General features: G+C 31.3%; 59 protein-coding genes (1 of these 59 running past the window's edge). 43 read left to right on the top strand and 16 right to left on the bottom strand.

Annotation, left to right across the window (positions count from 1 at the left end):
• The 6 genes from LQ609_RS09980 to LQ609_RS09955 all read left to right on the top strand — a co-directional run.
• Window positions 1-46, top strand: the 3' portion of a protein-coding gene (locus LQ609_RS09980) for a DUF1304 domain-containing protein (protein ID WP_078358066.1). The gene continues 314 nt to the left of window position 1, outside the view; 46 of the gene's 360 nt are visible here — the last part of the coding sequence; its start codon lies off the left edge, out of view; its stop codon occupies window positions 44-46.
• A 185-nt stretch (window positions 47-231) separates the two neighbouring features.
• Window positions 232-2,643: an MMPL family transporter gene (locus tag LQ609_RS09975; RefSeq protein ID WP_239734689.1), complete on the top strand. Its 2,412-nt coding sequence runs from the start codon at window positions 232-234 to the stop codon at window positions 2,641-2,643.
• Window positions 2,644-3,383: 740 nt separating this feature from the next.
• Window positions 3,384-4,433: a MupG family TIM beta-alpha barrel fold protein gene (locus tag LQ609_RS09970; protein ID WP_239734688.1), complete on the top strand. Its 1,050-nt coding sequence runs from the start codon at window positions 3,384-3,386 to the stop codon at window positions 4,431-4,433.
• Window positions 4,434-5,318 carry an N-acetylmuramic acid 6-phosphate etherase gene (gene murQ / locus LQ609_RS09965; protein ID WP_107509454.1) on the top strand — a complete coding sequence of 295 codons (885 nt, stop codon included), beginning with the start codon at window positions 4,434-4,436 and terminating at the stop codon, window positions 5,316-5,318. It abuts the gene before it with no gap.
• A gap of 19 nt (window positions 5,319-5,337) precedes the next feature.
• Complete coding sequence (locus tag LQ609_RS09960) at window positions 5,338-6,774, top strand: PTS transporter subunit EIIC (protein WP_239734687.1); 1,437 nt, start codon at window positions 5,338-5,340, stop codon at window positions 6,772-6,774.
• 5 nt (window positions 6,775-6,779) lie between these two features.
• Window positions 6,780-7,631 carry a MurR/RpiR family transcriptional regulator gene (locus LQ609_RS09955; protein WP_115337123.1) on the top strand — a complete coding sequence of 284 codons (852 nt, stop codon included), beginning with the start codon at window positions 6,780-6,782 and terminating at the stop codon, window positions 7,629-7,631.
• 108 nt (window positions 7,632-7,739) lie between these two features.
• Here LQ609_RS09955 and LQ609_RS09950 read toward each other — a convergent pair whose 3' ends face one another.
• The gene (locus tag LQ609_RS09950) at window positions 7,740-8,696 is read right to left on the bottom strand and encodes an ornithine cyclodeaminase family protein (protein ID WP_078358072.1); all 957 of its coding nucleotides are present in this window, start codon (window positions 8,694-8,696) and stop codon (window positions 7,740-7,742) included.
• Between the two features lie 114 nt (window positions 8,697-8,810).
• Here LQ609_RS09950 and LQ609_RS09945 point away from each other — a divergent pair, with 114 nt between their 5' ends.
• The 3 genes from LQ609_RS09945 (at window position 8,811) to LQ609_RS09935 (ending at window position 10,791) form a co-directional block, all read left to right on the top strand.
• On the top strand, window positions 8,811-9,230 hold the full coding sequence (locus LQ609_RS09945) for an HTH domain-containing protein (RefSeq protein WP_078358073.1): 420 nt from the start codon (window positions 8,811-8,813) through the stop codon (window positions 9,228-9,230).
• Between the two features lie 55 nt (window positions 9,231-9,285).
• Window positions 9,286-9,582, top strand: coding sequence for a hypothetical protein (locus LQ609_RS09940; RefSeq protein ID WP_078358074.1), 297 nt, complete (start codon window positions 9,286-9,288; stop codon window positions 9,580-9,582).
• A gap of 246 nt (window positions 9,583-9,828) precedes the next feature.
• On the top strand, window positions 9,829-10,791 hold the full coding sequence (locus LQ609_RS09935) for an LCP family protein (protein ID WP_078358075.1): 963 nt from the start codon (window positions 9,829-9,831) through the stop codon (window positions 10,789-10,791).
• Between the two features lie 53 nt (window positions 10,792-10,844).
• On the opposite strand, the gene LQ609_RS09930 is transcribed toward LQ609_RS09935, so the two are convergent.
• Window positions 10,845-13,025: an AraC family transcriptional regulator gene (locus LQ609_RS09930; protein WP_239734686.1), complete on the bottom strand. Its 2,181-nt coding sequence runs from the start codon at window positions 13,023-13,025 to the stop codon at window positions 10,845-10,847.
• A gap of 262 nt (window positions 13,026-13,287) precedes the next feature.
• On the opposite strand from LQ609_RS09930, the gene LQ609_RS09925 reads away from it, so the two are divergent.
• Entirely contained in the window at window positions 13,288-13,617 is a 330-nt protein-coding gene (locus tag LQ609_RS09925; protein ID WP_078358077.1) for a MarR family transcriptional regulator, read from the top strand.
• Window positions 13,618-13,907: 290 nt separating this feature from the next.
• Here LQ609_RS09925 and LQ609_RS09920 read toward each other — a convergent pair whose 3' ends face one another.
• Both LQ609_RS09920 and LQ609_RS09915 read right to left on the bottom strand, forming a co-directional pair.
• On the bottom strand, window positions 13,908-14,123 hold the full coding sequence (locus LQ609_RS09920; RefSeq protein WP_078358078.1) for a DUF2922 domain-containing protein: 216 nt from the start codon (window positions 14,121-14,123) through the stop codon (window positions 13,908-13,910).
• 32 nt (window positions 14,124-14,155) lie between these two features.
• Window positions 14,156-14,365 (bottom strand): DUF1659 domain-containing protein, encoded by a 210-nt coding sequence (locus LQ609_RS09915; RefSeq protein ID WP_078358079.1) that lies wholly within the window; start codon window positions 14,363-14,365, stop codon window positions 14,156-14,158.
• Window positions 14,366-14,501: 136 nt separating this feature from the next.
• Between LQ609_RS09915 and LQ609_RS09910 the strand changes: the two genes are divergently transcribed.
• Genes LQ609_RS09910 through LQ609_RS09875 form a run of 8 tightly spaced genes read left to right on the top strand, consistent with a single transcriptional unit; the run spans window position 14,502 to window position 20,963 of the window.
• Window positions 14,502-15,053, top strand: a complete 552-nt coding sequence (locus LQ609_RS09910) for a tyrosine-type recombinase/integrase (protein WP_107509449.1) — start codon at window positions 14,502-14,504, stop codon at window positions 15,051-15,053.
• 18 nt (window positions 15,054-15,071) lie between these two features.
• On the top strand, window positions 15,072-17,471 hold the full coding sequence (locus tag LQ609_RS09905; RefSeq protein WP_239734685.1) for a DUF4040 family protein: 2,400 nt from the start codon (window positions 15,072-15,074) through the stop codon (window positions 17,469-17,471).
• Window positions 17,458-17,883 carry a monovalent cation/H+ antiporter subunit B gene (locus LQ609_RS09900; RefSeq protein ID WP_078358082.1) on the top strand — a complete coding sequence of 142 codons (426 nt, stop codon included), beginning with the start codon at window positions 17,458-17,460 and terminating at the stop codon, window positions 17,881-17,883. The genes LQ609_RS09905 and LQ609_RS09900 overlap by 14 nt, the downstream gene beginning before the upstream one ends.
• Window positions 17,880-18,227: a Na(+)/H(+) antiporter subunit C gene (locus LQ609_RS09895; RefSeq protein ID WP_078358083.1), complete on the top strand. Its 348-nt coding sequence runs from the start codon at window positions 17,880-17,882 to the stop codon at window positions 18,225-18,227. Before LQ609_RS09900 ends, LQ609_RS09895 begins: the two co-directional genes overlap by 4 nt.
• Window positions 18,220-19,716, top strand: coding sequence for a Na+/H+ antiporter subunit D (locus LQ609_RS09890; protein WP_078358084.1), 1,497 nt, complete (start codon window positions 18,220-18,222; stop codon window positions 19,714-19,716). Before LQ609_RS09895 ends, LQ609_RS09890 begins: the two co-directional genes overlap by 8 nt.
• Window positions 19,717-19,718: 2 nt before the next feature.
• Complete coding sequence (locus LQ609_RS09885; protein ID WP_078358085.1) at window positions 19,719-20,201, top strand: Na+/H+ antiporter subunit E; 483 nt, start codon at window positions 19,719-19,721, stop codon at window positions 20,199-20,201.
• The gene (locus LQ609_RS09880; RefSeq protein WP_078358086.1) at window positions 20,201-20,494 is read left to right on the top strand and encodes a monovalent cation/H+ antiporter complex subunit F; all 294 of its coding nucleotides are present in this window, start codon (window positions 20,201-20,203) and stop codon (window positions 20,492-20,494) included. The genes LQ609_RS09885 and LQ609_RS09880 overlap by 1 nt, the downstream gene beginning before the upstream one ends.
• Window positions 20,472-20,963 (top strand): Na+/H+ antiporter subunit G, encoded by a 492-nt coding sequence (locus tag LQ609_RS09875; RefSeq protein ID WP_078358087.1) that lies wholly within the window; start codon window positions 20,472-20,474, stop codon window positions 20,961-20,963. The genes LQ609_RS09880 and LQ609_RS09875 overlap by 23 nt, the downstream gene beginning before the upstream one ends.
• Before the next feature lie 661 nt (window positions 20,964-21,624).
• Here LQ609_RS09875 and mntC read toward each other — a convergent pair.
• The 3 genes from mntC to LQ609_RS09860 are packed head-to-tail and all read right to left on the bottom strand — an operon-like array spanning window position 21,625 to window position 24,087.
• Window positions 21,625-22,542, bottom strand: a complete 918-nt coding sequence (gene mntC / locus LQ609_RS09870) for a manganese ABC transporter substrate-binding lipoprotein MntC (RefSeq protein WP_107509447.1) — start codon at window positions 22,540-22,542, stop codon at window positions 21,625-21,627.
• Between the two features lie 10 nt (window positions 22,543-22,552).
• Window positions 22,553-23,377: a metal ABC transporter permease gene (locus tag LQ609_RS09865; protein WP_088369007.1), complete on the bottom strand. Its 825-nt coding sequence runs from the start codon at window positions 23,375-23,377 to the stop codon at window positions 22,553-22,555.
• Entirely contained in the window at window positions 23,374-24,087 is a 714-nt protein-coding gene (locus LQ609_RS09860) for a metal ABC transporter ATP-binding protein (RefSeq protein WP_078358089.1), read from the bottom strand. Before LQ609_RS09860 ends, LQ609_RS09865 begins: the two co-directional genes overlap by 4 nt.
• A gap of 145 nt (window positions 24,088-24,232) precedes the next feature.
• Here LQ609_RS09860 and LQ609_RS09855 point away from each other — a divergent pair, with 145 nt between their 5' ends.
• Complete coding sequence (locus tag LQ609_RS09855) at window positions 24,233-24,880, top strand: metal-dependent transcriptional regulator (RefSeq protein WP_078358090.1); 648 nt, start codon at window positions 24,233-24,235, stop codon at window positions 24,878-24,880.
• 41 nt (window positions 24,881-24,921) lie between these two features.
• Here the strand turns inward: LQ609_RS09855 and LQ609_RS09850 are convergent, their stop codons facing one another.
• Window positions 24,922-25,671 carry a M50 family metallopeptidase gene (locus LQ609_RS09850; RefSeq protein ID WP_239734684.1) on the bottom strand — a complete coding sequence of 250 codons (750 nt, stop codon included), beginning with the start codon at window positions 25,669-25,671 and terminating at the stop codon, window positions 24,922-24,924.
• An 81-nt stretch (window positions 25,672-25,752) separates the two neighbouring features.
• Window positions 25,753-27,126 carry a penicillin-binding protein PBP4 gene (gene pbp4, locus LQ609_RS09845; protein ID WP_078358092.1) on the bottom strand — a complete coding sequence of 458 codons (1,374 nt, stop codon included), beginning with the start codon at window positions 27,124-27,126 and terminating at the stop codon, window positions 25,753-25,755.
• A gap of 190 nt (window positions 27,127-27,316) precedes the next feature.
• Between pbp4 and LQ609_RS09840 the strand changes: the two genes are divergently transcribed.
• The 10 genes from LQ609_RS09840 (at window position 27,317) to LQ609_RS09795 (ending at window position 38,000) form a co-directional block, all read left to right on the top strand.
• Window positions 27,317-29,038, top strand: a complete 1,722-nt coding sequence (locus LQ609_RS09840; protein WP_078358093.1) for an ABC transporter ATP-binding protein — start codon at window positions 27,317-27,319, stop codon at window positions 29,036-29,038.
• 773 nt (window positions 29,039-29,811) lie between these two features.
• On the top strand, window positions 29,812-31,410 hold the full coding sequence (locus LQ609_RS09835; protein ID WP_239734683.1) for an L-lactate permease: 1,599 nt from the start codon (window positions 29,812-29,814) through the stop codon (window positions 31,408-31,410).
• Between the two features lie 22 nt (window positions 31,411-31,432).
• On the top strand, window positions 31,433-32,386 hold the full coding sequence (locus tag LQ609_RS09830; RefSeq protein WP_078358095.1) for an L-lactate dehydrogenase: 954 nt from the start codon (window positions 31,433-31,435) through the stop codon (window positions 32,384-32,386).
• Window positions 32,387-32,546: 160 nt separating this feature from the next.
• Window positions 32,547-33,383 carry a YitT family protein gene (locus LQ609_RS09825; RefSeq protein ID WP_078358096.1) on the top strand — a complete coding sequence of 279 codons (837 nt, stop codon included), beginning with the start codon at window positions 32,547-32,549 and terminating at the stop codon, window positions 33,381-33,383.
• A 214-nt stretch (window positions 33,384-33,597) separates the two neighbouring features.
• The gene (locus tag LQ609_RS09820; RefSeq protein WP_115337129.1) at window positions 33,598-34,401 is read left to right on the top strand and encodes an ABC transporter ATP-binding protein; all 804 of its coding nucleotides are present in this window, start codon (window positions 33,598-33,600) and stop codon (window positions 34,399-34,401) included.
• Window positions 34,402-34,416: 15 nt separating this feature from the next.
• Entirely contained in the window at window positions 34,417-35,421 is a 1,005-nt protein-coding gene (locus LQ609_RS09815; protein WP_078358098.1) for a FecCD family ABC transporter permease, read from the top strand.
• On the top strand, window positions 35,418-36,434 hold the full coding sequence (locus LQ609_RS09810) for a FecCD family ABC transporter permease (protein ID WP_078358099.1): 1,017 nt from the start codon (window positions 35,418-35,420) through the stop codon (window positions 36,432-36,434). The genes LQ609_RS09815 and LQ609_RS09810 overlap by 4 nt, the downstream gene beginning before the upstream one ends.
• Window positions 36,435-36,635: 201 nt before the next feature.
• Window positions 36,636-37,175, top strand: a complete 540-nt coding sequence (amaP, locus tag LQ609_RS09805) for an alkaline shock response membrane anchor protein AmaP (RefSeq protein ID WP_239700419.1) — start codon at window positions 36,636-36,638, stop codon at window positions 37,173-37,175.
• Window positions 37,176-37,198: 23 nt separating this feature from the next.
• The gene (locus LQ609_RS09800) at window positions 37,199-37,423 is read left to right on the top strand and encodes a DUF2273 domain-containing protein (RefSeq protein WP_025906323.1); all 225 of its coding nucleotides are present in this window, start codon (window positions 37,199-37,201) and stop codon (window positions 37,421-37,423) included.
• Window positions 37,424-37,484: 61 nt separating this feature from the next.
• Window positions 37,485-38,000, top strand: coding sequence for an Asp23/Gls24 family envelope stress response protein (locus LQ609_RS09795; protein ID WP_078358101.1), 516 nt, complete (start codon window positions 37,485-37,487; stop codon window positions 37,998-38,000).
• 43 nt (window positions 38,001-38,043) lie between these two features.
• On the opposite strand, the gene LQ609_RS09790 is transcribed toward LQ609_RS09795, so the two are convergent.
• Entirely contained in the window at window positions 38,044-39,201 is a 1,158-nt protein-coding gene (locus LQ609_RS09790) for an MFS transporter (protein WP_078358102.1), read from the bottom strand.
• Between the two features lie 360 nt (window positions 39,202-39,561).
• Here LQ609_RS09790 and LQ609_RS09785 point away from each other — a divergent pair, with 360 nt between their 5' ends.
• Window positions 39,562-40,920: a YjiH family protein gene (locus LQ609_RS09785; protein ID WP_078358103.1), complete on the top strand. Its 1,359-nt coding sequence runs from the start codon at window positions 39,562-39,564 to the stop codon at window positions 40,918-40,920.
• A 60-nt stretch (window positions 40,921-40,980) separates the two neighbouring features.
• Here LQ609_RS09785 and LQ609_RS09780 read toward each other — a convergent pair whose 3' ends face one another.
• The 3 genes from LQ609_RS09780 to LQ609_RS09770 form a co-directional block, all read right to left on the bottom strand.
• Window positions 40,981-41,307, bottom strand: a complete 327-nt coding sequence (locus LQ609_RS09780) for a heme oxygenase (RefSeq protein WP_078358104.1) — start codon at window positions 41,305-41,307, stop codon at window positions 40,981-40,983.
• A gap of 11 nt (window positions 41,308-41,318) precedes the next feature.
• Window positions 41,319-42,041 carry an SDR family NAD(P)-dependent oxidoreductase gene (locus LQ609_RS09775; protein ID WP_078358105.1) on the bottom strand — a complete coding sequence of 241 codons (723 nt, stop codon included), beginning with the start codon at window positions 42,039-42,041 and terminating at the stop codon, window positions 41,319-41,321.
• Window positions 42,042-42,183: 142 nt separating this feature from the next.
• Window positions 42,184-42,447: a SunI/YnzG family protein gene (locus LQ609_RS09770; protein WP_078358106.1), complete on the bottom strand. Its 264-nt coding sequence runs from the start codon at window positions 42,445-42,447 to the stop codon at window positions 42,184-42,186.
• A 225-nt stretch (window positions 42,448-42,672) separates the two neighbouring features.
• Here LQ609_RS09770 and argF point away from each other — a divergent pair, with 225 nt between their 5' ends.
• Window positions 42,673-43,674 carry an ornithine carbamoyltransferase gene (argF, locus tag LQ609_RS09765; protein ID WP_078358107.1) on the top strand — a complete coding sequence of 334 codons (1,002 nt, stop codon included), beginning with the start codon at window positions 42,673-42,675 and terminating at the stop codon, window positions 43,672-43,674.
• A gap of 64 nt (window positions 43,675-43,738) precedes the next feature.
• Here the strand turns inward: argF and rarD are convergent, their stop codons facing one another.
• The gene (rarD, locus tag LQ609_RS09760) at window positions 43,739-44,647 is read right to left on the bottom strand and encodes an EamA family transporter RarD (RefSeq protein ID WP_078358108.1); all 909 of its coding nucleotides are present in this window, start codon (window positions 44,645-44,647) and stop codon (window positions 43,739-43,741) included.
• 3 nt (window positions 44,648-44,650) lie between these two features.
• Window positions 44,651-45,640 (bottom strand): formimidoylglutamase, encoded by a 990-nt coding sequence (hutG, locus tag LQ609_RS09755; RefSeq protein WP_239734682.1) that lies wholly within the window; start codon window positions 45,638-45,640, stop codon window positions 44,651-44,653.
• A gap of 157 nt (window positions 45,641-45,797) precedes the next feature.
• Here hutG and LQ609_RS09750 point away from each other — a divergent pair, with 157 nt between their 5' ends.
• Window positions 45,798-46,505 carry a hypothetical protein gene (locus LQ609_RS09750; protein ID WP_239734681.1) on the top strand — a complete coding sequence of 236 codons (708 nt, stop codon included), beginning with the start codon at window positions 45,798-45,800 and terminating at the stop codon, window positions 46,503-46,505.
• A gap of 275 nt (window positions 46,506-46,780) precedes the next feature.
• Window positions 46,781-47,272 (top strand): metal-dependent hydrolase, encoded by a 492-nt coding sequence (locus LQ609_RS09745; protein WP_078358111.1) that lies wholly within the window; start codon window positions 46,781-46,783, stop codon window positions 47,270-47,272.
• A gap of 55 nt (window positions 47,273-47,327) precedes the next feature.
• On the opposite strand, the gene LQ609_RS09740 is transcribed toward LQ609_RS09745, so the two are convergent.
• On the bottom strand, window positions 47,328-47,480 hold the full coding sequence (locus tag LQ609_RS09740; RefSeq protein WP_169711986.1) for a hypothetical protein: 153 nt from the start codon (window positions 47,478-47,480) through the stop codon (window positions 47,328-47,330).
• Between the two features lie 180 nt (window positions 47,481-47,660).
• Here LQ609_RS09740 and LQ609_RS09735 point away from each other — a divergent pair, with 180 nt between their 5' ends.
• The 10 genes from LQ609_RS09735 (at window position 47,661) to LQ609_RS09690 (ending at window position 57,280) form a co-directional block, all read left to right on the top strand.
• The gene (locus LQ609_RS09735; RefSeq protein WP_078358112.1) at window positions 47,661-48,848 is read left to right on the top strand and encodes a UTP--glucose-1-phosphate uridylyltransferase; all 1,188 of its coding nucleotides are present in this window, start codon (window positions 47,661-47,663) and stop codon (window positions 48,846-48,848) included.
• 13 nt (window positions 48,849-48,861) lie between these two features.
• Window positions 48,862-49,560 carry a PAQR family membrane homeostasis protein TrhA gene (gene trhA, locus LQ609_RS09730; RefSeq protein WP_078358113.1) on the top strand — a complete coding sequence of 233 codons (699 nt, stop codon included), beginning with the start codon at window positions 48,862-48,864 and terminating at the stop codon, window positions 49,558-49,560.
• A 9-nt stretch (window positions 49,561-49,569) separates the two neighbouring features.
• On the top strand, window positions 49,570-49,812 hold the full coding sequence (locus LQ609_RS09725) for a hypothetical protein (RefSeq protein ID WP_078358114.1): 243 nt from the start codon (window positions 49,570-49,572) through the stop codon (window positions 49,810-49,812).
• A 124-nt stretch (window positions 49,813-49,936) separates the two neighbouring features.
• Window positions 49,937-50,338, top strand: a complete 402-nt coding sequence (locus tag LQ609_RS09720) for a TipAS antibiotic-recognition domain-containing protein (RefSeq protein WP_107509929.1) — start codon at window positions 49,937-49,939, stop codon at window positions 50,336-50,338.
• Window positions 50,339-50,453: 115 nt separating this feature from the next.
• Window positions 50,454-52,043 (top strand): amidohydrolase, encoded by a 1,590-nt coding sequence (locus LQ609_RS09715; RefSeq protein WP_239734680.1) that lies wholly within the window; start codon window positions 50,454-50,456, stop codon window positions 52,041-52,043.
• Between the two features lie 3 nt (window positions 52,044-52,046).
• Window positions 52,047-53,387 (top strand): multidrug efflux MFS transporter SdrM, encoded by a 1,341-nt coding sequence (gene sdrM, locus LQ609_RS09710; RefSeq protein ID WP_115337134.1) that lies wholly within the window; start codon window positions 52,047-52,049, stop codon window positions 53,385-53,387.
• A gap of 28 nt (window positions 53,388-53,415) precedes the next feature.
• Window positions 53,416-53,883 (top strand): SepA family multidrug efflux transporter, encoded by a 468-nt coding sequence (locus tag LQ609_RS09705; RefSeq protein ID WP_107509927.1) that lies wholly within the window; start codon window positions 53,416-53,418, stop codon window positions 53,881-53,883.
• Window positions 53,884-53,954: 71 nt separating this feature from the next.
• Window positions 53,955-55,424, top strand: coding sequence for an MDR family MFS transporter (locus tag LQ609_RS09700; RefSeq protein ID WP_078358119.1), 1,470 nt, complete (start codon window positions 53,955-53,957; stop codon window positions 55,422-55,424).
• A gap of 134 nt (window positions 55,425-55,558) precedes the next feature.
• Entirely contained in the window at window positions 55,559-56,620 is a 1,062-nt protein-coding gene (locus tag LQ609_RS09695) for an Mrp/NBP35 family ATP-binding protein (protein WP_078358120.1), read from the top strand.
• Window positions 56,621-56,635: 15 nt separating this feature from the next.
• Window positions 56,636-57,280: a KinB-signaling pathway activation protein gene (locus LQ609_RS09690; RefSeq protein WP_078358121.1), complete on the top strand. Its 645-nt coding sequence runs from the start codon at window positions 56,636-56,638 to the stop codon at window positions 57,278-57,280.
• The last annotated feature ends 391 nt before the right edge of the window (window positions 57,281-57,671 follow it).

Below are 57,671 nucleotides of genomic sequence, written 5' to 3'. Positions count from 1 at the left end.
GCAAGGTGGACCTGCAATAATCGCCTTAATTCTATTATTATTATAAAAAATTAGAATCCTAAATGTGAACGTTTAGTAAACGGCTTTTCTACATTATTTAAAAAGTGTAGACAAAGTATACACATTTAGGATTTTATCTCTTTTTAGAAGCATTTTGAAATGATACTATAAGCGTTATGTTGTATACACTGTATGCATAAACTATAGAGTAGATTTTAGGGAGGAAATATTTTGGCTAATTTTTTATTTAAATTAGGTTCATCCATTGCTAAACATAAATGGTTAACAATTATTATATGGGTTGTTGTTTTAGCGGGTATTATCACACCATTAGCAATTAATAAACCCACTTTCGATAATGACATTACAATGAATGGTATTAAGTCAATCGATACGAACGATAAGATTGAAAAGGAATTTAATCAAGATAGTGAAAAGGCAAATGTACGAGTTGTCTTTAAAAGTGATGATAAAAAAGGTATTACAGACAAAAAAGCAATGAAAGAAATTCAAGATGCGTTGAAAGATGCTAAAGATAAAGATGATGATATAAAAGAAATTACCGATCCTTATAAAAATAAACAAATAAATAAAGATCAAACAACTGCTTTTGCAGATATCAATTATAAAGTTTCTCAAACATCTATAAAATCTGATTCTGTAGATAAAGTGAAAGATGCTATGAAACCTTTAGACGATGAAGGCATACAGACAGAACTTACAGGTAACGCTTTAAACGCAAGTACTGAAATTGGAGGTAGCTCTGAAGCAATTGGTATTATTATTGCTTTCGTAGTATTACTTGTAACATTCGGATCATTAATTGCTGCAGGAATGCCTATAATTAGTGCACTAGTTGGATTAGGTTCTAGTATAGGGGCAATCGCGTTACTAACATATTCATTTGATATTCCGAACGTTACGCTTTCACTAGCTGTAATGATAGGACTCGCATTAGGAATTGATTATGCACTGTTTATATTATTTAGATATAGACAAATTATTAAAACTGAGCAAAATCATGTTAAAGCAATCGGCTTAGCATTAGGAACAGCAGGTAGTGCTGTTATTTTTGCGGGGGTAACAGTTGTTATTGCGGTATGTGGACTTGGATTAGTCGGCATTGATTTCTTATCTATAATGGGATATGCATCTGCATTAAGTGTTGTATTTGCAGTATTAAGTTCAATTACATTACTTCCAGCAGTAATCAGTGTGTTCCATAAACAAATACATCCAAAGAAACGTAAAATTCATTCTAATGAGAGTTTAGATACTCCGTGGTCTAAATTTGTAGTAGGGAAACCGTGGATTGCTATACTCGTTGGACTAGTAATATTACTAGCAGCCGCACTTCCAGTTACGCATATGAGATTAGGTATACCCGATAATGGTATGAAACCTGATACTTCAACTGAGAAAAAAGCATATGATATTATTTCTGATGATTTTGGAGAAGGTTTCAATGGACCAATCGTAATGCTTGTAGATACTTCAGATAAAAAAGATGATCAAAAAGCCTTACAAAAAGATTTACAAGGATTAATGAAAGATGTTAAAGATATTAAAAATGTTGAAACAGTTACACCACCACAACTAAATAAAGATCAAGATTATGCACTTGTTACAGTACTTCCTGAAAAAGGACCAAATGCAGAATCAACATATGATCTAGTACACGATTTGAGAGATTATAATTCAGACTCTAAAGATAAGTATGACTTAAGTACTGAAATATCAGGACAAAGTGTTATTAATATAGACATGTCAGAAAAACTTAACGAAGCAATACCATTATTTGCTGGTGTAATTATATTATTAGCATTCGTATTATTAATGGTAGTATTTAGATCTATCATCATTCCACTTAAAGCAGTACTAGGATTCGTATTATCACTTGCTGCAACGTTAGGATTTACGACGCTTGTTATGCAAGATGGATTTATGAGTGGATTATTCGGAGTAGATACAACAGGACCGTTGCTAGCATTCTTACCCGTAATCACGATAGGGTTGCTGTTTGGTTTGGCAATGGACTATGAAGTATTCTTAATGTCTAGAATCCATGAAGAATATGTACGTACAATGAACAATACAAAATCTATTAAAGTAGGACTAAAAGAAAGTGGACCTGTAATAGTAGCAGCAGCGCTAATTATGTTCAGTGTATTTATAGGTTTCGTATTCCAAGATGATGTAATGATTAAATCTATGGGTATAGCATTAGCATTTGGTGTGTTATTCGATGCCTTTGTTGTAAGAATGACAATTATACCAGCACTAACAAAATTATTTGGCAGAGCATCATGGTACTTACCAAACTGGTTAAACACAATTTTACCTAAAATAGACATTGAAGGACACGCACTAAGTGAAAATAATAGCGTTGAACAAACGACAGAAAACAAAAATGTAAGTACAATTGAAGTCAGTCCAAAAACTAAAGACTTATACGATAATATAGATTCAGCTTCAAAAGATGAAGTGTTATATAAAGCATTAAGTCAGTACAACAATAAAACAGAAGAACAACAACATTCAGAAACTGACAATGAAAATATAATGAGCATACTGAATCAACAAAGTAAGAATATCGAACAAGTTAACCACTTAATAGAACGTATAATTAATAAAGATAAATAATCATATAAAAATAAAAAACCTTCCATTAGATATAATTCTGATGGAAGGTTTTTTATTTTATAGTGAGAGGCAAATATAGGTTAAGAGGATAAGGGATTAAGAGATTAAGGAATAAGGGACACAATTCCGAGAAATGTCCGTAAGAGATGCTGTAAGGGACAAAATTCTGAGGAATGTCCGTAAGAGGGTGTGTAAGGGACAAAATTCTGAGAAATGTCCGTAAGAAGGGTGCTAAGGGACAAAATTCTGAGAAATGTCCGTTAGAAGGGTGCTAAGGGACAAAATTCTGAGAAATGTCCGTAAGAAGTGTTGTAAGGGACAAAATTCTGAGAAATGTCCGTAAGAGGTGCTGTAAGGGACAAAATTCTGAGAAATGTCCGTAAGAAGTGTTGTCTAAGGAGCACAATCCAGAATTCTGCCAGTAAGAAGAATCTAAGGAGCACAATTCAGAATTCTGCTAGTAAGAACAATCTAAGGAGCACAATTCAGAATTCTGCCAGTAAGAACATTCTAAGGAGCACAATTCGTAATTCTGCCAGTAAGAAGAATCTAAGGAGCACAATTCGTAATTCTGCTAGTAAGAAGAATCTAAGGAGCACAATTCAAAATTCTGCATCTAAGATTCCTATATAAACGCTCAATTGTAATATCGTTCCGATTACTGGTAATATTTATATAAATATTGAAATTAAATTCCAAAAATGAGATAATGTAAACGATTCCAAAAAGGATGTGTTGATATGTTAGGTTTTTCAGTATATTTAGGTGAATCTTTTGATCGTTCTTATATTGAAACAATGCTAGATAAGGGTTTTCGTTATGTGTTTACGTCTCTTCAAATTCCTGAAGAGGACTCAAGTCAATATTTTGATAAGTTAAAGGAATTGAAGCGTCTTGTAGGAAATAAAGCTGAAATTATAGCTGATGCAAGTCCTCATGCTTTTTCCAATCTTGGTTTGTCTTATAAAGAACCGGAAATTTTAAGTGAAATAGGCATAGATTATATTAGATTAGATATTTCATTAGAACTTTCGGATATTATTTCTTTATTAGATAAAGTGAAAATTGTCTGCAATGCTAGTACAGATGCTATTGATTTACTTAATCAATTACAATCTCAAAATGTTGATATGACTCGCATTATGGTTGCACATAATTACTATCCTCGTCCTGAAACTGGTTTGGATAAACAATTCTTTATAAATAAAAACGAAGAGTTGAAGGTATCTTTTCCAGATGTTTCAGTAATGGCATTTGTTCCTGGAACAACTTTAAGAGGTCCGGTATATCAAGGTTTACCTACATTAGAAGACCATAGAAAAGTCCATCCTCTAGTTGCTGCTAAAGAATTATTAGCACTAGGTGTAGATGATATTTGTATAGGGGATACGCATATCAATCAATCAACAATTAATCAGTTCAACACCTTCTTTAATAAAGGAATCGTGTCACTTCAAGTGCAATCCGAAACAAAGCATTTAGATTATGTTATTGGGAGAATTTTTCATAATAGGAAAGATAAAGCTAGAGATGTGATTAGAGCGGAAGAAGCAAGGCAAACTTTTAAAGATGAAGTAATGCCTGAAAACACGATTGCAAGAAAAAGGGGTGCCATTACTTTAGATAATGTAAAGTATGGTCGATATATGAATGAGTTACAAATTGTGAATAAGAGTTTAAATAGTAATAAAGCAGTAAATGTTATTGGTCATGTATGCGAACAAGATTTGGCATGCATAGACTTGATTGATGCGGGAACTGCATTTCAGTTTGTTGAGGGGGAAGAATAAATGGATATAAGTCGTTTAACGACAGAAACAAGAAACGAGCATTCTTCAAAGTTAGATACTTTAACACCAGCCCAATTCGTTGAAGTAATGAACAATGAAGATCAAAAAGTTGCCCAGTTTATTAAAGAAGAAAATACAGCTATAGCTAATCTTATAACACAAGTTATAAAGAGCTTAAACAATGGTGGAAGATTAATTTATATGGGAGCTGGAACAAGCGGAAGATTAGGTGTTCTAGATGCTGCAGAATGTGTACCAACTTTTGGAGTGACACCTGATGTTGTAATTGGCTTAATTGCAGGTGGTCAAAAGGCGATGACAGTGGCTGTTGAAGGTGCAGAAGATGATGAGGGTCTTGGAGAACAAGATTTAAAAGACTTAAAAATTAATGAGCACGATACAGTAATTGGCATAGCTGCTAGTGGGCGAACACCATACGTAATCGGTGGATTAAAATATGCTCAAAAAATAAATGTGCCTACAGGTTGTGTTACATGTAATAAAGAATCTGAAGTAGGAAGACACGCTGACTTCCCCGTACAAGTAGATGTTGGTCCAGAAGTATTAACAGGGTCTACGAGACTTAAAGCTGGAACTGCACAAAAATTGATTCTTAACATGATTTCAACTGGTGCCATGGTTGGTATAGGAAAAGTGTATGAAAATTTAATGATTGATGTAAAACCAACTAATAAGAAGTTAAAACAACGTGCAATTAATATGATCCAAGAAGTATTAGATTGTACAGATGAAGAAAGTAGTAAACTATTTCAAGATAGCGGAGAACAAGTGAAAGTTGCTATTGTGATGGGGATGCATCATATAACTAAGGACGAAGCAATTGAAAAATTAGCACAAGCTAAGGGGTTTGTAAGAAATACGTAAACAAAGGGGTGTGTAGGTTATGTCAAAAGAAAGAGATATTGCACAAGACATATTGAAAGAAGTCGGGGGAAGAGATAACTTAGACAAAGTTATTCATTGTATGACACGTGTCAGAATGAATATCGTTGACTATAGTAAAGTAGATGTTGAAGGACTAAAGAATATTAAAGGTGTTATGGGTGTTGTAGAAGATGACATGCTTCAAGTGGTTATTGGACCGGGAACTGTTAATAAAGTAGCAAATGAAATGAGTTCAATAATTGGGGTACCTTTAGGGGAAGAGATTAAACATAAAGCATCAAATAAAGAACAAGTTGAAAAAGAAGCGGATTTATTTAAACAAAATATAAATAAAAAGAATCAAACGCCGTTTAAAAAAGTATTAAGATCTATCGCGAATATATTTGTACCATTAATACCTGCTTTCGTTGGTGCAGGTTTAATCGGTGGAATTGCAGCAGTACTCTCAAACTTGTTAGCAGCAGGAACATTAGATGGTGCTTCATGGGAACAATTTGTTTTAGTATTTAATATTATTAAAAATGGTATTTTCGCATACTTAGTTATCTATGTTGGTATCAATGCAGCTAGAGAATTTGGTGCTACACCTGGACTTGGTGGTGTAATCGGTGGTACTACAATGCTAACTGGTATGGATCCAGAAAGTCCGATAAAGAACATTTTCAACGGTGAACCATTAGCAGCAGGACAAGGCGGTGTAATCGGTGTTATCATCGCTGTTTGGATATTATCAATAATAGAAAAGAAACTACACAAGATCGTCCCAAGTGCTGTAGATATTATTGTTACACCAACTGTTACGCTATTTATAATGGGTCTTGCTACGATTTTCATAATCATGCCAATAGCTGGATTTATTTCTAACGGTTTGTTAGGTATTATTGATTGGGTGCTTAATATAGGTGGAGCATTTAGTGGATTTGTATTAGGTGCAACATTCTTACCACTTGTAATGTTTGGATTACATCAAGTCTTAACACCTATTCATATTGAAATGATTAATCAATCTGGAGCTACTTATCTGTTACCAATATTAGCAATGGCAGGTGCAGGACAAGTAGGTGCTGCCTTTGCATTATGGTTTAAATGTAGAAAAAATAAAAAAATTATTAATTTATTAAAAGGTGCTTTACCAGTAGGTATTTTAGGAATTGGTGAACCATTAATTTACGGTGTTACGTTACCATTAGGTAGACCATTTATTACTGCTTGTATAGGTGGCGGTGTAGGTGGAGCTGTCATCGGTGGCATTGGTCAGATTGGTGCAACAGCAATTGGACCAAGTGGTGTATCATTGATTCCTTTAATTTCTGATAATATGTATTTAGGGTATATTGCAGGATTATTAGCAGCTTATCTAGGAGGATTTGTTGCAACATTCTTATTTGGCACAAATAAAGAAATGACTGCACCACAAGAATTGGAAGAGGACTAATTTATATGGAACATCAACATTTACTCATATTTATAAAAGAACAAATGTCTCATTTAACAAAACATGAAAAACGAATTGCTGAATATTTCATAAATCATCCTGAAAAGACGATTAATTTAAGTGCTAAAGAACTAGGGAAACTAACAAATACAAGTGCAGCTTCCGTTATTAGATGTACACATAAATTGGACTTTAAAGGTTTCACAGATTTGAAATTAGCAATTTCTAGATACTTGCCTCAACATGAACAAAGTATTTATCAAGAAATTAAACAAGATGAAACGGTCGATTCAATAAGTAAGAAGTTGATCACAAGAGCTTCACATACACTTGAAATGACAGAAAAAAATATTTCTAATGAAAGTATTAATCAAATTGTTGATCAATTATATAATACACATACAATTATAGTATTTGGTGTAGGTGCTTCTAGTTTAGTGGCACAAGATTTATACCAAAAATTCACAAGAATAGGTAAGCAAGTTATCCATTCACTAGATACACATTTTTTAGCCACAGCTATCGCTTCACATAGTAAAAGCTGTGTATTAATTGGAATTTCAAATTCAGGTGAGAACAAAGAGACCATTTCATTAGCTAAAGTTGCTAAAAAATATGGCGTACAAACTGTTGTGCTTACACAATCAGAAAAATCTACATTAGCTAAAACATCTGACTTTTATTTAATACACGATGCAAGCTCAGAAAAGAGTTTGAGGCTTGCAGCTACAAGTTCTCTTATTTCTCAGCTTATGACAATAGATATACTGTTTTATAGTTATCTATCTAGAAATTATGACGACCATGTAGTGACAATGAGTAAAACAAGAGATGCAGTTGAATTATATTTAGAATAAAAATTTCATCAAAAAAAGCGCCCATTCCGTTTGATATTATCTTGCGGAGTGGGCGCTTTTTAATTTCTAATTTATAAAAGTAATATATGGATTCTTTATCTATAAAATCTAAGACAGCAACTTCTTAAATACGCCAACGCCAACTGCTAAATCGAAATGGGCAGCACCGACTGATTTAAATATCGTAATTTCATGTTCATCAGTTCGGCCATCTATGTTGCCTAATGCTAGTTGTTGTAAATCACTGTATGCATGATCAAAACTAAAGAGACCATCTTTTTCAGCTTGAATAAATTCTCCTGCTTCTGTTTTTGCGCCATCTATATCATCAAAAACTATTTTAGATGACTGTTCTATCGCTTTAATATCAATTTCACGCATTGAAGGTTGATAAGAACCAACACCGTTAATATGTGCACCTTGTTTCAAATCTATAGCGTCAAATACCGATTCATTTGAACGTGTTGCACAGTTTATAATGTCGCTTTGCTTTACTAATTCTTGGACATCTTTAACGACATTGATTTCTGCATTAATTCCAAATTTGATTAGTTTTTCTTTAAAAATTTCTGCTTTTTCATTTGTTCTATTATATAGATATATGTGTTCAATATTTCTTACTTCAAGTATTCCTAAAACTTGTTCAAAAGCCATTCCACCAGTACCAATAACACCAAGTACTCGGCTATCTTTACGACTTAAGTAATGAGTTGCGATACCACTTAAAGCACCAGTTCTTAACCTTGTTAAGTAACTTGCATCAATTAATGCTTTATGTTGACCAGTTTCTAATTCAGTAATTAAAATTTTTCCTTGAGTTGTCGGTAAATTTAATTTTGGATTATCTGGAAAAATAGAAATGATTTTATTTGTTCCGAGCTTTTCTTTTAAATCTAAACATGGCATATAAAGCATTGCGTTATGTGTATCAGGAAGCTCCATAACTGTTCGATGTTCAACTAAAATTTGGCCTTGTTCTAATTTAGGGAATAAGTCCTGAGTATCTCGTATAGCATCTGCCATTAAGTATTGCTGTTCAATTTCAGAATCCGATAATATATGCATATGTAACCGCACCTTTCTTAATATTAGTGTAATTACAACATATCATGTTATAGATATCATTGCTTATTTTTTCTGTTTTGGGGTATATAAAATAGTAAAGAAGGAAGTGATATGATGGCTAAAATAGATAAAAAAAATTATGCTGAAAGAATACAAAATGTCTCAAATAAATATGAGATAGGTGATAAACAATTAAGGAAACTATTGAATCTACCAAAAGAAAAGTATGAATTATTGTTACAAGGCAATCAAGGTGTACTAACTGACAAACAAAGAAATGAGATTGATAAAAGACTAAATTACTTTGATTCAATTGGTGAGAATAAAGATGCATTAAAATATAGTAAGTACTATATTGAAAAAACGTTAAAAAAAGAGTATAATTTAACTAATAAATCTATTGCCAAATTATGTAATGTAAAAAAGAAAACAATAAATAGATTATTAAAAAATAAAAAAATTGATCGTAAGGAAGAAAGAAATCTCATATTAAATATTCTTCAACTCTATGAAACTTTAAAAACAGTCAACTAAGTGGTTATCATAATATTTCATATTTTTTAGAATTAAAGAAAGTTAGAGTGGAATTATGAAACAAGTTGAAATTATAAGAATCTTAGATGATACGACATTTGTTATTAATGCAGGAACCAATAAAGGTATTGAACCAGGTTATTTTATTGATGTTTTGAAGACGGATAAATCGTATAATTATATTGCCAAAGTAGAAGAAGTTTATCCAGATTTATCTCTATGTAAAAGATATGGAGAACAGCGATTATTTTATGGAGACATTGTTAGAATCAGATATCCTGACGATAATCAAATAACGACTAAAGTCATTAAATCTAAAACTAGTAAAAAAAGACGTAAAAAGAGAGGATGAGATCGCCGAATCTCATCCTCTTTCCCGTTTAATATGTCTAAAAAATTTAAAACAAGTAACGTTGTAGATTTACAAGAATACTTTATCATAGAATGTATAGATTTTCCAGAAATAAGTGGGTTGATTTAGTATAAATTTACAATCTTTTTGATTTTCATTTAAATTGTGCACATAATTAATTTGATATTGGCAAAGATTGAAAAATAAATGTATAATAAAGAAAAAAATAGAATGGACTGAGCACACGTGGCAAATCAATATGAGCGTTCGACGAAAAAACCAAAGTCTGCAGCGTTTAAAATAGTAACGACAATCGTCATTATTTTATTACTTCTGTTCTTAATTGCTTTGGCATTTTTTGTATATAAATTTTTTGCATTAGGTAATTCAATACATAATCCATTAGACAGAGATAAATCAGAGTTAAGAAAGAAAGCTGTGGATGTAAATGGAGATCCAATATCCATTGCTTTATTCGGAGTAGATTCAGATTCTACAAGAGCAGCTCAAGGTGGCGGGGAAAGATCAGATTCAATCGTTTTATTATCAATTAACCCTGATAAGAAAAAGACTGTTATGGTAAGTATTCCACGAGATACAAGAGCAGAAATAGTTGGTCAAGATTCTGTTGAAAAGATTAACCATGCGTATGCATATGGTGGTCCGAAAATGGCTATTAACTCATTAGAGAAACTTATGAATGTACCAGTTGACCATTATGCATCAATTAATATGGATGGTGTTGAAGAATTAGTCGATCAAGCTGGTGGCGTAACTGTTACAAGTAATGCGACATTTACAGTTAAAGGAAATTCATATGTTAAAGGTCAAAAATATAAACTAGATGGAAAAGAAGCATTAGCATTTATTAGAAGTAGAAAAGAAGATGGTGCTGGTGGTGACTTTGGAAGACAAGAACGTCAACAACTTGTTATTCAAGCTTTAGCAAATGAATTAGTTAGTGTTGGTTCATTACCAAAAATCAATCAGATCTTTGATACATTAGGTGATAATGTTCAAACAGATTTAAAGATTTCTCAAATCAACAGCTTAAGATCTAAATATAGTGATGCATTAGATAATGTAGATAGAAACCAATTAGAAGGCCAAGATACAATTTTAGATGACGGATTATATTACTTCGTACCTAGTGATTCTAGTAAAAAAGAAGTAGTAGATAATTACCGTTCTAACTTAGAATTAGATTAATAAAAAAGTAGAAATTCTTCCAAGAAGAATTTCTACTTTTTTTATATTGTTAATTATCCTTGATTTTGAACAATTAACAATTTGATACCATTTGTTTTTATATAATATGTTTCGTCTATATTATTACTATTGTAGTCTGCCATTTCTATGTCGGGTGAGCAATATCTATCTAACAAAACGGTGTTCAAATAATCTAAATTACCATGATTGTGGTCTAATTTCCTTATTGCTTTAAATATATTACCGTTATCTTGATCAAAAGTAATCTTAGTAACTCTAAATTTCTCGAAAGGGATATCTTTATAAGACAAAATAACACTTATATTATTTTGGTAATTTATATCATGAGGATGATAGAGCTCATAATTGTACAATAAGAAAAAGATTTTGTTATGTATTTCAAATTTAACGTAATTCGGTCCTTCATAAAAGTGTTGTTCGTTAAAATGGCTCAATATAGTTAATAAGTAATTTGTTGGACTTTTGCAATGATATTTTAAATATAAAGAAAGTGGTTGCTCTATTGATGCATATTTAGCTGATGATTCTTCCATTAACCAGAACCCTATACCGGAAATATAATTAGTAATATTTAATAAATGTTTCAACATTATTGAAACATTAAAATAAAAGTCACTACTTGTGTATGTATCACCATTTAAAATATTCCATTCTAAAGGTATAACTTCTTTATTAAATGATTTTAAATATGACATATTTTGAATGAGTTTTTCTGTATATTCGTTTGTGATTTTTATAATATCATAATGACTCATTTCATCTAGTTTATATAGACTATTAAAGTTGTAACTTAAAGCAAAACCATCTATTTCATTAAAATGACAGACTTTCATATTCATATCCTCATATGTATTCTCAAAAGGATTTGGTGCATTGATCATAATCTTAATGTCATTAAGTCTATCTTTTGTTTCTCTTATTTGTTGTCTGATTTGATAAACATCGGCATAGTTTATATCAAAGAATATTTCTCCATTTTTATTATAAAAATAATTATGTATCGTATCTATTAGTTCATGCCAGTTTGTTTTAAATTTAGTATCGTTTAAATCAATATCGTATAATTTTATAGATGGAATAATTCGAGTATCTGAAAACATACTTAAACAAAAACCTAAATTTTGTTTATAAATTTCTTTATGTTCATCATTGAAAAATTTCTTCACTGAACAGTGAATGATGATAATAGGTGTTTGAGTCATTTTTTCTACATTTTCTAAAATTTCACCTAGAAAAGGTGAGTAGAAATCATAAACATCGCCTATATGTAAATATGTCTTATGATTGGCTCTTAATGTTTTAAGTGGACCATCATTAAAAGACATTTTTTTATACTCATGTACGAACGATCTATTTTGCATCATTTTTTGCAATTTAGAAATGAGTAAATCTTTATAATCATTAGAAATATTTTCATTTTCTTTATTAATTTTGTGTTTTTTATATTGTAATCTATATTGGTTCGGTGTTACATGAAATTGTTCCTTAAACTGTCGATTAAAATTGTGATAACTGGAGAAACCGTGACTATTAGCAATTTGTTCAACCTTAAATTGACTGAACAATAAAGCATATGTTGCTTGGAATAATCTCGTTTCTTTTAAATACTGAATAAATGTCGTTCCCATTTGTTTCGAGAATTCTCGTGATAAATGTTCTGGAGAAATATAGAACTGGCTTGCTACACTATTGAGTGAAAGTCTTTCATGATAATGCTGGTCAATATATTGTTTAACTTTATATATAAGGCTACTTAACTTGATTTCGATTTGTCCATAGTTTTTAGTATCAACTTTAAATCGTTCATACAAAATTTTATAAATTTCTACCACATAATGACTACGTCTAATTTTTACGTTGTTTAAATCTGCTAATATAGCTCTAATAAACAAATCTTTAATTTGGTGTTTAAATCTATCTAATTCATTGGTTTTTGTAGTTCTAGGAATGTTAAAGACGAAAGCTTCCTCTCCACTTAAACTTTCCATCATTGAGTAACTAATATGAAGAATAGCAACTAAACCATTATTAATAATAGGTAAATAGTTATCATTATCCTGTAAATAGAATAATTCTCCGACATTAAAAGTATAGCTCGTATGATTTAAAGTTAAATCCGTTTTTCCTTCTAAAATAAAACATAGTGCACCAAATCCTGGTTTTTTAGGATTAATAATGCTTTCTTTATGTAAAGTAATCTCGTAATTATACAAATAACCACCTCATGGAAAGACAAAAATTGGAATATAACATCAAATATCGTCATATTTTAAATGTTTATACTATCATAATATCAAAAAAAGTAATTATATGTTACCTGATTCGTTGAAAAAGATAAGTTGTATTATAATAAATCAAATATTCTAATCGATTTAATCAAAATATGAATTTAAAACGGGTTACAATAATAATTAATGAAATTTATGTATTGCGAACTATTAAAAATCGGGAGAATTTAAAACAGGAGGGTTTGAAGTGGCAGAAATATTTAACAAAACAATTCAAGAAATGATAGATTATGAAAATAAAATAACAAATTTAAAAAATGATAAACGCTTATCGCTAGTTGAATTTATTATATTAGAAGAAATATTCAGAGCTAAAGAAATCACGATAAAAGAAATACTAAACGGTAAATTAACAGAACTCGAAACGAGACCTTCAAATATAGGTACAAACTTAGCAAAGTTGTATAGAAAAGGTTTAATAGATAAATATAGAAGTGATCTTGATGAAAGAAAAGTATATTACTTCATGGATGAAAAGCATAAAGAGAACTATAAAGCACTCGTTCAAGATATTTAACAAAAATAAGAATTCAGGACATAAAAGAGCAGAACTTCTTTGTAAAAATGAAGTTCTGCTCTTTTGTATAAAAATCTTTCACACATCTTACTATATGTGTGAATATAGCTACCCATGCTTACACATCTTCCGACTTGTGTGAATATGGCTACCCATGCTTACACTTCTCTCAACTAGTGTGAATATAGCTACCCATGCTTACACAACTTCCGACTTGTGTAAAAATAAATGACCAAATACTAAAAGGCTGAGACAATTAATTTGTCTCAGCCACTTTTTTTGTATATAGATTATTTAATTAAAGGGCGAGTATTACGCTCTATATATTGCGCTGAATGGATTGAAACTAATTCTCCTTTTGATAAATTAAATAAGTTTAGTTTCATGATTTTATTCATCGCTTGCTCTACAAATTCTTTTGTTAAATCTGCTTTTGGATTTTGAATTTGGAGTGTAAATGTTTTTTCAGTTGATGTCTTAAATGTTAATTCTAATACTCTTCTCATGTTTTCACCTCCTAACTTATTATCAGATAGTATTAATTTTCTATCTGAATTGTTTTGACGATATAAGCATCTTTGAACTTTTCGTCGCTTAATGTTTCGATGATAGCTTTAAAAGTTTTAACTTGTTCAGGAGTAACGTTTAAATTAATTGCATTAAATTTTCGTTGAACAGTTTTCACTTTAGAGGCTTCGTCTAAATATTGATGTAATAATATGATGTTAATGTCTTTAACTGTTTCCATAATTAATACCTCCTTTCAACTTATATATCGAAATATCTTTGTAAAAACGACAAAAAAAGGTAAAAATTTCTTTCATGTTACTCAAATATATATTATTATTAATATGTACCTTAATTAGGAAGGATGGACAAATTGCATGCAACAAGTATCTCCAATTAAGAATAAAGACGATATAAGAGCAATGTATGAAGTGCTTAAATCACATAGTGAAAGAGATTATTTATTGTTTAGCTTGGCTATTCATACTGGAATGAAAGTTAATCAATTATTGACTTTAACTGTTCAGGATTTATTAGATGAGGATAATGATATTAAATATAATTGGATTAATGATGAGAAGGATTTAATAAGAGTGGTCATTCCTCTTCATTTAAGATCGAGTTTGTCATCTTTTATAAGGGAAGAAGGGCTTAAGAGAGACGACTTTGTATTTATGTCCATCAAAACAAAAAAACAATTATCGAGACAACAAGCTTATAGAATTATTCATGTGGCTGCTGAAGAGGTAGGGCTCAAGAATATTGGGTTATACTCGTTAAGAAAAACTTTTGCATATCATGCTTTCAAATCCGGGATTTCTGTATCTATTATTCAAAAGTATCTTGGACATCAATCTTTACTAGAGACACTAAAATTTATTGACGTAACGACTATTAAAAAAGAAACGACAATAGAACTTAATATATAGAGAGAAAGGAGTTAGTGTATGGCTTTAGTATGGCTGTTTTTAATGATTATAGTTGTAATGTCAATTGTACTTATGACTATGAATACAAAGTTTAGTCGATTTGCAGGTTGGCTAAGTTTAATTGCTCCAGTACTTAGTTCCATATATTTTCTTAGCCAAATTAGGAATGTTTATACTGGAAATATAGTTACTTATTTTCAAGAATGGATACCTATCATTGATGTTAATTTAGATTTTCGACTTGATGGCTTATCTTTAATTTTTGCACTTCTTATTTCATTAATTGGTGCAGGTGTTTTCCTTTATGCTATTTATTATTTATCTCATGAAAAAGATAACCTTCCAAGATTTTATACGTATTTATTAATGTTTATGCTCGCAATGTTGGGCGTAGTACTTTCTAATAATACAATTTTGTTATATACATTTTGGGAATTGACGAGTATTTCTTCATTCTTACTTATTTCATATTGGTATCAACGTGGGAAAAGTCAAGAAGGTGCTTTGAAATCATTTTTAATCACTGTTTTTGGTGGAATGGCTATGTTAGTAGGTTTAATTCTGCTATATAGCATTACGGGTACGAATACAATTACTGAACAAGTGGGTATGGTTGATAAAATATTTGAATCACCATGGTTTGTACTTGCAGTCATTTTAATCTTACTCGGAGCATTTACGAAGTCAGCACAGTTTCCATTCCATATTTGGTTACCGGATGCTATGGAAGCACCAACGCCAGTAAGTGCTTATTTACATTCAGCAACAATGGTTAAAGCAGGACTTTATTTATTATTAAGATTCACACCAATTATTGGTCAAAGTGAATGGGTTGTTTATACAGTTGTTACAGTTGGGTTAGTTACTTTATTGGTAGGATCTTTCTTTGCAGTAAATAAGAAAGACTTAAAAGCAATGCTAGCTTATTCTACAATCAGTCAGCTCGGTATGATTATGACGATGATTGGTTTAGGATTACTTGCTTTAAACAGTAATTTTAAAGCGGATAATGAAATCTTTTTAGCAAGTTTGTTTGCAGCATTATTCCATTTAATTAATCATGCTATTTTCAAAAGTGTTCTATTTATGGGTGTTGGCATTATTGACCATGAAACAGGCACAAGAGATGTTAAAAAGCTAGGTGGATTACGAAAAATTATGCCAATAACAGCAGTTGTTATGACGATAAGTGCACTGTCTATGGCTGGTATTCCATTGTTTAATGGTTTTTTAAGTAAAGAAGCATTTTTTACTAGTTTAGTGGAAACAGGACATACTGAAATATTTAATCAAGTAATGTCCATTGTAATGATATCAGCTGGATTTATAGGCAGCATTTTTACATTTGTTTATTGTATTAAGTTAATTAAAGAACCATTCTTTGGACAAATTAAAAAAGAACAATTACCTAAAGTACCTCGTCATGATGGCGGTGGATTGTTAATTGCACCATTTATAATCGTGTTGTTTGTACCTACAATTTTCTTTGTTCCTAATATATTAGGAGAATATTTAATTGGACCAGCGTTAAGAGATATATTCCAAGATGGTCAAGTTATGAATCATTTACCTCATATTAGTGCATGGCATGGTTTCACAGTAGAATTATTCTTAACATTAGGTATTTATATCTGTGGTACATTACTTGTGCTATTTCCTAAATGGGATGTTATATATAGTAAGTTTTCTAAACAACTTGAAATTAATACGCTTTATACACAAGGTATGAGTTTATTAGATAGAGTTAGTACGTTCTCAATTCAAAGTATAATGAACAATAAATTGAATCAATACTTGCACATTATATATATTATATTCTTTGTCATAATGGGATACGGTATTTATCAAGTAGGTATTTACGATATAGCTTATTATCATATTACAGATGCTTCAACATTTGAAATTATTATTTTAATTAATATCGTGATAACTGCGACAGCATTAATGTTTATTCGTGAAAGAATGACGATGACCATCTTAAACGGTGTAATAGGATATTCAATAGCAGTGGTATTTATATTTATGAAAGCACCAGATTTAGCACTTACACAATTAGTAATTGAAACGATCACAACAGTGTTATTTTTATTAGTATTTTACCATTTGCCAAACGTACAAAAGGATAATCCTCATGTGTTAAGTGAAGTATTTAAATTAATGATTTCTTTATTAATGGCAGTCTTTGTCGTAATCTTCGTTATTATGATGCAACAAGATAGTTTATTCGACAAAATTTCATTTTATTATGAGCATGCCGACGAATTAGCAGGCGTTAAAAATATAGTGAACGGTATACTCGGAGACTTTAGAGCACTCGATACAATGTTAGAAGGTATTGTTATTTTGATTGCTGGTTTAGGTATATTCACTTTAGTTAAATTTAAGATAAGAAAGGGTGATCCTAATGAAAGAAAATGATGTGGTATTAGAAACGATATCCAAAATAGCCATTTTTATTATTTTGACGTTTGGATTTTATATTTTTCTTGCAGGTCATGATAACCCTGGTGGAGGATTTATAGGTGGACTTGTTTTTAGTTCAGCCTTTATCTTAATGTTTTTAGCTTTTGATGTTGAAACAGTTGTCCAATCAATGCCGCTGGATTTTAGAGCAGTGACGATTATCGGTTGTTTAATCTCTATCGGAACTGGTATTATACCAATATTTTTTGGTCATCCAATGTTAACTCACGAAGACGGTTATGTCACATTACCGCTATTAGGTGAAATTCATATATCAAGTGTTACACTATTTGAGCTAGGTATACTACTCACTGTAGTTGGAGCTGTTGTAACAATCATGCTTGCGATTAGTGGTGATAACAGTTGAATTTAATACTTGTAATTATAATAGGTGTACTGACCTTTGTAGGAACATATATGATTTTATCTAAGAACTTAATTCGAATTGTTATCGGGACAGCAATTTATACACACGTAGCAAACTTAATGATTTTATCAATGAGCGAATTTGGTGGGAAGAATGTCCCTCTTATAAATGGAGAAGGTAAAGATTATGTAGATCCTTTACCACAAGCGCTAATATTGACGGCAATCGTTATAGGTTTTGCTATTACAGCATTTTTACTTGTTTTAGTATATAGAACATTTAAGTTAACGAAAGTGAACAGAATAGAGGCGTTACGCGGTGAGGATGAAGATGTAGATGAATAATTTAATATTAATACCATTACTCGTTCCTTTAATTACTGGGTTAATACTGTTCTTCTTTAAAGAACGTTTAACGTTAACTAGACGTATCGCGATATCGAGTTTAACAATTACAACATTAATAACTGCTTGGATGTTAATAGAAGTTAGTTTAAATAAAGCGTTAGTAATTAATTTTGGGGACTGGCAACCACCATTTGGAATACAATTCGTAGGTGATGAACTCGGGCTATTGTTCACTACTGTTTCTTGTTTTGTTGTGACAGTTATTATTTATTTTGGTTTTGGTAAACGAGAAAGAATAGCAAATAAATATTTTTTACCATCTTTTATACTATTTTTACTAACTGGTGTTAATGGTAGTTTTCTTACAGCAGATATATTTAATTTGTATGTTATGTTTGAAATTATGCTCTTAGCCTCATTTGTATTACTAACACTGGGGCAATCTATTGAACAGTTGAGAGCTAGTATTATCTATGTTGTAATTAACGTCGTAAGCTCATGGTTCTTCTTGATGGGTGTTGCTTATTTATATGGTACGTTAGGTACTTTGAATTTTGGCCATATAGCTATGAGAGTGAGCGAAAGTAATCAACCAGCGACAGTTACTTTAGTGGCGATTATTATGATATTTGTATTTGGTGGTAAGGCTGCTCTTGTAATGTTTATGTGGTTGCCAAAAGCGTATGCTGCATTAAACACAGAACTAGCTGCATTATTTGCAAGTCTTATGACTAAAGTTGGTGTATATGCGTTACTTAGAATAATGGTACTTATGTTTGATGAGAAGCCAGACGTTACGCATTTTCTACTATATATAATGGCTATTATTACGATGATTATCGGTAGTATAGGTGTATTAGGATTTAAAGATATTAAAAAAATAGCTGCATACCAAGTAATTTTGTCTATTGGTTTTGCAGTACTTGGTTTAAGTGCAAATAATAGTGACGGTATAACTGGGGCTATCTTCTATGTCAGCCATGATATGATAATCAAAACTTTACTATTCTTAATCATAGGTACGTTTGTATTATTAGCTGGAACGAGATATTATGACCAATTTGGTGGTCTCATTAAATATTATCCAAGTCTAGGCGTTATATTCTTTATAACTATACTATCTATCGGTGGTGTACCTCCATTTAGTGGATTTCCTGGGAAATTATTAATTATAAAAGGTGCTTTAGAGAATGGTTATACAATCGGTGTCATTGTGATGATTCTTTCAAGTGTAATCGCTATGTACAGCTTACTGAGAGTATTCTTGGTGATGTATTTTGGAAGAGAAGGCATTCCACAAGCTGAGAGAGTTGTGCTATCTAAAAACAAACTTTATGCGATGGTTATATTGACTGTAGCAACAATTGTGTTGGGGATTGCTTCTCAATATGTTCTAGACATTTCAGAATTAGCTGCCCAATTTAATATAAATGAACAATCATATATTAAAGAAATTATTCCAAATGTAGAAGTGGAGGCGAAGTAATAATGGCACAACTATTATTAAATATTTTAATCGCCTTCTTATGGACTTTATTTCAAGATGAAGATACATTTCACTTATCAACTTTCATAGGTGGATATTTTATAGGGATATTTATTGTCTACTTGATGCATAGGTTTTTCGGTCATGTTTTCTATTTAAAAAAAGTATGGGTAATATTCAAATTTATTTGTGTTTACAACTATCAACTTGTAACTTCAAGTATGACAACTATAAACTATATTCTTTTCAAAACGAATAAAGTAAATCCAGGACTTGTAACTTACGAGACAACGTTGAAACATGATTGGGCTATTACATTGTTAACACTACTCATTATGTTAACGCCAGGATCAGTCGTGTTAAGACTCTCGCCTGATGGTAGGAGATTCTTTATTCATGCAATTGATGTTTCAGAAAAAGAAAAACAAATTCTAACTAAGCAAATTAAGAAATATGAGAAACTAATCTGGGAGGTGCTTAAATAATGTCATTTATCATTTTAACAATTATAAATACAGCACTTGTTATTTATGGTATTTCCATTGTTATAGTACTTTTTAGAACGATAATTGGACCAACTACAGCAGATAGAGTTATTGCTTTTGATGCAATTGGTGCGATATTAGTTTCAGTTGTGGGTGTATTGAGTATTGTTTTTGATACATTTAGCTACTTAGAAGCAAGTCTTATTATTGCGATACTTTCCTTCTTGAGTACAGTAGGTATTTCACGTTTCATAGAAGGGGGTCGTGTCTTTGAATCTAAGCGAGATCGTTAGTCTAATTGCAGCTTTATCTATATTGCTTGGTTCAATTGCAGCTTTAATAAGTGCAATTGGTATTGTTAGGTTTAGAGATACATTTCTTAGAAGTCATGCTGCAACTAAAAGCTCAACTTTATCAGTATTGCTTACATTAACAGGTGTATTTATCTATTTCTTAGTAACACAAGACTATTTCAGTGTTCGTACATTATTGACAATATTATTCTTATATTTAACATCACCAGTAGCAGGTCATATGATTATTAGATCAGCATACAATTCTGGTTCATATATGTATATGAAAGAGTTTACGAAAAAAGGAACATCATTAAACTTTAGATATGATCGAAAAGAAACTAAAAAAGATCGTAGAAAAAGAGCTGAAAAAAGACAGTTAATGAATGAAGCATTTTCTAAAAATGATAAAGAAACATTTAGCAAATATAAACAAGTTATGAAAAAAGATGACAAAACTTTAAAATAGCAAAAAGGTTGAGACAATTAATTTATTTTATAGTGTCGACAAAGTCGTGGACTTTGCCGACATTTTTTTTATGAAACGTGCCCATAAGAAAAAAGAGCTTGAGATTTTCAATGAGAAAAGTGTGGAAAAAAGACTGAATTTATCAAGTTTGGCTCGTCTAGATAAATAGAGGCGTTGAATTTATCAAGTTTGGCTCGTCTAGATAAATAGAAGCGTTGAATTTATCAAGTTTGGCTCGTCTAGATAAATAGAGGCGTTGAATTTATCAAGTTTAGTTCGTCTAGATAAATAGAAGCGTTGAATTTATCAAGTTTGGCTCGTCTAGATAAATAGAGGCATTCAATTTATCAAGTTTGGTTCGTCTAGATAAATAGAAGCGTTCAATTTATCAAGTTTGGTTCGTCTAGATAAATTCAAGTAACTTTATTTACTTTCCAACGAAAAACTGTCGACACAGTTTTAAACTTTGCCGGCAGTTTTTTTATGCGCATGCTTTCCACGGGCATGTTCTCAGCCTGTAGTCTTCGAATCATGCTTTTCCCACAGGAGTCAGCGCAAAAAACTGTCGACAATAAGGTTGTTATTCTCTTTCTCATGAAAGGTGTCCATAAAAAAGTCTGAGACAATTAATTTGTCTCAGACTTTTTTATAAATTCAATAACTATTTCATACTATTGTGTATTGCTTTGGCGTTGTGTTCCATCATATTGTAGTATGAATTTCCTTTAGAGTCTTTTTTACCTATAGAATCTGTAAAGACTTCTTCTTTAATCTCAAGGTTCGTTTCTTCAGCTAATGTTTGCATACTTTTCTTATCTACACTTGTTTCTACGATTAATGATGATAGATGATTGTTTTTAACAAAATTAATGGCTTGTTTCATTTGATCTGGAGTACCCTGTTTTTCTGTATTAATTTCCCATATGTAACCTGGTTTTATATGATACGTTTTTGCAAAATATTTAAATGCACCTTCACTTGTAATGAATGCTCGTTTGTTCTCATCTATATCATTAAATTCATTTTTCATTTTGCTATGTAATTTATTAAGTTTATTTGTATAATTATCTGCATTCGATTTATAATCTTTACTATATTTTCCATCTATTTTACTCAGATGTTTTTCGATAGTATTTACATATTTAATACCATTTTCAATACTTAACCAAGCGTGAGGATCGACTTTGTTTTTATCTCCTTCTCCACCTTTTAAGTAAATAGGTTTTACATCTTCTGTAGCTTGTATAACATTTTTGTCAGATATTTTTTTGCCAGCTTGTTCTAAAGCTTTTTCAAACCAACCATTTCCACTTTCAAGATTAAAGCCATTATATATGATAACATCGGCATCTGTAAGTTCTTTAACGTCTTGTGGTTTGATTTCATATTCATGTGGATCTTGACCAATGGGAACGATACTTGTGACTTTTGCGTTTGATTTAGTTACTTCTTTAGTCATATCAGCAAGTATAGAATTTGTAGTGACGACTTTTAAATGTTTATCATTTTTAGACGAAGATTGACTACATGCACTCAATAATAAGATGACAGCTATGAGTGAAAACAATAATTTTTTCATAATGTACTCCTTATATAAATTTTAATTTAAGTTTATGTATGGCGAACGTAATAATATAAACTAAACAACATACTAATACGATACAAGCGCCACTAGGTAAGTTGTATAGGTAACTAATATACATGCCACAGGCTGCACATATTGCACTAATTGTACTTGCAACAATCATCATTGCTTTTAATGATTTAGTAATTAAAAATGCAGTAGAGCTAGGTGTGATTAGCAATGCAACAACTAAAATAATTCCTACCGTTTGTAAGCTCGCTACAGTAACAAGTGCTAACAACATCATGACAAAGTAATGAATTAATTTAATATTCAATCCACTCATTTTCGCCGCTATTGGATCAAAAGTTGATAAGTGGAGTGGTTTATAAAATATAATGACACAAGCAATCACGATAATACTTACAATGCTCGTTGTATAAAAAGCATTTGAAGTTACTGCTAAAATGTTTCCGAATAGTATATGGTACAAATCTGTAGAGGAATTGATTTGGCTAATGATTATAATACCTAGGGAAAAGAAAGCAGTGAAAATAATACCTATTGCAGCATCATTTTTTGTCTTCGAATGTTGTGAAATATATCCTATTAGTAAACTCGTTAACATACCTGATACTAAGGCACCTATAAACATTGGAATATTAAATACATAGCTGAGTGCGACACCAGGTAGAACAGCATGGCTCATGGCATCACCCATTAGAGATAAACCTCTTAATATAATAAGGCTTCCTACAACCCCGCAAACAATCCCAACTATGATGGCAGTGATTAGAGCTCTACTTAAAAAGTTATATTGAAAGAGTGATGAGATAAATTCGTTAATCATAATGTTACGCCTTCCTTTAAAAATACTTCTTTAATGTTTTCATCAGATAAAGCTTCTGTAGCAGAACCAAAGAATTTTACCGATCGATTGAGGAGGAGGATTCTATCGAAATACGCTTTGGCTTTATGGATATCATGATGAACAATTAAAATCAGTTTACCTTCTGATCTTAGTCTTCGTAATATTTGAATCATGATTTCTTCACTTTTAAAGTCGATTCCAACGAAAGGCTCATCTAGACACAATAAATCACTATCTTTCATTAAAGCTTTTGCTAAGAGAACACGTTGTAATTGTCCACCACTTAATTGATTTAATGTTTTATCTTTTAAATCAGTTAGCTGCAAGTCAGATAATAATTGGTCTCTTTTTATATAAGCTTCATTTGCCATCGGTCTAAACCATCCAGAAGTTTGGTAATAGCCAGTTATTAAGCTGTCTTTAACTGTAATAGGAAAATCTAAATCTAGTTGATTTCTTTGGGGAATGTAAGTTAATTGAGTGAGTTGTTGCTTAATAGGTTTATCATTCCAAAAAGCAAAGCCAGTTGCTTTGAATTCGCCTAAAATTGATTTGATAAACGATGATTTCCCAGCACCATTTGGCCCCATAATGCCTATTAGCTCTCCTGATGATTGAATTGTTAAGTTAATATCATGCAATATGTGCTGTTGACCTATAAATAAATTCATATTCTTAACCTGTAACATGTTATCACCTTTTTCTAAAAATAAGTTTAGGCTAACCTAAACTATAGTTAGATTATATTATAAAATTAGGTGAAGTCAAGAGATAGCTTGTAAAAATAAATCATGGTACAATAAAAATATGATAATAAAAGCGAGGTCAGAGCAGATGTTGACTGAAGAACAAGAAGATTATTTAAAAGCAATTTTTGGATTAAATGGAACGACAGATTATGTATCAAATAAAAACTTAGCTCAAGATTTAGGTATTAAACCGTCATCAGTAAGTGAAATGATGCTGCGCTTAAAAAAAGACGATTATGTAGATATCCGTCCATATAAAGGTGTGAAATTAACACAAAAAGGATTAGACCATACTGCGAATATCATTAAAAGGCATAGACTAATTGAAAGATTTTTAATAGAAGAGTTAGAGTATTCGTGGGATGAAGTACATGAAGAGGCTGAAATTTTAGAGCATCGAGTATCTGATCGTTTCATAGAAAAGATAGATAAGTTGATGGGGTATCCTAAGACGTGTCCACATGGTGGAATAATTCCAAGAGAGAATCAAATTGAAGAATTATATAATACTTCATTGAATGAATTTGAAGTAGGTGACGATGTTATCATTAAACGTGTAATGGACTATGTGAATTTATTAGATTATTTAAGTAATCAAGACTTGAATATAGGTAATGTCGTTACAATAAGTAATAAAGATAGCTTAAATCAAATTATAGAACTAAAGTTAAATAATAAAACGATTATGATTAGCGAAACAAATGCATCATATTTGTTTGGAATAAAAAAATAACCAATAAAAAATCGAAAAACTCGATTCTTTATTGGCTTTTTTTATGACCATAAAATATTAAAAGTATACATAACTGCATATACGTTTATTGCAATCCAAATAACACTAAAGACAATAGTAGGGATTTTAGTTAGTTGCTTTAATTGGCTGCCATCCCATTCTTGGTTTGATCGTGTGAAAGTTAATAAGAATATCGTGATGCTTGATTGAGCAACTTCGCCTAGCAATGTACCTAAGCCCAAGTGATATATATAAGTGGTGATTTGGCCAAAGTCATGTATATTTGGTGCTGATATGACTTCGTATAATGCAGCAGCTATGACAACTAGTATGATAGTTGGTATAAACTTTTTAGATGTAAGCATAACATAGTATAAAAACATTAAAAGAAGGATAATTAAGAATATTGGTCCAAACGTATGATGTTTAAGCCAAACACCTAAAATAAGCATAATAGATGGCATAATATAACCGAACAATGTTGTTATAACTTGATTTAATCGCGATTTAGAACCTGTGATAGCATAACCTTGTCTACCTGTTTCAGTTCGTTCTTTTCTACGCCATACAACAACTAAATCTTTCGGTTTACCACCGGAAAGTTTATTTGCAATCACATGGCCCATTTCATGAATTAAAATAGGGAAATATCCTAAAATAATATCAATCAAACTTAAAATAGGTTGCTGTCTTCTATGATGAACAAATACATATATTAGCGCGATGATCGTAATCGTAACTAATGATATATTGATTGGTTCTGATAAAAAATTCGGTAAAAATTGAATCAAAAATACGTCACCTCGAATAAAATAGTTTAATACTATTCTACACTAAAGTGACGTATTTGTTGTCGGGCTTAAGACTTAATGTTATTTATTATTTTTCTTACGTTTTAATAACCAAGTTAATAATAACAATATTCCTAAAATAAGTAATATTGAAGCGGTCATGATGATAGGTCTATTATCTTCGCTTGTAACTTTTTCTTTTGTTTGATTAAATTTATGTTTGCTAGGTGACTCCACATTGACTGTTGGAGGGCCATAGCTATCATTTAAGAAAGTACGTTTATAATCGATATGGGCTTTACCATCCTCAAGAACAACTTTATAATCTACACCTTTTTGCACAACGTCATAAAGATCTTCTGAAACATAATAAGTTTTACCGTTTATTTTTTGTTTGCCTTTAGATAATACTTTTTTCCATTCATATTCATTGAATGATTTTTCCATTAAGCTGTTACCCATCATATTACGTTCTTTTTCACCACCAACGCTATTATAGTCACCAGCACCAAGAATGATTTGATTGATTCTTAAACCATCTCTTTTAGTTGAAAGACTATGGTTATAGTCGGCTGTATCACTTGAGCCTGTTTTTAGACCGTCCGTGCCTTTTAATGACATATCCGCACCTTCAAGTGAGTGGTTATAAGTATAATAAGTAACGTTTTGAACAGTGGGTGCTACTAATTTTGTATATTCTAATATATCAGGATACTGCTTTACAAGATGTTGTGCTAGAATTGCGAAATCTCTAGATGTAGAATAATTATCTTCATCTGATTGGTAACGCTTAGCTTTATATTCTAATAATAAATTATTTGATGCGCCATTAGAATTGTAGAACTTTGTATGTTTCATGCCTATTTTTTTAGCAGTTTCATTCATGTAATCAACAAAGTCAGAGTCTAAATCTTTCTTTTGTTGTTTAGAAGCTGTATTTTTATTTGAGTCTTTATCTTTTTTATCTATCTTTTTTGCAGAAGCTAAATTTTCAGCTTTCATAGTCTCTCTACCTAATATCATCGCGCCGGCATTTGAAGAGTTAGAAACTGTAATTTGCATTAACTCTGAAATAGTATATACATCACCTGGATATAATTTTGTATTACTTAGTTCAGGTAACGTTGATAAACGGTATTCTTCGTTTGTCATTTTAACTTTTGCATTTTTGTCTAATTTACCGCTGTTGATTGCTTTTTCAGTTAAGTATAATGTCATCAACTTAGACATACTAGCAGGATACCATTTAGCATCTATCTTATATTCATACATAATTTGACCAGTTTCAGAACTGTAATTAATTGCGCCTTCTGGTTCATATATTTCTCCAAGTGAATATCCATTTTCGTTGGCAACAGTTGTTGGAGACTTTGCGTTATCAGCAGCAGATGCATTTTGAGTTACTGGAATGCTCAATATTAGTAGTGCAAAAAATATTAATAGACTTTTTTTCATTAATAAGACCTCTTTATTTATTTTTAAAATTAACTATATCATTCTAACATAAATTAAATAACTTCCGTATAACAAGATAACAAATGAATATTAATTTTTTGTAAAATTAGTTTTCTATAATTAGTATGTATATACCATTTTGCTGTAAAATACAAATATAATCATTATATTTATTGAAGAGGTAGTTAAAATGAAAAATGAAAATCCGTTGATATATTTACTAAAAAAAGTAGATTGGCCTAAACAAATGGTATTTTGGGCAATGTTTCTATCTATACTAGGCAGTCTAAGTGGTTTACTTGTACCATTATTTACCGGGAAATTAGTGGATACATTTAATGCAGAAAATTTAGATTTACGCATGGTATGGCTATTTATAGGGATATTCTTAGCTAATGCTGTTTTGAGCGGTATAGGTACGTATTTATTAAGTAAAATTGGTGAGAAAACTATTTACTCTATTAGAGCAAAGCTTTGGCAACATCTCATCAACTTAAAAATGAGTTTTTTTGATAAGAATGAAAGTGGCCAATTAATGAGTCGTATTACTGATGATACGAATGTAATTAATTTATTTATTTCTGAAAAGGCGCCAAGCGTATTACCTTCTTTATTAACGCTGATTGGTTCTATTGTTATGTTGTTCATTCTCGATTGGCAAATGACACTCATTACTTTTATTATTTTACCGATTTTTATAGGCATTATGATTCCACTAGGAAAGAAAATGGGCAAAATTTCTAAAGAAACACAAACTGAAATTGCTAAATTTAGTGGATTGCTGGGTAGAGTATTAACTGAAATGAAGTTAGTGAAAGTAACAACTTCAGAAACAAACGAATTAGAAAAGACGAAAGTAACTTTATTAAGTATATATAATTTAGGTTTGAAAGAAGCTAAAATAAGAGCGATTATATCACCATTATCAGGAATTATAATGACGGTTACCGTCGCTATAATATTAGGATTTGGTGGAATAAGAGTATCAAGTGGCGCAATTACAGCAGGAACTTTAGTTGCGATGATTTTCTATGTTATACAATTATCAGCACCCATTTTAAGTTTCTCAATGTTCATTACGGACTATAAAAAAGCAGTTGGGGCAAGTGAAAGAATATATGAAATATATCAAGAAAAAGTCGAAAAAATTGGGATAGATTCAAATCGTCCAGTAGCCGACCATCAAGATATAACATTTAAAAATGTTTCATTTGGATATGAAGATAATCTCGTTATTAAAGATTTATCATTATCTATCCATTCTGGAGAAGTTACAGCATTTGTAGGACCATCAGGATCAGGGAAAAGTACATTGTTCAGTTTAATTGAAAGATTGTATCCACTAGAGCACGGGGAAATATTATATGGTAACGAGTCTATACAAGATATATCTTTGAAATATTGGAGACAGAAAATTGGATATGTCATGCAATCTAATGCAATGATGTCAGGTACGATAAGAGATAATCTTACATATGGAATTAATGAAGCGGTAAGTGATGAAACACTGATACATTATACAAAAATGGCACGTTGTTATGACTTTATAATGGAATTCCCACAAGGATTTGAAACAGAAATAGGAGAAAGAGGTACTAAATTATCAGGAGGACAGAGACAGCGAATAGATATAGCAAGAAGTTTCATTAAGAACCCTGATATTTTACTATTAGACGAAGCAACAGCTAATCTAGATAGTGAAAGTGAATATTATATTCAACAAGCATTGAATGAACTTATGAAAGATAGAACTACGATAGTAATAGCACATAGACTAGCAACAATAAAGAAAGCAAATCAAATAATTTTCTTAGATAAAGGAGAAATTACCGGTGCAGGTACACATAGTGAGTTGATAACAACACACGATAAGTATAGACATTTCGTAAATACGCAAAGCCTAACGGAATAAAAATATAAAATTAAGAATGTAATAGAACTTGGTAGATGAGAACAACTAAAAATCACAAAATAGAGCCTAGACAATAAATTGTCTAGGCTCTATTTTGCGAGTGGGAAAGAACTTGGTTGTGGAGTTTAGATTGGGCTAACTAGCAGAATTCCGAATAATGCTCCTTAGGTTGGGCTAACTGGCAAAATTCCGAATAGTGCATCTTAGAAAACTCTAACTGGCAGAATTCCGAATAATGCTTCTTAGAAAGTTCTAACTAGCAAAATTCTGAATAATGCTCCTTAGACACTAGTTTCTTGCGGACATTTCTCAGAATTATGTCCCTAACAGCACCTCTTACGCACATTACTCAGAATTATGTCCCTAACAGCACTTCTTACGGACATTACTCAGAATTATGTCCCTAACAGTACCTCTTGCGGACATTACTCGTAATTATGTCCCCAACAGCACTTCTTACGGACATTACTCAGAATTATGTCTCTAACAGTACTTCTTACGGACATTACTCAGAATTATGTCCCTAGCACAATATAAAGTAGATAATTAATTTTCAACTCAGTGACAAAAATGTAAACGCAACCATTCAAGTAGATAAAGAGTTTGTAAAAAATCGTAAAAATCTATATAAAATTTATCGTGAATATTTTCACATAATATGCGCTAAAGCTATTGACCCAGGGTTTTGGAGGTGTTATATTTACGTTGTGAAAAACATCACAAATATAAAAGATGCGCATCTTAAAAAATAAAAAAGAAAGAAGTTGTTCGTTGTGTTATTAAATAATATTAATCCATTAGATAATGTAACTTTATCAGCACTTGTCGCTAGTATACCGATTATATTATTTTTATTATGTTTAACAGTTTTTAAAATGAAAGGTATATATGCATCAATTACAACACTTGTCGTAACTTTATTAATTGCATTTTTTATATTTGATTTACCAAAAACTGTAGCTGTTGGTGCTGTAACTGAAGGGTTTTTCCAAGGTGTTCTTCCTATTGGTTATATTGTTGTAATGGCGGTATGGCTATATAAAGTTTCTATTGGTACAGGTCAATTCAGCATTATTCAAGATAGTATTTCTGGGATATCTCAAGATCAGCGTATACAATTACTATTAATTGGATTTAGTTTTAATGCATTTTTAGAAGGTGCTGCTGGTTTTGGTGTTCCGATTGCAATTTGTAGTGTGCTATTAATTCAAATTGGATTTAGACCGTTACAAGCTGCAATGTTATGTTTAATTGCAAATGGTGCTGCTGGTGCTTTTGGTGCAATTGGTATACCAGTTGGAATAGTGGATAGTTTAGGTTTACATGGTAATATTACGGCATTAGAAGTTTCTCAAATATCAACACTTACATTGCCTATTATGAATTTCTTTATTCCTTTCTTATTAATTATGATTTTAGATGGATTAAAAGGTGTTAAAGAAATTTTACCGATGATATTAGTTGTAAGTTCAACTTATACAGTTTTACAAGTACTCATTACTTATTTCCAAGGTCCAGAACTTGCTGATATTATTCCACCATTATTATCAATGGTTGCATTAGCAATATTCTCAAAATTTTATCAACCTAAAAATATTTATAGAGTTACTGATCAAAAAGTTATGCAACCGAAAAAGCATTCTGTTAAAACGATCTTATATGCATGGAGCCCATTCTATATATTAACTATTTTTGTCATGATATGGAGTGCGCCATTCTTCAAAGGATTGTTTGCAGAAGATGGTTTATTATCATCATTAGTATGGAACATTAGTATTCCTGGAACATTAAATGAAATTACAAATAAATTAATTACATTAAAAATAGACATATTTAGTGCAACAGGTACTGCGATTTTAATATCTATTATCATTACAATTCTAATATCTAAACATTTTAAATTTAGTGAAGCGTTTAAATTATTAGGCTTAACAATTAAAGAATTATGGCTACCAATTTTGACGATATGTTTCATTTTAGCGATTGCTAAAATTACGACTTACGGTGGTTTAACAGGTGCTATGGGACAAGGTATTGCGAAAGCTGGTAGTGTATTCCCATTACTTTCTCCTGTATTAGGTTGGATTGGCGTATTTATGACAGGATCTGTTGTTAATAACAATACGTTGTTTGCGCCAATTCAAGCAACTGTAGCAAGTCAAATTGGCACAAGTGGCCCATTACTAGTTGCAGCAAATACTGCTGGTGGTGTAGCAGCTAAACTTATTTCACCACAGTCAATAGCAATTGCAACAGCAGCAGTAGGTGAAGTTGGTAAAGAGTCAGAATTACTCAAAATGACTTTGAAATATAGTATAGGATTTTTAATATTCATATGTGTGTGGACATTCATATTAGCGATGATTTTATAATAATAAACAGGGAGCGGTTATAATGAAACAATTTAAAGGAAACAAAGTTGTATTAGTAGGAAATGGTGCAGTAGGTTCTAGTTATGCATTCTCAATGATCAATCAAGGTATTTGTGATGAATTTGTCATCATAGATTTAGATAAGAAGAAAGTAAATGGAGATGTTATGGATTTAAACCATGGAACAATTTATGGTCCTTCTCCAGTCAAAGTAAAAGCAGGCGAATATAAGGATTGTAATGATGCTGATTTAGTCGTGATTTGTGCGGGTGCGGCTCAAAAACCTGGTGAAACAAGATTGGATTTAGTAGCAAAAAATATGAAAATCTTTAAAGCTATAGTCGATGAAGTTATGAGTTCTGGATTTGATGGAATCTTCTTAATTGCTACAAATCCAGTAGACATCTTAACTTATGCAACAATGAAATTCTCTGGTTTGCCAAAAGAACGCGTTATCGGTTCAGGTACAATTCTTGATACAGCAAGATTCAGATATTTATTAAGCGAAGAATTTGATGTAGCACCACAAAGCGTACATGCAAATATTATTGGAGAACACGGAGATTCTGAGCTACCTGTATGGTCACACGCAAATATTGCAGGTAAGCCATTAAGATCTATAATAGAAAAAGATGAAACACGTAAACATAGAATAGAAGAAATTTTTGTTCAAACTAGAGATGCAGCTTATGAAATTATTGAAGCAAAAGGTGCAACATACTATGGAGTTGCAATGGGGCTTATGCGTATTACTAAAGCAATTTTAAACAATCAAGATGTAGTGTTAACTGTTTCTGGATATCTAGAAGGTGAATATGGACATGAAGGTGTTTATATCGGTGTACCAGCTTTAATTAATAGATCTGGTATTAAAGAAATAATCGAAATGCCTTTAAATGAAGAGGAAAAAGCATTATTTGATAACTCTGTTAAAGTACTAAAAGATATACAAGCACCATTCGAAGAACAATTTTAATATAAAAATTTATCCTTGCAGGAGTGGGACGACGAAATCTATTTATAAAACTAGATTTCTATCCCACTCCCTTTTTGTATTTGAAATAGGCATGTTGAGGGGATTTGCTGATTATGGTAGTATCTATATGTCTGCTGAAAAATAAAAAGGAGGTAAGGTCATGAAAAATAGATTATTACGAGATATGATATTAATACTAGTAGGATCATTCATATTTGCTACTGGGGTAAATGCCTTTATTATATCAGCTAATTTAGGTGAAGGTGGCGTAACCGGGGTTTCTTTGATTCTACTTTATGCTTATGATATTTCACCAGCGTGGTCAACGTTTATACTAAACGCTATTTTAATCGCGTTAGGGTATAAATTTTTAAGTAAGAGAAGTACAATTTATACAATAATAGCGGTTATTGCAATATCGGTATTTTTAGGTCTGACAGGTTCATGGGTTGTTGAGACACACGAAATATTAATTAACACAATCTTTGGCGGATTTATGGTCGGTCTAGGTATTGGTTTAATAGTGTTATCTGGCGGAACAACTGCTGGAACAACAATCCTAGCAAGAATAGCTCATAAATATTTAGATGTTAATACATCATATGCTCTTCTATTCTTTGACCTTATCGTAGTCATGTTCTCACTAACTGTAATGCCGTTAGAAAAAGCATTACTAACAGTGATATCTTTATACGTTGGTACTAAAGTTATGGACTTTGTTATTGAAGGTTTAAACCCTAAAAAAGCCGTAACCATTATATCTCAAAATCCTGATCAAATTGCTAAAATGATAGATGAGCAAATTGGAAGAGGATGTACGATTTTAAATGGTAGAGGATATTATTCGAAAAAAGATACGGATGTTTTGTATGTAGTAATTGCTAAAACGCAACTTTCTAGAACTAAACGTATGATCAAGAAATTCGACGAAAATGCATTTGTAGTTGTCCATGATGTGAGGGACGTACTCGGAAATGGTTTCCTTGTGGATGAATAATTTAAAAAAACAAGCTAAGAAAAAGGGGATTCTTAGCTTGTTTTTATTTGTCTCAAAAGTGAATATAACGTGAAAATATTCATTAAATGATAGAAAAAGACCCCATTAAATGTTATAATACATAGATATGAATGATGATAATGATTATCATTTACAAAAAAATACAAATAAGCATAATAAATAGAGTCTATTTTTAATAGAAAGAGGGTTCTTTATGAATCGTTTAACGGGAGAAGCCATTTCAATAGGTTATGGTGAAAAATTAATAGTTAATGATTTAAACTTAGAAATACCTGATGGTAAAGTAACTTCTATAATCGGTCCAAATGGCTGTGGTAAATCAACTTTACTTAAAGCATTAAGCCGTATTTTAAATGTACAAACTGGAGAAGTTTTACTTGATGGAAAGAACTTACATTCAACTTCTACAAAAGAAATTGCTAAAAAAATTGCGATATTACCTCAGTCTCCTGATGTTGCAGATGGATTAACAGTTGGTGAACTGGTTTCTTATGGACGATTTCCTCATCAAAAAGGTTTTGGTAGATTATCTAAACAAGATAAAGAGGAAATAGAGTGGGCTTTAAACGTTACCGGAACTCATGATTTTAAATATAGAGCAATAAATGATTTAAGTGGTGGTCAAAGACAAAGAGTATGGATTGCTATGGCGCTTGCTCAAAAAACAGATATCATTTTCTTAGATGAGCCAACAACATATTTAGATATTTCACATCAACTTGAAATTCTAGAACTTGTTCAAGAATTAAATAGAGAACAAGGTTGTACGATTATCATGGTTTTACATGATATCAACCAAGCAATACGTTTTTCTGACCATTTAATAGCTATGAAATCTGGAGAAATAGTTGCTCAAGGTCAAACAGAAGAAGTGTTAACAAACGAGATTTTAGAAGAAGTGTTTAACATTGATGCTGAACTTTCAACAGATCCTAGAACTGGTAAGCCAATGCTTGTAACATATAATTTACTATGTAAACATTACACAAAGTTATAAAAGGATGGCAGCCTGATGACTCAATCAAAAACAATTAAAGAAAATCGCTATCCTATTATTTTAACAGTTACAATTATTTTACTTGTAGCTGTTTTACTTCTGTCATTTTTATTCGGAGCAAAAACAACTTCGATTCAAATGGTTTATGATGCAATTTTCAACTATAATCCTCAAATAGAGGAACATAATATTTTAAGAGAAATACGAATTCCAAGAGAAATTGGAGCAGTCATTGTCGGAATGGCACTGGCAGTATCTGGAGCTGTAATGCAGGGGGTTACACGTAATGGCTTAGCTGATCCTGGCTTATTAGGACTTAACGCTGGAGCAAGTATGATGCTTGCACTAACTTTAGCAGTAATACCAAGTGCAGGGTACTTTACACTTATGCTTGCAGGATTTGTTGGAGCTGGAATTGGTGGGGTACTTGTAATGAGTGTCGGTTCATCTAAACGTGGTGGATTTAGTCCAATGAGACTTGTACTTGCAGGTGCTGCAGTATCTGCGCTATTGACTGCTGCAAGTGAAGGAATCGCATTAATATTTAAATTAAATCAAACATTAACATTTTGGAGTGTTGGTGGTGTAAGTGGTACAACGTGGAAACAACTTATGATTTCAACGCCGATAGTTGTTGTTATTTTAATAGTGTTAATTATGATGAGTAGACAACTTACAATACTTAGTTTAGGTGATACACTTTCAAAAGGTTTGGGACAAAATAGTACTGTTGTTAGGTATACGAGTTTAATTGCTACAATATTATTAGCAGGTATAGCTGTATCTATTGTAGGTCAAATTGCTTTTGTAGGCTTAATGGTTCCTCATATTGTTAGATTTATGATAGGGACAGATTATAAACGCGTTATCCCTTTATCAGCAGTATTAGGTGGATTTATTCTTCTATTTGCAGATATGATTGCGAGAATGTTAGGAGAAGCACCAATTGGAGCAGTTATTTCAATTATTGGTGTACCGTTCTTCCTTTATCTTGTAAGAAGGGACGGTAAAATATTATGATACATCCTAAAATAATTCGAAAACAACGCATAACTTTTACCATTTTAGTAGTCGTACTCATCGCATCAATGGGATTTGCGATGACAACTGGCGAATTTAAGATGTCATTTGTCCAATTTTTCAAAACAATTTTAGGTCAAGGTAACGAACTAGATACTATGATTTTGTATGAATTTAGAATGCCAAGAATGCTTATTACAATCTTAGCAGGAGCTAGCTTAGCATTGAGTGGTGCAATACTTCAAAGTATTACAAAGAACCCACTAGCAGAGCCTGGTATCTTGGGTATTAACGCAGGAAGCGGCTTTATGATTACATTGTTTTTAGTAGTTGGTACTATCAAAGCAGGCGACTTTGTATATGTATTACCACTTGTAAGTATGCTAGGTGGTTTAGCTACAGCTATGGTAATATTCATCTTTAGTCATAAAAAAGGTGAAGGAATAAACCCAGTGAGAATGGTATTAATCGGTGTGGGTTTATCAACTGCATTAAGTGGGGCATCTATTACAATCATGTCTACTTTTGACCAAGATCAAATGGAATTTATAGCAAGATGGTTTGCAGGTAATATATGGGGAGACGAATGGCCATTCGTGTTTGCATTTGTACCATGGTTAGCAATCGTTATGCCATTCTTGTTTTATAAAGCGAATGTATTAAATGTCTTAAGCACAAACGAACAAGTTTCAGTTGCTTTCGGTATTAATAATAATAAAGAAAGAATCCTTCTCGTCTTCTTAGCTGTTGTGTTATCATCTGCAGCAGTTTCAGTAGCAGGAGGAATAGGCTTCGTAGGATTAATGGGGCCACATATTGCTAGAAGTATAGTAGGACCAAGACATCAACTATACCTACCAATAGCCGTGTTAAACGGTGCAATATTGTTAGTCGTAGCAGATACAATTGGTAAAATTGTATTAGAGCCTAATGGACTACCAGCAGGAATTATCGTTGCAATAGTTGGAGCACCATATTTCTTATATTTAATGCAAAAATCAACACATATATAAAATGCTTTCAATCTGAATTAATTCGGATTGAAAGCATTTTTTTATTTTTGAATATAGTATACTGTACAGACTTAAAAAATCCAGTTTCAAATAAAATTTTAACTAAAAATATAAATTAAATATAAAATATTGTTTCCGAAATCATTTTAAGGGTATAACTATGAGTAGTAATAGAACTTTACATAGGAGGTGCAGTTGCCAGTGAGAAGATTAAAGAATTTTTTCCTAGGCTTGTTCATAATAGTAGTTGTAGGCACGCTTCTTTTTATGTACTTGGATATTAGCCAAATTAAGAGCTATCAACAACAGTTATTAAAATATAATTGGTTTGAACCTACATTGATTGCTTGTGCTGGCGTATTAATATTCTTTGGTTTACTAATGTTCTTTGCGACATTTAAACCAACACATAAGAAACCAGGCTTACACCGTGACTACGAGGATGGTCACATATATATTACGAGAAATTCAGTTGAAAAATGTGTTTATCGTACAATTCAAAAATACGATCAAGTTCGTCAACCAAATGTTGTTGCTAAACTTTATAACAAGAAGAACAAATCTTATGCAACAGTTAAAGCTGATTTCTTTGTAGTTTCAGAGACAGGTGGTATTCAAACATTAACTGATCGTATCAAATCGGATATTAAAGAAAATGTTGAACATTTCTCTGAAATACCAGTGAAAAATATCGAGATTAATGTAAGAGATCAGAAAACGAGTGATACAAGAGTATTATAAGACAAGGATAGGAGGTTCCGGTTATGCCAAATGAAAATCAAGATCCGAATCAATTCATTAATTTTATTAAAGAATATAAATGGAGAATTATTGGTTTTATAGCGATGTTAATTTTAGCAGTTTTATTTTTAACTATTGGTTTTTGGAAAACAGTTTTAATTCTTGTCCTATGTTTAATAGGTGTGGGGCTAGGGTATATTAAAGACTGTACACAGCAGTTTTTAAATTTCCTTAACAGAATTAGTTAGACTGCTAAATATATAAATAAAAAAATTAAAACAAATTATAAACTAAGGGAGAGAATTTATTATGGCAAACGTAGACAACAACAAAGCAAAAAGCAGTTACAATGAACAAACTGGTGTAAACGAACAAGAACGTGAAGTTCAACAACAACAACAAGCTCAAGCTCAAGAACCACAATTTTCAAATACATTATCTTTCTCAGATGAAGTAGTAGAAAAAATTGCTGGAATTGCTGCAAGAGAAGTTAAAGGTATTTTAGATATGAAAGGCGGATTTGCATCTAGCTTTACTGACCGTTTTACTTCTGGAAATAACGTAACACAAGGTGTAACTGTTGAAGTAGGAGAAAAACAAGCAGCTGTAGACTTAAAAGTTATTTTAGAATATGGTGAATCAGCTCCTAGAATCTTCAAAAAAGTGTCAGACTTAGTTAAAGAACAAGTTAAACATATGACTGGCCTTGAAGTTGTTGAAGTTAACATGCATGTTGATGATGTAATGAGTAAAAAAGAATACGAACAAAAAAACGCATCTTCTAATGAAGAAAACCAATCACAAAATGGTAAAGAATTACAATAATAGATATAAAAAAAGCGACCGGAAATTTTCCGGTCGCTTTTTATTATACTTGTTGTGATTTAGGTTTCTTTTTAAGTGTTAAGCAAATTAAAAATGCGATAAAGCTTAATACAGCTGCTACATATAAGCTTGACACGACATTAAAGTAAGAAACAAAAATGCCTCCTAATAATGAACCTGCCCCAATTCCTGCATTTAAACTAGACATGTTCCAACTCATAGCAGCACTAGTATCTCCTTCTATTTGAGAGATAATACCTATTTGAATTGGTGGATTCGATCCCCATTGAACGATATTCCATAAGAATACACCTACAAGAGTAATAATTAATATAGGTAAAAATGATTGGAAAATAAGCATTAATACTGTGTAAGTGCTTAATGAAATTAACAACCATTTCTTGCTTCCTAATGAGTCTGTAATATATCCTCCTAATGATGTTCCAAGAATTGCACCAAGTCCCGCAACGAGCAATACAATGGAAACAATATTTAAGTCATATCCATAAATTGATAATAATGGACTGATATATGTTACGACAACATAATTAGCTGCAAGTATTAAGAAAGTGATACTTAAATATTTAACAATTTCAAGTTTGTCAATAATCTTATAGCCTTGACTTTGTTGAGATGATTCAACTGTATCTATTTTATTACTTGCTACATTAAATGCGATTAATATAATAGCTGCAACCCCGACAAGTGATATAAATACAAATGACATTCTCCAACCTACTAGGTCACCAATTTTTGTACCTAGTGGAACACCTAATACATTGGCGGCACTGAAACCTGTATACACGAGTCCGATCATTTTGCCTCGTTCACTTGGGTTAGAATATACGACAGTTAATGATAAAATCTTAACAACTATAATAGCTGCAGCGGCAGAAGATAATATTCTACCTAAAACTAATATTGTAAAATTAGGTGAGAAAGCGATGATGCAGTTTCCTAATATGAAAATAGCCATGCTTACTAATAAGACGGTCTTTGGTGATATGTTCTTTGTGACTTTAACAAGTATTGGTCCACTTATCGCGAACGTTAATGCATAAACTGTTACGAGTTGGCCAACTATTGCTTCAGATACATTTAAATCTTTACTCATTAAAGTAAGAATCCCCGCAATCATCAATTCAACCATTCCTACGACAAATACGCTTAACATAAATGTGATTAATCGAGCTTTCGACATCATATAACTCCTTCTCTTTGACATATAATCATGATTATAACAGTGTGATTTGTAAAAATACAGATAAAATTTAATACCCGAACAATCGTAATGTCTGTACATATTTTATGTATAAAATTAATTGAAAAAGTGATAATCATCAATATATCATACGGATAATATTCAATTGATTGAATATTTAAAAATATTAAAGTTAAGATTTACAAAATTTTATTGCGTATTATTATCTCATTTCGCTTTTATTTTTCTAAAAATTAATGACAGCGCTTACATAAAAATATATAATAAAATTAGGGATGAATAGTATTGAATATTTATTAATTATTGTGTATAGTTAGTCTTGCGAAAAGGAGAGAAAGTATGAAACAATCGAGTGTTTTAGTGGGAAGGTTAAAATTTATAATATTATCATTATTAGGGATTTACCTCTTTTTAGTTCCAATAACAGTAACAGACGATAAAGGTAATCCAGAGACTAGTTTACCTGTTGCATTTTTAGCAAATACCGTTTTAGGTTGGATAGGGGATTATGCAGGATTAATTATTATGCTCTTAATATGTTTTTCTGCAGTGATGACATTAATTTATTCTACTGTATTTAGTAGTTCTACTAAGAGATCTATAACTAATGAGCTATTTAATGTGAATTGGATATGGGTTGTAATACGCATAATAGGTGCTATATTTGCCATTTGTATATATTTCGATTTTGGACCGGGCATTGTAGTGAACGAAAATACAGGTTTAATGGTTTATAATGATTTATTACCAACTTTACTAGCTGTATTTTTCTTTGCAGGTCTATTCCTTCCATTGTTGATGGACTTTGGTTTATTAGAATTTTTAGGACCAATGTTTGCACCTGTCATGAGACCAGTGTTTAAATTACCAGGAAGATCTACAGTTGATAACCTTGCATCTTTTATTGGCGATGGAACAGTTGGTGTTATGATTACAAGTCAGCAATACGAACAAGGGTTTTATACTAGAAGAGAAGCTACTGTAATAGCAACGACATTTTCAGTTGTGTCTATTACATTTGCGATTGTTATTGCTCAAACAATCGGTTTAATGGATTATTTCTTCCAGTTTTATTTATCAGTTATTATAGCTTGTATTGTTGCAGCATTTATAATGCCTAGAATTTGGCCGTTGAAGCAAATTCCTGATCAATATTCTGATGGAAGTACTGAACAATTAAACGAAAAAATACCTAAGACTCATAATCCTATTACATGGGGATTTGAACAAGCAACAGAAAAAGCAGTTAAATCACCAGGAGTAAAACAATTCTTTGTTAATGGTGTTAAGACAGTTTTAGATATGTGGTTAGCTGTACTGCCTGTTGTAATGACAATTGGTACTTTAGCAACAATTGTTGCAGAATATACACCAACATTCAGTATTCTTGGAGCACCGTTTGTTCCATTACTAGAATTAATGCAAATTCCATATGCTAAAGAAGCATCTGAAACATTATTAATCGGTTTTGCAGATATGTTCTTGCCATCACTACTCATTAGTGATGTACCAAGTGATATGACAAGATTTATTGTAGGTGCGTTAAGTATTTCTCAATTAATTTATTTATCTGAAGTAGGGGGCGTAATACTTGGTTCTAAAATACCAGTTAGCCTAGGGAAACTCTTTATGATTTATATTATACGTACAATAATTGCTCTTCCAATTATTGTTATACTAGCGCATATATTCTTTTAATAAAAATGTCGACAAAGTTTTAGACTTTGTCGACATTTTTTTATTCACATCAGTACTTTTTTATTTTGGTTCGATAGTTGTTTCTACTTTTGCAATAGCAATCTCTGACCCTAACATTGGTGATTCACCTTTGTCTTTATTAGAATCGCCATCACGATTATGTGCTTGTTTGAAAGCATCACTATTTTTCCAAACTTCAAAGTCTTCTAATTCTTCCCACCACATGTTTACGTGTAATTCGTCGTTCTCTTCTATATCTTGCATATTCCAAGTTTCTACTTTAATGAAACCTTTCATTTCTTGCAAAGCGCCACCTTTAGTAAACATTGGTGCTAATTTTTCTGCATAACCTTTTTTTATTTTAATTCTGTTTGTTACTACATACATATTAATCGCTCCTATTCCTTTGGTGTAGGGTTTGTTGCCCAAATTTGTGCTGTCTTCATAAATGTTCTTGGTTGTAATTTCAATTGTGCTATTACAACGTCTGCTACATCTTCAGGGTGTGTCATTGTATCTTCTTGTAATTGAGGTTCACCTATCAAATCAGTAAGAACGGCTGATGGTGTTAAATAAGACACGCGAATATTATGCTTTCTCATTTCTTGCATAATACCTTCAGTCATTCCAATTACAGCATACTTAGTAGCAGAGTAAACACTGCTTGTAGCATTTGCTTTTAATCCAGACATAGATGCAATGTTTATGACATCACCACTTTTTTGCTTAACTAAGTAAGGTAATGATTCTTGTAATACATAGTAAATTCCTTTAACATTCGTTTCAAATAATTGATCGAATTCTGATTCACTAACTTCTAAAAATGAATTAGTTTTCATTATACCTGCATTATTAATAACAATATCAATTGAACCGAGTGCATGATATGAGTCTTCGATAAAGCGTTGGACATCTTTATGATGTGCTATGTTTGTTTCTTTATAAAAAACTTTAACGTCATATTGTTTTAATTCATTGGCAGCTTCTTTTAAAGTTTCGACATTTCTACTCGCTATTGCTACATTGACACCTTCACGAGCTAAAGCTATAGCAATAGACTTACCTATACCTTTAGAACCGCCTGTAATAATGGCGTTTAGCCCATTTAATTCTCTTAACATAATTAACATCACTCCTCATCTATATGTTAGCACGCATTGAAAATGTATCATAATATTTAATATGAATATGACATAAATAACACCGCGAAGTCGATTAATAAGGACTTCGCGGTGTTTATTTTAAATGATAGAAGATTCAAACTTACGCTTTCGTTAGTTCGTTATATACCTTCTTATCAGCATGTGTATAAATAATGTATTCTTTTTCACTTGTTTCAATGATCACGCGATTTGTTTTACCAAAAGTTGAACCAATTCTTACGATATGATCCTGATTTTCATTAGACAAAGCGTGAATATCCTGATCTTCCTTAATGTCTTTAATTTCATTATTTGGAATTGTAATATCAGCGACTCTCCATTGAATATGAACTTGATTGTTGTCTTTAGATACTCTCATTGCCATAACTAACACATCCTTTTGTTTGATGACTACATCATAACGCATTATGTATCCGTTTTCAACAGATAATAAAGAAAATGTGTCATGTTTTTTATTTAATATGTCATACTAATTAAATTTAGTATTTTTATGCAATATATTGAATAACTATTTACAAAGAGGATTTTGTATTGTAATATTATCTTTATAAATAAATAAGGAGCTGGTTTCATTGGGACGAAGATATCTATGTTAAAGGAATTAAATAAGACGAGTTTTTTAAAAGAAGTTGATTTTTCTAAAGAAGAATTAGAAACACTTATTGATTTAGCTATAGAATTAAAATTCAAAGAAAAGCATCAGATCCCACACCGTTTTTTAAGCGGAAAACATATTGCTTTATTATTTGAGAAACAATCTACAAGAACACGTTCTGCTTTTACAGTAGCTGCTACTAAAATGGGGGCGAATATTTCTTATCTTGGTAAAGAAGATTTACAACTTGGTAAGAAAGAGTCTGTAGAAGATACGGCAATTGTATTAGGTTCAATGTTTGATGGCATTGCTTTTAGAGGTTATGAACAAAAAACTGTAGAAGACTTAGCAAAATATTCAAAAGTACCAGTTTGGAATGGATTGACGAATGAGTGGCATCCAACACAGATGTTAGCTGACTTTTTAACTATTAAAGAGCATTTTGGTACATATGAAGGAAAGACTTTGACTTTTATCGGGGATGGTCGTAATAATATTGCAAATTCATTGCTTGTAACAAGTGCGATACTTGGCGTAAATATCCATATAGTAGCGCCAAAAGAATTGCATCCTAATAAAGAAATTCAAGAGATGGCCAAATCACTTAGCGAAAAATCTCAAAGCGAAGTGTTAATCACGGATGATATTCAAGAAGGTATTTACGGAAGTGATGTCATATACACAGATGTATGGTGTTCAATGGGGGAAGAAGACAAACTTGAAGAACGCTTTGAATTATTAAAGGATTATCAAGTGAATCAGAACCTTATAAATTTAACAGGAAAAAATGATACTTTATTTTTACATTGCTTACCTGCCATTCATGATTTGAATACAGAAATGGGGGCACTCTGTTTCGAAAAATTTGGTGTAACGTGTATGGAAGTAACTGATGACGTATTCAGATCAGACTATTCTAAAGTATTTCAACAAGCAGAAAATAGAATGCATACAATAAAAGCATTATTAGCCACTACGTGTGGAGAAATATTTTAAAGTGAAAAAAGAGTGGAGAAGAAATCTTTTTATAAAATTAGATTTCTCACCCACTCTTTTTTATTTAAAAATCTTTTATTAATTTCTTTCGATTACGATTGATTTCAACATATTTAGTATAGCTATAAAGAATTATACCTGCCCAAATAAATATAAATGTAATTAACTGGTCAACATCAAATTGTTCACCAAGTAAGAAAATACCTATAAAGAACATAAGAGTAGGACCGATATATTGAATGAACCCAGTTAGTGAAAGTGGTATTCTTCTAGCTCCAGCACTAAATAGTATAAGTGGTATTGCAGTTATTGCGCCAGACAGTAATAACCAACCACTAGAATGATTCATTCCAAAAGTAATAGCATCATTTTGTGATAAGTAGAATATATAAATAAGTGCTGCTGGTAATGTGACAATACATTCTATTGTAATACTACTAAAAGCATCGATATCTACTACTTTCTTAATTAACCCGTACAATGCAAAGGATGTTGCTAATAGTATCGATACGTACGGAAATTCACCGACTTGGAAAGTCATATAAATTACACCTATAAACGCTAGTGCAATTGCTATCCATTGTGCTTTTGAGAAACGTTCTCCTAAAAATATAAAAGCTAGGAATATACTCATTAAAGGATTTATGTAATAGCCTAAACTCGCTTGGAGCACGTGATGGTTATTAACTGCCCAAATAAATGTACCCCAGTTAACTGTAATAATATAACCTGCAGCAATAATCGCTAATAACATTTTTTTTTGCTTAAATAATTTAATTGTTGCATTTTTGAACATTGATAGTTGTTTAGTAAATGTTAATAATAACAACATGAATACAGCGGACCATATTATGCGGTGGGCTAGTATTTCGAATGGACCTATTTCATTTACGAGGTTCCAGTATATTGGAAGAATACCCCAAATTATATATGCGAAAGTTGCATACATAATACCTTTTTTAAATTCTGACATTGTTTATGACTCCCATTGTGATTGAATAACTTCTGCTTGATCGTGATAAATGTTTGAAGCAATATTTGCAAGTAATCTCGAAGTTCGATTATCAATATCGAATCTTGGTGATAGTTCTGCAATACTAATGCTTGTACTTTTATTTGAATTTGTAACTAACTGTAAAATTGTTTGTACAATTTGAGGTTGTAATCCCATTATACAAGGTGCACTAACAGCAGGTGCATAACTAACATCGATTGAATCTGTACATAATGTTATGAGTATTTCGTCGTATTCTTCAATAAATGAATTAATAGAAGTAATTGTTTCGATAGATAAATGACTACGTAGTTCATCTTCACGTATATACTGTACGCCATATTCATCAGCTCTTTCGAACAATGCTTTTGTATTACCATTTTTTTGTATACCTAATACAAAATAACCGACTTGGTCATCTTGATCTAAAATTTGTTTAAACATTGTTCCAGAAGAAGGTTGTTCATCATAATCTCTCATATCAAAATGCGCATCTATATTGATGATGCCTATTTTTTTGTTTTTATTAGCTCTTCTCACGCCTAAATAATGTCCATATAAAACTTCATGACCGCCACCAACAATGACTGTGAAATGGTTATGTAATAGAATTTCAGAAATTTTATCTCCTAGTTCTTCTTGTGCATCTTCCATTTTAGTTTTGTTGCAAATGACATTACCATAGTCTGTTAAATGTAAATATTCATTATGAATTGGTAAGGGACTCAATGACTTTCTAAAATGTTTAGGACCATCAACAGCTCCTGTTCTGCCATTATTTCTAGAAACACCTTCATCACATTCAAAGCCTATAAGCGCCATGTTTACTTGGTGCTCAAATTCTTTCTTTGGTTGAATATCATCTTTTTCGATATTAATCGAATTCACAATTTGATGAAATCTGAATGCAGAGCGTAAAGATAAGCTATCAGTTCTACCAGTCCATTCATCCTTTTTAACATCTTTATACATAACAAATACCTCCTACATGTTACAATAATTTTTACTAATATCAGTTTATCATGTATGATATTCTTATGTTTTAATATGTGCTTAATTATTTTATAAGAAAGAAGTGTCCTTAATGAGAGAAAAGAAAGAAAAAGCAAAAAGGCCGAGGAGTGATTCAATGAAATGGATTTATGGTCTCTTAACAGTTTGCTTAATATTTCTAGTAGCATGTGACAATCAATCTTCTAAGAATAATGAAACAAATAAAGAAAAGTCGTCAAATGTAAAAACAACAGAAGAAGATACAAATGAAGTTAAAACGAAAGAAGAAAAGCGTATTGACAATAAAACAGTAGAAAAAAATAAAGCTCAAAATAACAAAAGTATAGAAAATAATGAAAAGCAGTCTTCAGAAGAAATTCCAGTAGAAGAAAATGTGAACGGTGTTAAACCTAACAATCATACTGTACCTGAAGAATTCGATACAAAAGTATATAATACTGCAAGAAATTGTTTGTTAAATCAAGGCAATTCTCAAGCAGAGTGTGATGATGTAGAAAGTACAATAGAATTCACGAGAGCTTGGCAAAATTTAAGTCATGATGGTTATTTATGTAATGATGATGGTTGTACTTTGCCTAAAGATGATCAACATCAAGATAATAGTCAACAATCAGATCAAGATTCAAATTATCAAACAGATGAATTGAATACGAATGAAAATAATCATCGAGAAAATCACTCGAATAATAACAATCAACAATATAAAGATACGAATAAAGAACAACAAAAACAAAATCAATCAAATGAAACAACAAATGAAACAACAAATGAAACAACAAATGAAAATGCTAATAATCAAGAGAATTTAAATAAAGCAAGCTAAATAAAAAGCGTTCGTCTCTGTAGACGAACGCTTTTTACTGTGAAATAAGGGGGTTATTTCAACAATGGTATAGGGTTATGTTTAATATGACTTACAACTATAGTTTAACAGGCTTTTATTTCAAATCAATACTTTTGTGATTGTTTTCACAATTTCGTCATTTGAATTTATTTTTTGTGATGTACATCACGATAAAGTCACAAAGTGTTCGTATACTTGTTCGGTATTTTGTGGTAAAATAAATTAAAATGATTTTGAAAAGAGGAAAAATTAATATGACAGGAAAAACACATCTAGCTTGCGGTATATTCATCGGGTCATCATTAAGTATTTATTATGGAGAAGATGTTTTCACTTCTTTTACGATAGTTAGTTTATGCGGCGTTTCAAGTTTAGTTCCAGATATCTGCCATTTTAAAAGTAATATTGGAAAGAAGTTATTTCCAATTAGCTTTATTATAAGATTGATTTTTGGACATCGAACATTTACTCACTCCTTATTATTTTTATTTCTAATATTTTGGGGATTGAATACAATTTCTGCACCAGAACCTTATTTAGTGTCTATAATATTAGGTATGTTGTCTCATATTATTTTAGATATGTTAACGCCTAGAGGTGTGAAGTTATTCTATCCATTAGATGTTTCTGTTAAATTACCAATTGTATTTAAAACAGGTGGGGCAATTGATTTAAGTTTATCTTCTGCCTTTACGATTGTTACAATTATATTATGGTGGAAAGACATTTATCGTTTATTTATATAAATAACGAAAAGAGGCTGAGACAATTAATTGTCCCAGCCTCATTAATATTAATATGTTATTTTCCGAATTTACCTTTTAAATCTTCGCCTTTATCTTTAGCGAAGTCTTTACCTTTTTCTGTGTACTCATCTTTGTTTTCGTTTACGTGGTCCTTACCTTTTTCAACTGCTTTGTCTTTTGCGTCGTTGAACTTATCTCCTAAACTCATAATAAAATCCTCCTTGGCCTATTATTAATAGGAATATTTTGTGTTTGAACCAACACATTAATATATTTACCCGTTTATTTTTTAAATAATCATTTTAATTATTATTTTTTTGTGATATTTTTAGACAAATCATTCTAAAGTCGTATAATGATAATGAGTCAAATATTCGGAGGTATTATAATGCTAGATGAAACAATGTTAAAACAACATGGACAAGAGCACTTTTTAGAGTATAGTAAAGTGATGAGTCAGAGTGAGAAAGAACAATTAGATTTAGATATTAATAGATTGGATTTAGATGAAATAAATGATTTATACCAAGATGTATATGTAAATAGAAAACCCATTGAAGTTGCAGAAGATATAGAACAAGTTAATTTTGATGTAAAAAATCAATTTACGCTAGATGAGTTGAAGTCTTATAGATCATTAGGAATTAAGGCTATTAAAGAGGGGAAATTCGCTGTCTTATTAATGGCTGGTGGGCAAGGTACTAGATTAGGACATAAAGGTCCAAAAGGTACATTCTCATTTAATGATAAAAGTTTGTTTGAAAGACAAGCTGAACAATTACGTAATTTAACTGAAGAAGTAGGTACGCCAATTCATTGGTACATTATGACAAGTGATGTTAACCATAAAGATACGTTATCATTCTTCCTAGAGCATAAGTATTTTGATTATGACGAAAATTATATTCACTTTTTCAAGCAAGATCACATTGTAGCTTTAACTACGGAAGGTAAATTGATTTTAGACACTGATAAGCATATTATGCGTACACCTAATGGTAATGGTGGTGTGTTTAAATCATTAGAAAAGAATAATCTATTATCAGAAATGAAAGAGAATGGCGTTGAGTATTTATTCCTAAATAACATTGATAATGCATTAGTTAAAGTATTAGATCCAGAATTTGTTGGATATACTATAGAGAAAAATAGTGATGTTACAACTAAATCAATTAAAGCTTACGAAGATGAAAAAGTAGGTCGTATTGTTTCAGTTGATGGAAAAAAACGAGTGCTTGAGTATTCTGAACTAACTCCTGAAGACGTAAATAAACTTGATAATGCTAATATTGGTATTCATGTGTTTAAAGTTGATTTTCTAATTGATGCAGCATCTAAACCACTTCCTTATCATTTAGCTGTTAAAAAACTTAAGCAATTAGATGAAGATTTCAGCGTAGTTGAAATTGAATCATTAAAGTTTGAATTATTCTACTTTGATATTTTTCAATATGCTCAAACTTTCGCTACACTTCAAGTAAATAGAGATATAGAATTTAGTCCTTTAAAAAATAAAGAAGGAAAAGATAGTATAGAAACAGCTCAAAAAGATTTAGAAAATAATCAACTTTTATAAAAGAGGTATATGAATGGATCAAATAAATAATACGCAGTCTCATCCTAGAAAAGACGGGAAAGTTAAAGAAGCATTTAAAGATATAATGCCACTCTCATTTGGAGAGGAAGTAGGAAATGCAGTTTCTCATGGTATACCAGCATTTTTACTTTTATTCTTCTTACCGTACGCAGCTGTTGAAAGCTATATTAATGATGGTGCACTTAAATCAACAAGTGTATCTATATACATTATTAGTATTATGCTTATGTTCTTATCATCAGCAGTTTATCATTCAATGTCTTCATCTTCACCTCAAAAGTATATTATGAGAATCATTGATCATAGTATGATTTATATAGCAATCTGCGGAACTTATACACCAATAGCTTTGTCATTAGTAGGTGGCTGGCTAGGCTGGGTGATTATGGCTGTTCAGTGGGGTATAACTATTTGGGGAATCATTTATAAATCTACAGCTAAAAATGTAAATCATAAATTGAGTTTGGCAATGTATTTAATTATGGGATGGATGGCTGTACTAATGTTGCCAACCATTATAAATAAGACATCTTTAATTTTCATGTTATTTATAATGATTGGCGGTATCAGCTACACGATAGGTGCATGGTTCTATGCTCAAAAAAATAGAAAGTATTTCCATATGATATGGCACTTCTTTATCCTTGTTGCATCTATATTTCATTTTCTAGCAATTATGTACTTCATGTAGGAGGTCAAAATGAATTATCGTTTGTATTATAGTGTCCTTACGATTATTATTTTAATACAAGGTTATTTCTTTTATTATTTTGTATTTAGTGATGGTAAACAAGGCGGTTTACAGTTTATGGGATTCGTTTCTCTAATATTTGGATTGATTTTAGTCTATGTCATAATAATGCTCGTTAAACATCAAAGAAGAAATAATAGCCAAAAATTCAATGAACATATTAAAAAAGGTGAACAAAGACGGTTAAAATAATTTTAATAAGGACGACCAACTAATGAAATGTATAATTAGTTGGTCGTTCTTTTGTTAATTTTTGAAAAAAGGGGTAAATATACAATATAAGATAATTTATCGATATGAATAGGGGGACATGATCATGTCAGATGAAAGAAAATTTGAATCATTCAATCGTGAAAAATTAAATAAAGAAGAAGAAATACAAGGAGAAGCGGTCGAGGACAGAAGCGGTCATAAAATTGATCAAGCTGATGACAATTTCTTAGATATGAGTCAAAGTGAAATTAAAGGTAAAAATCAAATTGAAAAGAAATTATTAGAGAAATTAGATAATCTGGTGCAACAAGGTGCTACATTAGAAAAGCAAGAAGAAGTAACAGACTTGCACAGAGAATGGCTTACTTATAGTTGGCCGAACTATACAGAAGATAGACATTTAGAGATCATCAATATGTATGAAGCGGATAAAAGATATCGTGATTATTTTGGTGAGGATAGAACACAAGAATTGATATTAGCAGTTAAGCATGTATTGAAATAAACTGAGTACATGACCACGAAAAGTATGTGCAAAAAAGTCATCGATTTTATCGGTGTCTTTTTTGCTTTTATATATGTAAAATTGACTTATGTTAATTTATAAGGAGATGGGTCTGGTGAAGAAGCTATTCAACAATGGAAAAATATATACTATGAATCATTCTGAAGATACATATGTAGGTGTTATCGTTAATGATGGAACAATAGAAAGATTATTAACACAAGATGATCTAAATGAAATCAATATAAAAGATTTTGAAGTAATAGATTTAAATGAGGGTACGATGTTCCCTGGTTTTGTAGAAACCCATATCCATGTGCTGGGGACAGGTGTATGGCTTTCCTCTGTTATCCTAAATGGTGAAACAAATATAGAAGTCGTTAAAGATAAGATTAAGCAAAAAGCTGAACAGCTTGAACCTGGTGAATGGTTAGTTGCTGAAGGATATGATGAAAATTTATTACATGGCATTAGACTAGATAAGAACGATTTAGATGAGTTGTGTAAAGATAATCCAGTTATCATTAAACGAGTTTGCAGACATGCAGCAATCGTCAATACGAAAGCTTTAAAAATATTAGATGTCAAAGATGATGTAGACAATCCTGTTGGTGGATCATATGAAAAACAAGATGGTGTGTTAACTGGCTGGATTTATGATACAGCTATGGAACCTTTTGAAGAATTAGCTTCTAACGAAGATGAACAATCGCTAACTAAACATTTACAAAATGCTATAGATTATTTATATCAATTTGGCATAACGGGATCTCATACTGAAGATTTAGGATATTACGAAGATTATAAAGATGTCTTGAACGCTTATAAAACAGTGGTTGGTGGAGAAGATCATCAAAGACCATTTAGAGTACGTTTGTTGCGTCACTTTAGTGTTTATGAACAAATGATGGATGAACAAGCTACTTTCGTTGATGGTTGGTTAGAACCAGATGCTATGAAATTCTATGCAGATGGTGCTTTTGGTGGTAGCACAGCTTTATTGAAAGAACCTTATTCGAACGACCCAGCTGGTGAAAATTATGGTTTATCCATATATACTCAAGAAGAATTGAATGAAAAAGTTCAACTAGCTAGAAAATATAATGGGGCAATAGCTGTTCATATGATAGGCGATAAAGCTTGCGAGATGGTATTAGATGCTATTGAAAAATATCCAGCACCAAAAGAGTTAAGAGATAGATTGATTCATATTAGTACTTTGAATGAAGAATTACTAAAACGTGTTTCTAAATTACCCGTAATATGTGATGTGCAACCTCAGTTTATTACGAGTGATTTCCCATGGGTGCAAGATAAAGTTGGAGATCAAAGAGCGAGATATTTATATCCATTTAAATCAATGTTAGATTTGAACATTATTATAGGTGGTGGGTCTGATGCACCTATAGAAACGCCTAATCCGATGTTAGGTGTTCATGCAGCTGTAAATAGACAATCTTATGGAGAAAACGGTGCATATTTCATTGAAGAAGCAATATCTATATTTGATGCAATGAGTTTATATACGACGCAAGCAAGTGAAATTGCACAAACAACTGATAGAACAGGAAAAATAAAACCTGGATACGAAGCGGATTTTACAGTATTAGATAAAGATCCATTTGAGACTGACCCAAAAGAGTTAGCGAATATACAAGCAATTAAAACGATAGTTAACGGAAAAATTGTTTACGAAAGAGAGTAAATTATGAGTAAGAATAAAGGAATTGTACTAGCATTAGTACTCATTATGTTTATGAGTGCAATTGAAACATCTATAGTGTCATTGGCAACGCCAACGATGCAAAGAGATTTTAATATTGAAACAGAAGTGGCATTAATTTTTACAGTATATTTAATCGCAGTCGTATTTATGACACCAATTGTTGGTGAATTAGTTAAGCGTATAAATATTAAATTTGTAGTTCTACTTGGAATATCAGTTTTTATAATTGGTAGTGTATTTTGTGGATTAAGTGAAATGACAAATAGTTTTCCATTGCTTGTCATTTCAAGAATTGTTCAAGGACTTGGTGCAGGCGTGATGATGACTTTAGGACAAGTTGTACCAAAGTTAGCATTTCCAATACCACAAAGATATAAAGTAATGGGCATAGTTGGAAGTGTTTGGGGAATATCAAGTATTGTAGGTCCACTACTAGGTGGTGCAATATTAGAATATTTAAACTGGAGCTTTTTATTTTATATAAATGTACCTATAGCTTTAATATCTATCTGGCTCGTTATTAAATACTTTAATTTTGAACAAGAAAAAGTAGAAAAAACGAAATTAGACTATAAGGGATTACTTATATTTTATGGTGTAGTAGCAAGTTTCTTATTAATAGTAGCTGAACATATACCTCTTATAGTAAGAGGGATTTGTTTCGTAATATTAATAGCACTCGCTTTTACTTTATATAAAATAGAAACAAGTATTAAAAATCCATTTGTTCCAATTGAAGCATTTAATAGGAAAATTATTTTAGTTCTATTTACCGACTTATTATATTCAACAATGTTAATGGGATATACTATTTTTATGCCAATATATTTACAGAATGAACAAGGTTTTTCTCCGCTACAAAGTGGTTTAACGATATTTCCAATGTCTGTCGGTTGGCTGTTTATTACATTTATATTAGGTAGACTAGATAAAATAAAATTAAAGTTTATTTATTTGTTGGCTTTCTTAGCAATGTTTGTTGGTAGTTTCGCAATTATAACTGGAGTAGAATGGATTGTAATTATTCCATTCGCTGTGTTTGTGATGGGTGTATCTTTTGGAACTGTATATACAAAAGATGTAGTAGTAGTTCAGGAAGAAGCACCAAGTCATCAGTTAGGATCAATGATGTCGATTTACACATTGTTCAAAACAATTGGAAGTACAACTGGATCATTAATAGTAGCTTCCATATATGTGCTAGATGTTCCATTCTTAACTTACGGTGTGCAAAATATTATGCTTTATATTATACTCGTCGCAGTAACATTAACGATTGCATGGTCCCTCATTTTTAAAGAAGCAAATAGGGATAGCATTTAACGAAGAATACAAAAGGGAGTAACAATGTATGAAAAGAAAAAACAAACGCTTTGATTTATTTCAATTATTGACGTTATTGATTATTATAAGTATCTTCACATTGTCTGGTGCAATTTTCATTGTGTTACTTTCTTTTGGTATGTTTGGCTTAAGTAGAATATTAATTTATTATGGTTTGGCAGAATTCAATTATAATAAAAGTGTGATAGATAACTTGTTTTATTATGGTAGTTATATTTTATTTGGTTACTTCACATTAGTTGCCATTGAATTTTTATTAGACAGATTCAAAAATAAATTGAATGATAATCCATACTTTAAAGGCATGACCTTCCATTTATTAACCATTACTGTTAGTACAATTATGTTTTATTTCACAGTGCATATTTATTATTCACAAATAAAAATTGAATTCTGGGTAATTTTAATTATTATTACGATTCTATATATATGTACTGAAATCTTTTATCCAGATAGTAAAAATTTAAATAGATGAAACATTTATTTTGATTTCCGAAATAAAATAGTGCATAATAGCAAAGGTATATTTTAGAAGGAGTTGAAACCATGAATGTTCAGGATATTTCAAAAGGTAAAAGAAATCTAGTCGTAGCTGTGATGTTAGTAAGTGCCTTTGTGGCAATTTTAAATCAAACTTTATTAAATACAGCGATACCTGAAATCATGGTACATTTAAATATTGATGCTAACCAAGGACAATGGTTAATGACGGGATTTATGTTAGTTAATGGTGTTATGATACCAGCGACTGCATTTCTAATGGATAAATTTAATACAAGACCACTTTATTTAATGGCGATGTTATCATTCACAATAGGTACACTGGTAGCAGCACTTTCGCCTAATTTTAGTATATTAATGTTAGCGAGGGTACTTCAAGCAATGGGTGCGGGAGTTATGATGCCCCTTATGCAATTTGTACTCTTTAATTTATTCCCTAAAGAAAAACGTGGCTTTGCGATGGGTATGGCAGGTTTAGTTATTTCATTTGCACCTGCATTAGGACCAACTTTATCAGGATACTTAGTGGATAATTTTAGTTGGAGAAGTCCGTTCTACTCAATTATTCCATTTTCAGTAATAGCATTAGCTTTTGGTGCGAAATACTTAACAAATATTTCTAAGCCAAAAGATGTACATTTAGATGTACCATCTTTAATTTTATCAACAGTAGGATTTGGGTCATTACTGTATGGGTTCAGTAGTGCAGGATCATTAGGATTTACTTCAGCTACTGTTATCATTACATTGATCATTGGTGTAGTTACATTAATAGTATTTATATTCAGACAGTTAAAACTAGAAACACCATTATTGAATATAAGAGTGTTTAAATATAAAACATTTGCACTAACGACAGTTATAGGTGTATTTTCAATGGTATCTTTAATTGGACCATCATTGTTGATGCCAATGTATATGCAAGATGCTAGAGGATATACAGCACTCATATCAGGCCTGTTATTATTACCAGGTGCAATTGTAACGGGAATCATGTCTCTTGTAACAGGTCGTTTATTTGATAAATATGGTGCGAAATGGCTCGCTATTACAGGTTTCTCAATTATCAGTGTCACGACGTTGATGCTTGCATTCTTGAGTACCGATACGTCATTAGCATATTTGATTATCGTTTATACAGTAAGAATGTTTGGTGTTTCTATGATTATGATGCCAGTTAACACAGCTGGTTTAAATGCGATACCAAACGAAGTATTATCACACGGAACAGCAATGATGAATACTTTAAGAACAATTGCTGGTTCAATTGGTACGGGAATTTTAGTAACAATCATGTCAATTGGTGCTAAAAACTTCAATCCATCAAAAGAACAATTAGAGGTAGCAAGTTCTGGTAATAAAGCAGAAATATTACAATCTCAAGCAATGATACATGGTATTAATATTGCGTTCTTAGTATTAACAGTTATCGTATTCTTTGGAGTTGTACTTTCAATATTTCTTAAAACAGAGAAAATTAATCGAAACACTAGAATACCTAACCACTCAAAATAAGATTTTAAACAGGTTGAGACAAATTAATGTCTCAGCCTGTTTTTTTGAACATTAAACTACCTATTTGTATAATTTTTTTGTTACACTAATTATAAAGATGAATAGATAAACATTTTAGAAGGGGAGTCGTAGCTTTGTTATCTGTAGAACAGGTTAAAGAACTTGTGGGAGCATTACATGATCCAATTGTGGATGTACCATTAAAAGAAACAGGCGGTATTATTGAGGTAGGCATTAAAGAAGAGAAAGAACATGTAAGTGTGAAGGTTGCTATTGCTAAGTTAGGTGGACAGCCTCAATTAGATTTACAAATGGAAATTGTTGATTTATTAAAAGAAAATGGTGCTAAAACAGTTGGAATAAGATTTGATGAATTGTCTGCAGAAGCACTAGAAAAATTTAAAGCAGTAATGGAAGAACAAACAATTGAAGGATTGTTATCTAAAGATAATCCTGTAGAATTTATAGCTGTAGCTTCAGGTAAAGGTGGCGTCGGCAAATCAACAGTAGCGGTCAATTTAGCAGTGTCGCTTGCAAGACAAGGGAAAAAAGTTGGACTTGTTGATGCTGATATTTATGGTTTTAGTGTTCCAGATATGATGGGTATTCAAGAAAAACCTGAAGTAGAAGGAGAACAAATCATACCTGTTGAACGTGAAGGTGTTAAAGTTATTTCTATGGCTTTCTTTGTGGAAGAAAATGCGCCAGTTATTTGGAGAGGACCTATGCTCGGTAAAATGATTACTAGTTTCTTTACCGAAGTTAAATGGGGAGAGTTAGACTATTTAATACTCGATTTACCTCCAGGCACTGGTGATGTAGCTTTAGATGTACATACAATGTTGCCTTCAAGTAAAGAAATTATTGTTACAACGCCTCATCCAACTGCTGCATTCGTAGCAGCAAGAGCGGGCGCGATGGCTAAACATACTGAGCACTCAATTATTGGTGTCATTGAAAACATGTCTTATTTCCAAAGTAAAGAAACTGGAAATAAAGAGTATGTATTTGGCAAAGGTGGAGGCACGAAGTTAGCAGAAGAACTTCAAACAACATTATTAGGAGAACTTCCTTTAAGTCAGCCAGAATGGGATGAAAATAATTTCTCACCATCTATATATAAAGAAAATGAAGATCTAGGTAAGGTTTATAGTCAAATTGCTAAAAATATAATTAATATAACAATGGAAGAGTAGTGCGGAGGTAAGCAAGTGACCTTAAAATATTTAATTCAATTTTATAGAAATACACTGCTTATTGGTGTTGTCGTTACATATTTATCATCTTTAATTTTTGGTTATGATAAAGTAACGAAGTATTTATTTGCAGGAGATATTGGAAACTTTATAGCGGCATCAGTATGGTTTATAGTAGTAGGTCTACTAGTTGCCACAATAAGTCAGTTAGCATATTTTATCTATTTGTTTATAAATCAGTTAGGTATCGGAATATTTGGGAAGATTTGGCCACATGTACAAATCGTTGTCACGATATTTGCTATATTCGATCTAGTCTATTTTAGATTTTTGAGATTTGGTGGCACTGATCAAATACTTTCATTTATTTGGCTACCTATAGTCGTTATTGTTTTTGCAACCATCACAAGCAATCTTAAAAATAAGCAATCTAAAAAGAATTTATGGATACCATCTATGTTCTTTATGATAGTTATGACTACTGTAGAACTTATTCCGTTTTTAAGAGTAGAAGATACAAGCTGGATTTATTTAACAATATTTGGTTTATTATTATGTAATGTTTATCAGCTTATTACATTGCCAAAATTTAATGCATTGTCTCTCGAAGAAAGAAAAGCGAAGAAAGCAAATCGTGAAAATAGCATTAAAAGCAAGTGATAAATGAACAAAAACACAAGATTAAAGGTTTATTACACCTTAATCTTGTGTTTTTTAATTTTTTGTAAAAAAATCGATATATATTATTGACTTTTATAAGACCACTTGATATTATATAAAGGTCGCTGAAAACGACAGCACAACAACAAAAAAGAAATTTAAAGTTTTTGTTAAAAGTGTAAAATTAACTCTTGTTAATACGCATTAAATGTTATATATTTATAAACGTGTTAAAAATTAGTTAAGAAACAAGTTGAAAACAATCGTTGTTTTTAGTACAATATTGTTTAGACATTTAACAAATGAACATTGAAAACTGAATGACAATATGTCAACGTTAATTCCAATAATTGAGTACTTATAGTACTTCAAAGAGTGATTGGCTTAACCA

The sequence above is a fragment of the Mammaliicoccus sp. G-M28 genome (assembly GCF_022386595.1).
Taxonomy (GTDB): domain Bacteria; phylum Bacillota; class Bacilli; order Staphylococcales; family Staphylococcaceae; genus Mammaliicoccus; species Mammaliicoccus fleurettii.
Note: the sequence above shows the minus strand (reverse complement) of the source record. Positions and strands in the feature narration are given on the sequence as shown.

What these genes read in the sequence shown, in the direction of transcription:
- LQ609_RS09920 (WP_078358078.1), bottom strand. Translation starts at nt 14,123, where the DNA reads ATGAGAAGAGTATTAGAATTAACATTTAAGACATCAACTGAAAAAACA.
- LQ609_RS09885 (WP_078358085.1), top strand. Translation starts at nt 19,719, where the DNA reads ATGGCACAACTATTATTAAATATTTTAATCGCCTTCTTATGGACTTTA.
- LQ609_RS09810 (WP_078358099.1), top strand. Translation starts at nt 35,418, where the DNA reads ATGATACATCCTAAAATAATTCGAAAACAACGCATAACTTTTACCATT.
- LQ609_RS09800 (WP_025906323.1), top strand. Translation starts at nt 37,199, where the DNA reads ATGCCAAATGAAAATCAAGATCCGAATCAATTCATTAATTTTATTAAA.
- sdrM (WP_115337134.1), top strand. Translation starts at nt 52,047, where the DNA reads ATGAGTAAGAATAAAGGAATTGTACTAGCATTAGTACTCATTATGTTT.
- pbp4 (WP_078358092.1), bottom strand. Translation starts at nt 27,126, where the DNA reads ATGAAAAAAAGTCTATTAATATTTTTTGCACTACTAATATTGAGCATT.
- LQ609_RS09905 (WP_239734685.1), top strand. Translation starts at nt 15,072, where the DNA reads ATGGCTTTAGTATGGCTGTTTTTAATGATTATAGTTGTAATGTCAATT.
- LQ609_RS09820 (WP_115337129.1), top strand. Translation starts at nt 33,598, where the DNA reads ATGAATCGTTTAACGGGAGAAGCCATTTCAATAGGTTATGGTGAAAAA.
- trhA (WP_078358113.1), top strand. Translation starts at nt 48,862, where the DNA reads ATGGATCAAATAAATAATACGCAGTCTCATCCTAGAAAAGACGGGAAA.
- LQ609_RS09815 (WP_078358098.1), top strand. Translation starts at nt 34,417, where the DNA reads ATGACTCAATCAAAAACAATTAAAGAAAATCGCTATCCTATTATTTTA.
- LQ609_RS09840 (WP_078358093.1), top strand. Translation starts at nt 27,317, where the DNA reads ATGAAAAATGAAAATCCGTTGATATATTTACTAAAAAAAGTAGATTGG.
- LQ609_RS09705 (WP_107509927.1), top strand. Translation starts at nt 53,416, where the DNA reads ATGAAAAGAAAAAACAAACGCTTTGATTTATTTCAATTATTGACGTTA.
- LQ609_RS09790 (WP_078358102.1), bottom strand. Translation starts at nt 39,201, where the DNA reads ATGTCGAAAGCTCGATTAATCACATTTATGTTAAGCGTATTTGTCGTA.
- LQ609_RS09890 (WP_078358084.1), top strand. Translation starts at nt 18,220, where the DNA reads ATGAATAATTTAATATTAATACCATTACTCGTTCCTTTAATTACTGGG.
- LQ609_RS09955 (WP_115337123.1), top strand. Translation starts at nt 6,780, where the DNA reads ATGGAACATCAACATTTACTCATATTTATAAAAGAACAAATGTCTCAT.
- LQ609_RS09830 (WP_078358095.1), top strand. Translation starts at nt 31,433, where the DNA reads ATGAAACAATTTAAAGGAAACAAAGTTGTATTAGTAGGAAATGGTGCA.
- LQ609_RS09745 (WP_078358111.1), top strand. Translation starts at nt 46,781, where the DNA reads ATGACAGGAAAAACACATCTAGCTTGCGGTATATTCATCGGGTCATCA.
- LQ609_RS09915 (WP_078358079.1), bottom strand. Translation starts at nt 14,365, where the DNA reads ATGGAAACAGTTAAAGACATTAACATCATATTATTACATCAATATTTA.
- LQ609_RS09880 (WP_078358086.1), top strand. Translation starts at nt 20,201, where the DNA reads ATGTCATTTATCATTTTAACAATTATAAATACAGCACTTGTTATTTAT.
- LQ609_RS09945 (WP_078358073.1), top strand. Translation starts at nt 8,811, where the DNA reads ATGGCTAAAATAGATAAAAAAAATTATGCTGAAAGAATACAAAATGTC.
- LQ609_RS09795 (WP_078358101.1), top strand. Translation starts at nt 37,485, where the DNA reads ATGGCAAACGTAGACAACAACAAAGCAAAAAGCAGTTACAATGAACAA.
- rarD (WP_078358108.1), bottom strand. Translation starts at nt 44,647, where the DNA reads ATGTCAGAATTTAAAAAAGGTATTATGTATGCAACTTTCGCATATATA.
- argF (WP_078358107.1), top strand. Translation starts at nt 42,673, where the DNA reads ATGTTAAAGGAATTAAATAAGACGAGTTTTTTAAAAGAAGTTGATTTT.
- hutG (WP_239734682.1), bottom strand. Translation starts at nt 45,640, where the DNA reads ATGTATAAAGATGTTAAAAAGGATGAATGGACTGGTAGAACTGATAGC.
- LQ609_RS09860 (WP_078358089.1), bottom strand. Translation starts at nt 24,087, where the DNA reads ATGTTACAGGTTAAGAATATGAATTTATTTATAGGTCAACAGCACATA.
- LQ609_RS09855 (WP_078358090.1), top strand. Translation starts at nt 24,233, where the DNA reads ATGTTGACTGAAGAACAAGAAGATTATTTAAAAGCAATTTTTGGATTA.
- LQ609_RS09700 (WP_078358119.1), top strand. Translation starts at nt 53,955, where the DNA reads ATGAATGTTCAGGATATTTCAAAAGGTAAAAGAAATCTAGTCGTAGCT.
- LQ609_RS09960 (WP_239734687.1), top strand. Translation starts at nt 5,338, where the DNA reads ATGTCAAAAGAAAGAGATATTGCACAAGACATATTGAAAGAAGTCGGG.
- LQ609_RS09725 (WP_078358114.1), top strand. Translation starts at nt 49,570, where the DNA reads ATGAATTATCGTTTGTATTATAGTGTCCTTACGATTATTATTTTAATA.
- LQ609_RS09865 (WP_088369007.1), bottom strand. Translation starts at nt 23,377, where the DNA reads ATGATTAACGAATTTATCTCATCACTCTTTCAATATAACTTTTTAAGT.
- LQ609_RS09775 (WP_078358105.1), bottom strand. Translation starts at nt 42,041, where the DNA reads ATGTTAAGAGAATTAAATGGGCTAAACGCCATTATTACAGGCGGTTCT.
- murQ (WP_107509454.1), top strand. Translation starts at nt 4,434, where the DNA reads ATGGATATAAGTCGTTTAACGACAGAAACAAGAAACGAGCATTCTTCA.
- LQ609_RS09770 (WP_078358106.1), bottom strand. Translation starts at nt 42,447, where the DNA reads ATGGCAATGAGAGTATCTAAAGACAACAATCAAGTTCATATTCAATGG.
- LQ609_RS09900 (WP_078358082.1), top strand. Translation starts at nt 17,458, where the DNA reads ATGAAAGAAAATGATGTGGTATTAGAAACGATATCCAAAATAGCCATT.
- LQ609_RS09780 (WP_078358104.1), bottom strand. Translation starts at nt 41,307, where the DNA reads ATGTATGTAGTAACAAACAGAATTAAAATAAAAAAAGGTTATGCAGAA.
- LQ609_RS09735 (WP_078358112.1), top strand. Translation starts at nt 47,661, where the DNA reads ATGCTAGATGAAACAATGTTAAAACAACATGGACAAGAGCACTTTTTA.
- LQ609_RS09785 (WP_078358103.1), top strand. Translation starts at nt 39,562, where the DNA reads ATGAAACAATCGAGTGTTTTAGTGGGAAGGTTAAAATTTATAATATTA.
- LQ609_RS09910 (WP_107509449.1), top strand. Translation starts at nt 14,502, where the DNA reads ATGCAACAAGTATCTCCAATTAAGAATAAAGACGATATAAGAGCAATG.
- LQ609_RS09720 (WP_107509929.1), top strand. Translation starts at nt 49,937, where the DNA reads ATGTCAGATGAAAGAAAATTTGAATCATTCAATCGTGAAAAATTAAAT.
- LQ609_RS09740 (WP_169711986.1), bottom strand. Translation starts at nt 47,480, where the DNA reads ATGAGTTTAGGAGATAAGTTCAACGACGCAAAAGACAAAGCAGTTGAA.
- mntC (WP_107509447.1), bottom strand. Translation starts at nt 22,542, where the DNA reads ATGAAAAAATTATTGTTTTCACTCATAGCTGTCATCTTATTATTGAGT.
- LQ609_RS09940 (WP_078358074.1), top strand. Translation starts at nt 9,286, where the DNA reads ATGAAACAAGTTGAAATTATAAGAATCTTAGATGATACGACATTTGTT.
- LQ609_RS09750 (WP_239734681.1), top strand. Translation starts at nt 45,798, where the DNA reads ATGAAATGGATTTATGGTCTCTTAACAGTTTGCTTAATATTTCTAGTA.
- LQ609_RS09825 (WP_078358096.1), top strand. Translation starts at nt 32,547, where the DNA reads ATGAAAAATAGATTATTACGAGATATGATATTAATACTAGTAGGATCA.
- LQ609_RS09970 (WP_239734688.1), top strand. Translation starts at nt 3,384, where the DNA reads ATGTTAGGTTTTTCAGTATATTTAGGTGAATCTTTTGATCGTTCTTAT.
- LQ609_RS09950 (WP_078358072.1), bottom strand. Translation starts at nt 8,696, where the DNA reads ATGCATATATTATCGGATTCTGAAATTGAACAGCAATACTTAATGGCA.